General features: G+C 61.3%; 56 protein-coding genes (1 of these 56 cut by a window edge). 37 read left to right on the plus strand and 19 right to left on the minus strand.

Going from position 1 to position 56548, the window contains the following annotated elements:
• Positions 1-46: 46 nt before the first annotated feature.
• The 15 genes from E4680_RS01545 to rph form a co-directional block, all read right to left on the minus strand.
• Positions 47-1186, minus strand: a complete 1140-nt coding sequence (locus E4680_RS01545; protein WP_135280628.1) for a hypothetical protein — start codon at positions 1184-1186, stop codon at positions 47-49.
• A gap of 65 nt (positions 1187-1251) precedes the next feature.
• On the minus strand, positions 1252-1980 hold the full coding sequence (locus E4680_RS01550; RefSeq protein WP_135280629.1) for a C39 family peptidase: 729 nt from the start codon (positions 1978-1980) through the stop codon (positions 1252-1254).
• A 137-nt stretch (positions 1981-2117) separates the two neighbouring features.
• Positions 2118-3137 (minus strand): class 1 fructose-bisphosphatase, encoded by a 1020-nt coding sequence (locus E4680_RS01555; RefSeq protein WP_135280827.1) that lies wholly within the window; start codon positions 3135-3137, stop codon positions 2118-2120.
• 90 nt (positions 3138-3227) lie between these two features.
• Positions 3228-4586 carry a magnesium transporter gene (gene mgtE, locus E4680_RS01560; RefSeq protein ID WP_135280630.1) on the minus strand — a complete coding sequence of 453 codons (1359 nt, stop codon included), beginning with the start codon at positions 4584-4586 and terminating at the stop codon, positions 3228-3230.
• Between the two features lie 123 nt (positions 4587-4709).
• Positions 4710-5564: an RNase adapter RapZ gene (rapZ, locus tag E4680_RS01565; protein ID WP_135280631.1), complete on the minus strand. Its 855-nt coding sequence runs from the start codon at positions 5562-5564 to the stop codon at positions 4710-4712.
• Between the two features lie 84 nt (positions 5565-5648).
• Positions 5649-5975 carry a ribosome hibernation-promoting factor, HPF/YfiA family gene (hpf, locus tag E4680_RS01570; protein WP_135280632.1) on the minus strand — a complete coding sequence of 109 codons (327 nt, stop codon included), beginning with the start codon at positions 5973-5975 and terminating at the stop codon, positions 5649-5651.
• Between the two features lie 27 nt (positions 5976-6002).
• Positions 6003-7454, minus strand: a complete 1452-nt coding sequence (locus tag E4680_RS01575; RefSeq protein WP_135280633.1) for an RNA polymerase factor sigma-54 — start codon at positions 7452-7454, stop codon at positions 6003-6005.
• 74 nt (positions 7455-7528) lie between these two features.
• Positions 7529-8257: an LPS export ABC transporter ATP-binding protein gene (gene lptB, locus E4680_RS01580; protein ID WP_135280634.1), complete on the minus strand. Its 729-nt coding sequence runs from the start codon at positions 8255-8257 to the stop codon at positions 7529-7531.
• Entirely contained in the window at positions 8254-8775 is a 522-nt protein-coding gene (gene lptA, locus E4680_RS01585) for a lipopolysaccharide transport periplasmic protein LptA (protein ID WP_135280635.1), read from the minus strand. Before lptA ends, lptB begins: the two co-directional genes overlap by 4 nt.
• Positions 8765-9331, minus strand: coding sequence for an LPS export ABC transporter periplasmic protein LptC (lptC, locus tag E4680_RS01590; RefSeq protein WP_167792325.1), 567 nt, complete (start codon positions 9329-9331; stop codon positions 8765-8767). Before lptC ends, lptA begins: the two co-directional genes overlap by 11 nt.
• Positions 9328-9858, minus strand: coding sequence for a 3-deoxy-manno-octulosonate-8-phosphatase KdsC (gene kdsC / locus E4680_RS01595; RefSeq protein ID WP_135280637.1), 531 nt, complete (start codon positions 9856-9858; stop codon positions 9328-9330). The genes lptC and kdsC overlap by 4 nt, the downstream gene beginning before the upstream one ends.
• Positions 9855-10826: a KpsF/GutQ family sugar-phosphate isomerase gene (locus E4680_RS01600; protein WP_135280828.1), complete on the minus strand. Its 972-nt coding sequence runs from the start codon at positions 10824-10826 to the stop codon at positions 9855-9857. Before E4680_RS01600 ends, kdsC begins: the two co-directional genes overlap by 4 nt.
• Positions 10827-11187: 361 nt before the next feature.
• Positions 11188-12387, minus strand: coding sequence for a radical SAM family heme chaperone HemW (hemW, locus tag E4680_RS01605; protein ID WP_135280638.1), 1200 nt, complete (start codon positions 12385-12387; stop codon positions 11188-11190).
• Positions 12380-12982 carry an RdgB/HAM1 family non-canonical purine NTP pyrophosphatase gene (gene rdgB, locus E4680_RS01610; protein WP_135280639.1) on the minus strand — a complete coding sequence of 201 codons (603 nt, stop codon included), beginning with the start codon at positions 12980-12982 and terminating at the stop codon, positions 12380-12382. The genes hemW and rdgB overlap by 8 nt, the downstream gene beginning before the upstream one ends.
• Entirely contained in the window at positions 12979-13701 is a 723-nt protein-coding gene (gene rph, locus E4680_RS01615; protein ID WP_135280640.1) for a ribonuclease PH, read from the minus strand. The genes rdgB and rph overlap by 4 nt, the downstream gene beginning before the upstream one ends.
• A 118-nt stretch (positions 13702-13819) precedes the next feature.
• Between rph and E4680_RS01620 the strand changes: the two genes are divergently transcribed.
• The 8 genes from E4680_RS01620 to ubiA all read left to right on the plus strand — a co-directional run bounded on the left by E4680_RS01620 (position 13820) and on the right by ubiA (position 21957).
• On the plus strand, positions 13820-14680 hold the full coding sequence (locus tag E4680_RS01620) for a YicC/YloC family endoribonuclease (protein WP_135280641.1): 861 nt from the start codon (positions 13820-13822) through the stop codon (positions 14678-14680).
• Between the two features lie 4 nt (positions 14681-14684).
• A complete protein-coding gene (gene gmk / locus E4680_RS01625; protein WP_135280642.1) occupies positions 14685-15299 on the plus strand; it encodes a guanylate kinase in 615 nt (204 codons plus the stop codon).
• 124 nt (positions 15300-15423) lie between these two features.
• Positions 15424-15735 (plus strand): DNA-directed RNA polymerase subunit omega, encoded by a 312-nt coding sequence (gene rpoZ / locus E4680_RS01630; protein ID WP_135280643.1) that lies wholly within the window; start codon positions 15424-15426, stop codon positions 15733-15735.
• A 26-nt stretch (positions 15736-15761) separates the two neighbouring features.
• The gene (locus tag E4680_RS01635) at positions 15762-17948 is read left to right on the plus strand and encodes a RelA/SpoT family protein (RefSeq protein ID WP_135280644.1); all 2187 of its coding nucleotides are present in this window, start codon (positions 15762-15764) and stop codon (positions 17946-17948) included.
• A 48-nt stretch (positions 17949-17996) separates the two neighbouring features.
• On the plus strand, positions 17997-18374 hold the full coding sequence (locus E4680_RS01640; protein ID WP_135280645.1) for a RidA family protein: 378 nt from the start codon (positions 17997-17999) through the stop codon (positions 18372-18374).
• Positions 18362-20437, plus strand: a complete 2076-nt coding sequence (gene recG, locus E4680_RS01645) for an ATP-dependent DNA helicase RecG (protein ID WP_135280646.1) — start codon at positions 18362-18364, stop codon at positions 20435-20437. The genes E4680_RS01640 and recG overlap by 13 nt, the downstream gene beginning before the upstream one ends.
• Entirely contained in the window at positions 20424-21014 is a 591-nt protein-coding gene (locus E4680_RS01650) for a chorismate--pyruvate lyase family protein (RefSeq protein ID WP_135280647.1), read from the plus strand. The genes recG and E4680_RS01650 overlap by 14 nt, the downstream gene beginning before the upstream one ends.
• Positions 21015-21120: 106 nt before the next feature.
• Positions 21121-21957, plus strand: a complete 837-nt coding sequence (ubiA, locus tag E4680_RS01655) for a 4-hydroxybenzoate octaprenyltransferase (protein WP_240696089.1) — start codon at positions 21121-21123, stop codon at positions 21955-21957.
• Here the strand turns inward: ubiA and E4680_RS01660 are convergent.
• Positions 21933-22664: a ComF family protein gene (locus tag E4680_RS01660; RefSeq protein ID WP_135280649.1), complete on the minus strand. Its 732-nt coding sequence runs from the start codon at positions 22662-22664 to the stop codon at positions 21933-21935. The genes ubiA and E4680_RS01660 overlap by 25 nt on opposite strands.
• Before the next feature lie 80 nt (positions 22665-22744).
• Between E4680_RS01660 and bioB the strand changes: the two genes are divergently transcribed.
• The 9 genes from bioB (at position 22745) to E4680_RS01705 (ending at position 31332) form a co-directional block, all read left to right on the plus strand.
• Complete coding sequence (bioB, locus tag E4680_RS01665) at positions 22745-23740, plus strand: biotin synthase BioB (RefSeq protein ID WP_135280650.1); 996 nt, start codon at positions 22745-22747, stop codon at positions 23738-23740.
• A 17-nt stretch (positions 23741-23757) separates the two neighbouring features.
• On the plus strand, positions 23758-24912 hold the full coding sequence (gene bioF / locus E4680_RS01670; RefSeq protein WP_135280829.1) for an 8-amino-7-oxononanoate synthase: 1155 nt from the start codon (positions 23758-23760) through the stop codon (positions 24910-24912).
• 19 nt (positions 24913-24931) lie between these two features.
• Positions 24932-25849: a methyltransferase domain-containing protein gene (locus E4680_RS01675; RefSeq protein ID WP_135280651.1), complete on the plus strand. Its 918-nt coding sequence runs from the start codon at positions 24932-24934 to the stop codon at positions 25847-25849.
• Positions 25849-26529, plus strand: coding sequence for a dethiobiotin synthase (gene bioD, locus E4680_RS01680; RefSeq protein WP_240696075.1), 681 nt, complete (start codon positions 25849-25851; stop codon positions 26527-26529). The genes E4680_RS01675 and bioD overlap by 1 nt, the downstream gene beginning before the upstream one ends.
• A 142-nt stretch (positions 26530-26671) precedes the next feature.
• Positions 26672-27145 carry a DUF2244 domain-containing protein gene (locus E4680_RS01685; RefSeq protein ID WP_135280652.1) on the plus strand — a complete coding sequence of 158 codons (474 nt, stop codon included), beginning with the start codon at positions 26672-26674 and terminating at the stop codon, positions 27143-27145.
• 44 nt (positions 27146-27189) lie between these two features.
• On the plus strand, positions 27190-28050 hold the full coding sequence (coxB, locus tag E4680_RS01690) for a cytochrome c oxidase subunit II (protein ID WP_240696076.1): 861 nt from the start codon (positions 27190-27192) through the stop codon (positions 28048-28050).
• 22 nt (positions 28051-28072) lie between these two features.
• Positions 28073-29653 carry a cytochrome c oxidase subunit I gene (gene ctaD, locus E4680_RS01695; protein ID WP_135280653.1) on the plus strand — a complete coding sequence of 527 codons (1581 nt, stop codon included), beginning with the start codon at positions 28073-28075 and terminating at the stop codon, positions 29651-29653.
• Between the two features lie 148 nt (positions 29654-29801).
• On the plus strand, positions 29802-30377 hold the full coding sequence (locus E4680_RS01700) for a cytochrome c oxidase assembly protein (protein WP_135280654.1): 576 nt from the start codon (positions 29802-29804) through the stop codon (positions 30375-30377).
• Between the two features lie 79 nt (positions 30378-30456).
• Entirely contained in the window at positions 30457-31332 is an 876-nt protein-coding gene (locus E4680_RS01705) for a cytochrome c oxidase subunit 3 (RefSeq protein ID WP_135280832.1), read from the plus strand.
• A 52-nt stretch (positions 31333-31384) separates the two neighbouring features.
• On the opposite strand, the gene E4680_RS01710 is transcribed toward E4680_RS01705, so the two are convergent.
• Entirely contained in the window at positions 31385-31600 is a 216-nt protein-coding gene (locus tag E4680_RS01710) for a twin transmembrane helix small protein (RefSeq protein ID WP_135280655.1), read from the minus strand.
• Between the two features lie 179 nt (positions 31601-31779).
• Between E4680_RS01710 and E4680_RS01715 the strand changes: the two genes are divergently transcribed.
• The 4 genes from E4680_RS01715 to cyoE are packed head-to-tail and all read left to right on the plus strand — an operon-like array spanning position 31780 to position 35044.
• Entirely contained in the window at positions 31780-32484 is a 705-nt protein-coding gene (locus E4680_RS01715) for an SURF1 family protein (RefSeq protein ID WP_240696090.1), read from the plus strand.
• Between the two features lie 16 nt (positions 32485-32500).
• On the plus strand, positions 32501-33127 hold the full coding sequence (locus tag E4680_RS01720; protein ID WP_135280657.1) for an SCO family protein: 627 nt from the start codon (positions 32501-32503) through the stop codon (positions 33125-33127).
• A 5-nt stretch (positions 33128-33132) separates the two neighbouring features.
• The gene (locus tag E4680_RS01725) at positions 33133-34155 is read left to right on the plus strand and encodes a COX15/CtaA family protein (protein ID WP_135280658.1); all 1023 of its coding nucleotides are present in this window, start codon (positions 33133-33135) and stop codon (positions 34153-34155) included.
• The gene (gene cyoE, locus E4680_RS01730) at positions 34151-35044 is read left to right on the plus strand and encodes a heme o synthase (protein WP_205688720.1); all 894 of its coding nucleotides are present in this window, start codon (positions 34151-34153) and stop codon (positions 35042-35044) included. Before E4680_RS01725 ends, cyoE begins: the two co-directional genes overlap by 5 nt.
• A gap of 20 nt (positions 35045-35064) precedes the next feature.
• On the opposite strand, the gene rpoH is transcribed toward cyoE, so the two are convergent.
• Complete coding sequence (rpoH, locus tag E4680_RS01735) at positions 35065-35943, minus strand: RNA polymerase sigma factor RpoH (RefSeq protein WP_205688705.1); 879 nt, start codon at positions 35941-35943, stop codon at positions 35065-35067.
• 269 nt (positions 35944-36212) lie between these two features.
• On the opposite strand from rpoH, the gene E4680_RS01740 reads away from it, so the two are divergent.
• The 3 genes from E4680_RS01740 (at position 36213) to E4680_RS01750 (ending at position 38803) form a co-directional block, all read left to right on the plus strand.
• A complete protein-coding gene (locus tag E4680_RS01740; protein ID WP_167792327.1) occupies positions 36213-37445 on the plus strand; it encodes a fatty acid desaturase in 1233 nt (410 codons plus the stop codon).
• A gap of 402 nt (positions 37446-37847) precedes the next feature.
• Positions 37848-38318, plus strand: a complete 471-nt coding sequence (locus tag E4680_RS01745) for a L,D-transpeptidase family protein (protein WP_240696077.1) — start codon at positions 37848-37850, stop codon at positions 38316-38318.
• Between the two features lie 197 nt (positions 38319-38515).
• Positions 38516-38803 (plus strand): Lpp/OprI family alanine-zipper lipoprotein, encoded by a 288-nt coding sequence (locus E4680_RS01750; protein ID WP_135280661.1) that lies wholly within the window; start codon positions 38516-38518, stop codon positions 38801-38803.
• Between the two features lie 150 nt (positions 38804-38953).
• On the opposite strand, the gene E4680_RS01755 is transcribed toward E4680_RS01750, so the two are convergent.
• Positions 38954-39997, minus strand: coding sequence for a L,D-transpeptidase family protein (locus tag E4680_RS01755; RefSeq protein ID WP_205688706.1), 1044 nt, complete (start codon positions 39995-39997; stop codon positions 38954-38956).
• Between the two features lie 398 nt (positions 39998-40395).
• Between E4680_RS01755 and leuS the strand changes: the two genes are divergently transcribed.
• From leuS to E4680_RS01820, 13 genes are all read left to right on the plus strand, one after another.
• The gene (leuS, locus tag E4680_RS01760; RefSeq protein WP_135280662.1) at positions 40396-43008 is read left to right on the plus strand and encodes a leucine--tRNA ligase; all 2613 of its coding nucleotides are present in this window, start codon (positions 40396-40398) and stop codon (positions 43006-43008) included.
• Positions 42995-43543 (plus strand): LPS-assembly lipoprotein LptE, encoded by a 549-nt coding sequence (locus tag E4680_RS01765; RefSeq protein ID WP_135280663.1) that lies wholly within the window; start codon positions 42995-42997, stop codon positions 43541-43543. Before leuS ends, E4680_RS01765 begins: the two co-directional genes overlap by 14 nt.
• A complete protein-coding gene (gene holA, locus E4680_RS01770) occupies positions 43540-44553 on the plus strand; it encodes a DNA polymerase III subunit delta (RefSeq protein ID WP_135280664.1) in 1014 nt (337 codons plus the stop codon). The genes E4680_RS01765 and holA overlap by 4 nt, the downstream gene beginning before the upstream one ends.
• Positions 44554-44555: 2 nt before the next feature.
• Positions 44556-45833 (plus strand): glutamate-5-semialdehyde dehydrogenase, encoded by a 1278-nt coding sequence (locus E4680_RS01775; protein WP_135280665.1) that lies wholly within the window; start codon positions 44556-44558, stop codon positions 45831-45833.
• Positions 45834-45839: 6 nt separating this feature from the next.
• A complete protein-coding gene (gene nadD / locus E4680_RS01780; protein WP_240696078.1) occupies positions 45840-46478 on the plus strand; it encodes a nicotinate-nucleotide adenylyltransferase in 639 nt (212 codons plus the stop codon).
• Positions 46471-46818: a ribosome silencing factor gene (gene rsfS / locus E4680_RS01785; RefSeq protein WP_135280666.1), complete on the plus strand. Its 348-nt coding sequence runs from the start codon at positions 46471-46473 to the stop codon at positions 46816-46818. The genes nadD and rsfS overlap by 8 nt, the downstream gene beginning before the upstream one ends.
• Before the next feature lie 9 nt (positions 46819-46827).
• Entirely contained in the window at positions 46828-47298 is a 471-nt protein-coding gene (rlmH, locus tag E4680_RS01790; RefSeq protein ID WP_135280667.1) for a 23S rRNA (pseudouridine(1915)-N(3))-methyltransferase RlmH, read from the plus strand.
• Positions 47299-47315: 17 nt separating this feature from the next.
• Positions 47316-47969: a Maf family protein gene (locus E4680_RS01795; RefSeq protein WP_320410111.1), complete on the plus strand. Its 654-nt coding sequence runs from the start codon at positions 47316-47318 to the stop codon at positions 47967-47969.
• Between the two features lie 2 nt (positions 47970-47971).
• Complete coding sequence (rng, locus tag E4680_RS01800) at positions 47972-49474, plus strand: ribonuclease G (RefSeq protein ID WP_135280668.1); 1503 nt, start codon at positions 47972-47974, stop codon at positions 49472-49474.
• Positions 49475-49498: 24 nt separating this feature from the next.
• The gene (locus E4680_RS01805) at positions 49499-53404 is read left to right on the plus strand and encodes a YhdP family protein (RefSeq protein ID WP_135280669.1); all 3906 of its coding nucleotides are present in this window, start codon (positions 49499-49501) and stop codon (positions 53402-53404) included.
• Positions 53405-53474: 70 nt separating this feature from the next.
• Positions 53475-54299: a carbon-nitrogen hydrolase family protein gene (locus E4680_RS01810; protein WP_135280670.1), complete on the plus strand. Its 825-nt coding sequence runs from the start codon at positions 53475-53477 to the stop codon at positions 54297-54299.
• Positions 54300-54304: 5 nt separating this feature from the next.
• Positions 54305-55768 carry a metalloprotease TldD gene (gene tldD / locus E4680_RS01815; RefSeq protein ID WP_135280838.1) on the plus strand — a complete coding sequence of 488 codons (1464 nt, stop codon included), beginning with the start codon at positions 54305-54307 and terminating at the stop codon, positions 55766-55768.
• A gap of 42 nt (positions 55769-55810) precedes the next feature.
• Positions 55811-56548 carry the 5' portion of an alpha/beta fold hydrolase gene (locus E4680_RS01820; RefSeq protein ID WP_135280671.1) on the plus strand. Its footprint extends 258 nt past the window's final position, so the window shows 738 of its 996 coding nt (coding positions 1-738); its start codon is at positions 55811-55813; its stop codon lies off the right edge, out of view.

The following is a 56548-nucleotide window of genomic DNA, read 5'->3' on the forward strand; positions in this document are numbered from 1 at the left end:
GCCCGCCGATCGGCGGGCTTCCGGTTGAGGCGATCAGGGCGGCGGTTCAGATCAATTGAGACAGCTTTTCCACCGTGAAGGGCAGGCTGACGCCTAGGAAGACGTCGGGGGAGGCTTCGGTATTGCCAAAACCGACCGAGACGTTCAGGACGCGATCCGGACTCAGGCGGAACCCAGTCGTGAGGTTGAACACACCGATAGTCTGATCAAGGCTGGAAGCCGAGAGCCCGTTGGCGAACTTCAGGTCGGTTTCCTGCGCATAGCCCAACTGATACTGGAACGTCATCGAGACATCATAGGAAAGCGCGAACGCGACGCCGAGCCCCAATTGGGCCTGCAGCCCCGGATCGACTTCGGTGAGGATCAATGGTTGACCGTCAAGCGTTTGACGAACCTGGTCCAATCCATCTTCCTTGAAGCCCTGAATGAGGCTGAAAGAGCCAAATGCGACTACAGGGTCGATGACCTTGGAGACATTCACCCCGAGACTGGCAGAGTAGTAGCCGTCGCCGGTAGCCAGTTCTTCACCAAGTTCAGTTTCGAAAGGACTCGAGCCGGTTGGTGCAGTCACTTCGCCCAGCAGGGTCCAGCGGGCTTGGCCAGGAAGTGCTGCAAATGGCTGCCAGCGCAGACGCATCGAGACATCACCGATGTCGAATTCGGTTACGTCATCGACGTTGTCATATTTGCCGACCACCGGCAATGCGAAACCCAGGCTCAGGTTGTCGAGCACGCCGTAATCGACGCTCAGGCGGGGCGTGATGGTGTGCTGAGCATCCTGAACGACGTCGATCGGCCGGAAATCGACCACTTGAAAAGTGGGCTGCTGATTGCGGCCATTGCGCGTCTGCTCGATGATCAGGGCATCCTGAGAGCGGGCATCGCCGAAATACGTGTAATCGATGTTCAGGAAGATGTCCCACCAGCCCTGCTTCACCAGTGAGTAATCCTGCTGGGTCTTATTCAGGATCTGCTCGAGATTCTCTTCCTTGCTGGGATCGGACTCTTTCTGCCGCAGTACTTCGCGGGCACGTTCCTGCTCTTCAGGCGAGGCTTCCCCGGCCGCCTGTGCCCACAGGACTGAAGGAGCGGCCGCAGCCAACAGGCCGAGAAGCGTCATCGAAGCCAGCAAAGTGCGCTGTTTGGGTCGGTTGCTGAGACGGGAGAAGGCCGGTGATGTGATCATTGATGTCTTCCGTAGAGTGCTTGAATTTGGGAGGGGCCGAGAGATCTCACAGGCAAGGACTGCGCTCAGCGTATGCCGACAGACCGGAAATTGGTGGCTTGCAATGCAGACCAGAAACCGGGAATTTCGAGCAGAGCCGTGCGTCGGATGCGATCTTCACCGATGAAGCTGAGATCGTTGTCCGACAGCGCGAAGCCGAAATTCTTTTCTTCCCCGATCTTGGGATAGACAATGAAGATGACCTTCGGCTCCCAGAATTTCTGGAACTGCGAGGTGGTCATGGTGAAGTTGCCCAGCGCCGGATCCGCGATCAGGACATGACCTGCATGAATCGACTTGAGAACCACGAAATGATCGAATCCGGCGTACTTGATGGGCACGATGCCGGGATGTTTGAGTGTCTCAAGGTCCGAAAACTCGGCCTTGAACCCGGCGCTGCGATAGCCGATCTGCGCCGCATAGCGCTTCATATCCAGAAGCGAAAATCCGCGCCGTTCGATGATTTTTTGGGTTTCACCGAAGCGCAGCATGCCGTTCATGGCATCCGTTTCAGTAACTTGCAGGCCGATGTATTCCTGCAAGATCGTCGTCAGCGACGCCGAACCACAACTGAAGTCGTATTGTTGGCGCACCACACCCTGATCCTTGAGCGCGCTCCAGGACGTGACGCCGATATGCTCACGCGACGGACCGTTCGGTCCCAGGATCGGCACGTCGATCCGATCGGATGCGACAGCGTGAAAGGGCAGGGATAGAAAACCGAGGAGTGCTATGCCGGACAAGCGCGAAGGCATAAGGGTTCCTTGCGTGGCAAATGGATGCAGGCCTCGGCAGCGCCCGTATGCGAAGCGGGCTTGCTGACTCTAATCCTGCGAAGCGATGCCATTCTAGGTGAGCTTTTCACCAGACTCAAGCGAGCCAGGCGGGGGAATCATTCCGGATGTATCGGGTGATCACGGTAGTAGTTTTCGATCAGCCTCACTTCCTCGCTGGCCCCCAGAATTACGGGGATGCGTTGATGAAGCGTCTTGGGGAGCAAATCCAGGATGGCCTGGCGGCCCGTACTGGCCACCCCGCCGGCCTGCTCCGCCAGCAGCGCCATTGGATTGGCCTCATAAAGCTGACGCAATTTGCCAGGCTTGGTGGGATCGCGGAGGTCGCGCGGGTACAGGAATATCCCGCCACGACTCAACACGCGATGGCAATCGGCGACCATGGCGCCCATCCAGCGCATGTTGAAGTTCTTGCCGCGGGGTCCGGTGGTTCCAGCATGGCATTCTTCAATGTAGCGTTGAATGGGAGGCTCCCAGAATCGCCAGTTTGAGGTATTGATGGCGTATTCGTGACCTTCGGTATCGATATGCAAGCTGTCCTGAACAAGGATGAACTCGCCAACGGCCCGATCCAGGGTGAAGCTGACGACCCCACGTCCCAGCGTCAGCACCAAAATGGTGGCCTGACCATAGAGGGCGTATCCGGCACAGCATTGATTGCGCCCTGGTTGGAGGAAGTCGCTTTCGCGAGGCTCGGTGACGCCACGCGGGCAGGGCAGAACAGAAAAAATGGTGCCGATCGACAGGTTGATGTCGATATTGGTGGAGCCATCGAGCGGATCGAAAACCAGCAGGTAGTCGCCACGCCGCTCGCCGATCGGAAGCAGATAGATGGAGTCCATTTCCTCGGAGGCCATTGCCGCAACGCGCCCCGACGTTTCATGACAGCGCAGGATGATGTCATTGGCTTCGACGTCCAGTTTTTTCTGGACTTCGCCTTGAATGTTGATGGCATCGGTGTTGCCAAGTACCCCGCCGAGCGCACCTAGGCTGACATGATGAGCAATCTGCTTGATTGCTCGTGCCATGTCGTCGATCACCCCGGCCAGATCGGCGCTCAGGTCGTGGAGACGTTGTTCCTGTTGCAGAAACGCAGATAGGGTGATGCCGTGACGCATGCGTGTGTCATCCCGAATGCTGTACTGAATGTTGAAGGTGGCGGATTCTAACAAGGAACCCCTCGGTGCACACCTGATGAAAGTCCGTCTTTATCGGAGCAGCAAACTGCCCAATCCAAGAAACGCAAAAAAACCGGCAACATCGGTCACGGTCGTGAGCACCACATGGCCAGCCAGCGCAGGGTCGATCGAAAGGCGCCGCATCATCAGTGGCACGCCGATCCCGCTGGCGGCTGCAAGCAAGAGGTTGACCACCATTGCAAGCCCCATCACCAGAGCGAGATCGCTGCGACCAAACCAGACAAAGGCGAGCAAGGCAGTGACAAGCGCCCATGCCAAGCCATTGAGCAGGCCGAGTATTATTTCCTTGTTGATAAAGCGCTGCGCATTGCTGGCGGTGAGCCGCCCCTGAGCGAGCCCGCGGATGATAAGCGTCTGAGTCTGACTGCCCGCAATGCCGCCCATGCTGGCGACAATCGGCATCAGTACGGCAAGCGCGACGACCTGCTGTAGCGTGGCTTCGAACAAACCCACGACCGCTGAAGCAATGAATGCGGTGACCAGGTTGATCCCCAGCCAGAGGGTCCTGCGTCGAAAGCTCTGCAGGGCCGGCGCGAACATGTCTTCCTCTTCGTTGAGGCCGACTTGACTCATCATCGAATGTTCGCTTTCGTCTCGGATCACATCGACGACATCGTCAATGGTGATGCGTCCGATCACTAGACCGTCCACACTGACGACTGGCGCGGACAACAGGTCCCGATCGGCGAATCGTTGAGCGACCTTGCGGGCCGGCAGATCCACTGGAATCGGTTCGACTTCCGTATCCATGACCTCGGCCACGGTTTTGTCTGGATCGCTGATCAACAGGGTCTGCAGCGGCAGCGTGCCGACGTAGTGGCCGTAGCGGTCGACGATGACCAGCTGCTCGGTCTGGTCTGGGAGTTCCGCCTTGAGGCGAAGATAGCGAATGACCACATCAAGCGTCACGTTCGGTCTGACGGTCGTGACCTCGGGGTTCATCAATCCCCCGGCGCTTTCCGCCGGATAGGACAGAACCGTTTCCAGGCGCCAACGTTCCTGTTGGTCCATTGCCTGCAAGAGCTGGCGGGTGACTGCACGCGGCAGATCATCGATCAGATCGGCGAGATCATCGAGGTCCAGATGTTCGGTGGCTGCGACCAGCTCGGCCGGATCCATGTGACGGATCAGTGCATTACGGACATCGTCATTGACGTGCAAGAGAACTTCGCCGTTTTCTTCGGCGGGGACCAGGGTCCAGATGAATTCGCGTTCGGGAGATGGCGTGGATTCCAGCAACGCGGCGATTTCTGCCGGGTGCAGCGTTTGCAGCAAACGTTGCGCATGCTGATAGGCGCCGCGGTTCAGCGCCTCTCGAAGTGCGGCGGCTTGGTCGGGTTTTTTGTCGGGACGATCAGTGTCGGACATCGCCCGGCTCCAATTGGCCACGGCCTGACCCGGCCGTCCAGATGGTAATAGTCAATATCCGGCATTTTAAGGGAAACGGACAGATTCAGTCCAGCGAATGAAAACGTATGGGCACGTATATTGCTATCGGAGACCGGTGTGCCGTACCAAAACTTTGGGGTAACTGGCGCTGAAATGGCGCTTCAGGCGCTCGGCCATATATACCGAGCGATGCTGGCCTCCGGTGCAGCCGATGGCCACGGTCAAGTAACTGCGGTTTTCGGTTTCGAAACGCGGCAGCCAATGTTCCAGATAGGACCGGATATCGTCGAAAAGAGCCTGAGTCAGCGGCTCCGCTTCGAGATAGGTCGCCACCTCGGTATCCAGACCAGTCAACGGACGCAGACCCGGTTGCCAGTGAGGATTAGGCAGACAGCGGATATCGAATACGAAATCCGCATCGGACGGAACCCCCTGTTTGTAGGCGAACGACTGGATCATGAGTGAAAAGAAGCCATCCCGACCGTGCACGCGTTGACGGATGCTGTCGCGCAACTGGTGCATCGTGGTCAGGCTGGTATCCAGCACCAGATCGGCTTGCTCGGCGATTGGGCTGAGCAGCTTGCGCTCCGCTTCGATGGCCTCGACCAGCGCCCGTTGCGTGCTGCTCAACGGGTGACGCCGCCGGGTTTCGCTGTAACGTTTGAGCAGCGTATCCGGTTCGGCTTGAAGGAATATGGTCTCGACATCCACACCCCGCCGACGTAACCGAGCCAGGCATTCGCCGAAGCTGTCCAGTTCCGGCGCACGAGAACGCGCATCGATGCCGACCGCGACGCCCTGGGAGGAGAAATCCCCATGCCGGGAGAAATCCTCAACGAGTGCCTCGAGCAAGGACAGCGGCAGATTGTCCACGCAGTAAAGACCAAGATCTTCCAGCATGTGCAAGGCCACGCTCTTTCCTGCGCCAGACAAACCACTCAGGATCAAAAGCTTCATCAGAGGGGTTACCTTGCGAAGTGGCGATCTCGGGAAGGAAGCGGTCAAGCCTGGCAGCATGCAGGCTTGACCGGGCTAGGCGCTCTATTGGTTATGAATCTCGGATTTTCGGGCTTCCCGGGGATGGTGATCGTTATTCTTGTCCTTGTAACGCAGCGCCTGGCGGTCGAGTTTGTCGGCCAAGGCGTCAATCGCCGCATACATGTCTTCGCTGGTGGCATCGGCGAATAGCGTGCTGCCGTTCACCGGGATCTTGGCTTCGGCATGATGGCGTTCCTTTTCGACCCGCAACACCATATGAGCGTCCAGCGGTTGATCGAGGTGCCGCTGGATGCGTTCGAGCTTCTCGGCGGCGTATTGACGGATGGCGGTCGTGATTTCGATATTCTGGCCGGTAACATCAATTTTCATCTGGCATCCCCTTGGTAATCAGCCCCTTCAAACCAGTCGCTTGCGTTCGTTCGAAGGTGGAATGGACATGGATTCGCGATACTTGGCAACCGTGCGTCGGGCGACATTGATTCCATTTCCCAGCAACATCTCTGTGAGTTTACTGTCGCTCAGCGGTTTGCGCGGGTTTTCTGCCGCGATGAGCTTGCGGATCATGGCCTGAATCGCAGTAGCGGAACATTCGCCACCGTCGACGGTGGTCACGTGGCTGGAAAAGAAGTACTTGAACTCGAAGATGCCGCGTGGGGTATGCATGTATTTTTGATTGGTCACGCGGGAAATGGTGCTTTCGTGCATGCCGACCGCTTCGGCGATTTCGCGCAACACCATGGGTTGCATGGCTTCTTCACCGTGATCGAAAAAGGCTTGTTGGCGTTCAACGATGCTGGAGGCCACTTTGAACAGCGTTTCGTTGCGACTCTGGAGACTCTTCAGAAACCATCGCGCCTCTTGGAGGTGCTGACGCATCGTTTCGTTGTCGCGACTGCTGTCCGCACGCTTGATGAGGGAGGCATACAGCCGATTGATGCGTAGCTTGGGGGTGGTTTCCGTATTGAGATCGACTCGCCAACCCGTACCGGAACGGCGGACAATCACATCGGGTATCACGTATCCCGCCGTTTTCTGAGAGATCTGTGCCCCTGGACGTGGGTTGAGGCGCTGGATCAATTCGATCGCCGCTCGCAATCCGTCCTCCGTCGTTTTGAGTCGGCGCTGAAGCGTGGCGAAATCTCGGTTGGCCAACAGATCCAGGTGATGTTCGACCAGCTCGCACGCAAGTGGGAGCACGTCGCTGGGCTGAATCGCCTTGAGCTGCAACAGCAGCGCTTCGCGCAGGTCACGGGCGCCGACACCCAAGGGATCGAAACCTTGAATCCGTTGCAGAACCGCAAGAATTTCAGCCGGCTCGGTGGCCAAGTCCGGACCCACCTCGCCAACCAGTGCATCGAGCGACTCGGTGAGATAGCCGTCATCGTTGATGGCGTCGATGATGGCAAGCGCTATGGCCTCATCAGTTTCGGAAAAGTGGCCCAGACGCATCTGCCAGATCAGATGATCTCGCAGCTCGCCGCCGTCCTGACTGGGTGTTTGATTGAAGTCCCAGGCTTCCCCGCTGCCGGCAACCGTGTCCTCGCCCTGCGACCATGGGTCTTCCCACGCCAGGTCTAAGTCGTCACCGCGCGCATCGGTTGGGGCTTCGGCTGACGCATCAAGGCCGGTCATCGAATCCCCTGCAGTCTCCTGGTAGTCGCTGGCTGCGTCCTCGGCCGTGTCGCTTCCCTCGGCTGACCCATTCTCGATCATCAGATTGTTATCGAGGATGGTCTGGATTTCCTGTTGCAATTCGATCGACGACAGTTGGAGCAGGCGGATTGCCTGCTGCAGTTGAGGGGTCATGGCCAGACGCTGGCCCATTTTGAGGTGCAGTGTCTGTTTCATAGGAACGACGAATGGTTGGCAGCGATCATTGTTCGGATTCTACTCCCTCGAAGGGGCTGTGGGGCGCAAGGCTGTCAAAGTTGGAATGCTTGGCCCAGGTAGACTTCCCTTACGGTCTTATCGGCCAGGATCTGATCAGGCTCACCTTGGGCAATGATGGAGCCTTCGCTCAGGATATAGGCGCGCTCGCAAATATGAAGTGTTTCGCGGACATTGTGATCGGTGATGAGGACCCCGATCTCGCGATCGCGCAGGTGGGTCACGATCCGCTGAATGTCCACGACAGAAATGGGGTCGACGCCCGCAAAAGGCTCATCGAGCAGGATGAAGCTGGGTTCGGCGGCCAGGGCGCGGGCGATCTCCAGTCGTCGCCTTTCGCCACCCGAGAGGCTCATGCCCTGGGAGTCACGCAGATGCGCAATGTGAAACTCCTCCAGCAGGGACTGGCAGCGTCGCTTGCGATCCGTCGCCGATAGCGTGGGCCGGAGTTCAAGAATCGCCAGAATGTTCTCTGCCACCGTCAACCGGCGGAAGACCGAGGCTTCCTGGGGCAGATAACCGATTCCACGGCGCGCGCGCAAATGGATCGGAAGATCGGAGATTTCCTCGCCACTCAGCATGATACGCCCGCGATCCGGTCGGACCAGGCCCGCCATCATGTAGAACATGGTCGTTTTCCCGGCCCCATTGGGGCCCAGCAGGCCAACCACTTCACCTGCCTGGACACGGAGCGAGACCTCATTGACCACCGAGCGGTTGCGGTAGCGCTTGGTGAGGGTGTCCGCTTCCAGCACGCAGCTCATGGCGTTGCATCATCCTGGCTGGTGCGCGGCTGGATCGTGATGCGAACGCGATCGGTGCCGCCGGCTTCGCCCGTGGCGAGGATGCGCTGGTTGACGCGGTCGTAGATCAATCGCTCGCCCGAGACTTCATCCCGATTTTGGCGGATCCACGCCGATCCGTTGAGTTCCAGTTGGCCGGATTCGGCGTCGTAGCGCATGCGCTCCGCCCTGGCATCGATCGCGGGCGTCTTGGCTTCGGCGGGCTGACTGAAGCGCGCAGGTGTTCCAGCGACGTCCACCCGGCGCGGCACGCCGTCCGGGTCGTGCAGTACGGTGACACGCTCGCCGGTGAACACCGTCGTGCCCTGCGTGATACGCACATTGCCGGTGTAGGTACTTTGGAGCTGGTTTTGATCGAGTTCGGCGCGATCCGCCTCGATGAGAATGGGCGCCGCGGCGGGCGCAGCGTTCGCCAGGGTTGCATTCCACAGCAGCACGGCAGCAAACAGCGGACGAACCCGATTGGCATCAAGGAACATAACGCGCTCTCACCTGGCCGGTCAGAATGATGTGGCCCGCAGCCAGATCCGCATCGAACGCTTCGGCTTCAAGCCGGTTTTTGCCTTGGGTTACGGTAACCGTTGTATGAGATGCCAGCCGCTGGCGGGCACCGATATACTCCAGCTCGCCGGTCTCCAGATGCCAGGGGGATCTGCCGGCTTGATTCTGGATTTCCACCTTCACCGGTGCGCCAAGCCGCATCGGCTGTGTTCGATCGTCGGGAATGAATCCATCGGGGGCCTGTAATCGATTCGGCGTTGCGTGCTCGGTCGGCTGCAGGGCCGTAACGTCGATGACTTCCGTACCCGCCAAGGCCGGCCTGTGCCGTGCGATCCGCGTAATCAGACGAAGGCTCAAACGACCGGTCTCATCCAGCTGGTCGATCCGAGAATTGTGGAGTTCGTAATCCGCTGTCGGCGTTTGTGAAGCCATGTCATCTTGCCGGGGGTTGTCGAGCGAATTGAGGGCCAGGAAGGCGGCCAGCGCACCGGCCGGGAAAAGAAGTCCCCACGGGCGGCTGATCAGGCGTTTCACGAGATTGGTTTCCATTCATCCGGCAGTGCCGACTGCGCCGTCAGGATCAGATCACAAACCTCGCGTGCGCTGCCCTGACCGCCGGGCGCCGCGGTAATCCAATGCGCGGCCCGGCGCACCGCAGGGTGGGCGTCGGCAACCGTGCAGGCCAGGCCGGCAACAGACATGGGCGGCAGATCGATGACATCATCGCCGACATAGGCACAGGCTTGCGGTGCGAGCGAGAGCTTCTTTAGCAAGTCGCGCAGTATCGGCAGTTTGTCATCATTGCCCTGGTACACATGGGTGACGCCCAAGGCGTCCATGCGGCGGGCCACCACGGGCGATTGACGCCCCGAGATGACGGCGACTTCGATGCCGTGGCGGCGCAACAGTTTGATCCCGAGCCCGTCCCGCGCGTGAAATACCTTCATTTCCGGGCCTTCCGGAGCGAAATACAGACGCCCGTCCGTCAGGACACCGTCGACGTCGAACACGGCCAGGCGGATGCCGCGTGCCCGCTCGATCACCTCCGCGCTGACCGTCATACTACACCTGCCCGCAGCAGGTCATGCATGTGCAGAGCGCCGATGACCCGATCGGCTTCGTCCACGACGACAAGCGCCATGATCTTGCGGTCTTCCATCAGATTCAGCGCATCGACCGCCAGCGCTTCCGGCCGGAGTGTGGTGCCATGCGGCGTCATGACTGCCTGAATGGGGGTATGGCGCAGGTCCGTAGCGCCAGCCAGTGCGCGCCGCAGGTCGCCATCCGTGAAAACGCCCTGCAGACGCATCTGCGCATCGACGACTGTCGTCATGCCCAGTCCTTGCCGGGTCATTTCGAGCAAGGCATCTGCCAATGACGTGCCGACCTGAACCTGAGGCACGCGTGGCGGCCGGTGCATGAGGTCGTCGACGTGTAGCAGCAGGCGTTTCCCGAGCGCCCCCCCTGGATGAGAACGTGCGAAGTCCGTTTCAGTGAAGCCTCTGGACTCGAGAAGGGAAATGGCCAGGGCATCGCCCATGGCGAGTGTCGCCGTGGTGCTGGCAGTCGGGGCCAGTCCGAGCGGGCAGGCTTCCTGGTCGACGGCGACATCCAGACAGACCGTGGCTGCCTGCGCCAACGTGGATCGGGGCTGTCCCGTCATGCAGATCAGGGGGATGCCCTGGCGCTTGAGCAGGGGAGTGATGGCCAGCAGCTCTTGGGTTTCCCCGGAATTGGACAAGACGATCACGGTATCCGCACGCGTGATCATCCCCAGGTCGCCGTGGCTGGCTTCGGCCGGGTGGAGAAAGAACGCGGGGGTTCCGGTGCTGGCCAGGGTGGCGGCGATCTTGCGCCCGACATGGCCGGATTTTCCCATGCCCATGACTACCACTCGCCCTTGGCAGTCGAGCAGGAGTTGGCAGGCACGCACGAACTCATCGCCGATCCGGTCGATCAGCGCTGAAACGGCTTGGGCCTCGATGCGCAGAACCGCTTTGGCCATGGGGAGAATGGCGTCGGGACGCATGCGGATGGTCTTGGAATCCTGAGCAGACAGAGTGGGTAAGTCGCAAAGGATAGCCCACAAGGTCGATATCGGGATAGTCGGCGATGGTTTCAGCATGAAATCGGGTTTTCCACATGGCCTGTGGATAATCTTGTGGGCAACAGGCGGGTAAGGTGTGAAAAGCCAGATGGCACAAGGGATTCAAAAGGCTGGTCACAAAATGATCACCTTTGCTTAATCACTTGTCTTTCAATAAGTTGAGCTTATATGGTTGATTTTATTGCCGCGGCCACGCGGCGTGAAAAGTCAATCCCCGAGTTGTTTACAAGCTGTGCATAACTCTGGGAAAAACGGTTGGAATCGAGCGGATTTCCGGTGCGGGTCAAGCAGATGCTGCGATTTCGTCCGCCATGAAGGACAACAGCAATTCGTTGGTCAGCGCCAAACCGCGAACGGTCGGAATCACGCTGTCGGCTTGCTGCCGAAGCAGCCCATCGGACAGGGCTGCTGCCAAGGACTGCAGCAACAGCTCGGGACTTAGGGCGGTCCGTTGCCGATAGAGTTCCAGTCGGAATCCATCGGTCAGACGCAGGGCATTCATCAGGAATTCCAGCGGCCGGGCAATGGGCGGAACGGCTTCGTGATCGGCCAACCGGGCGGTGGTGGACGCAGTAGCGAGATAGCGCTGCGGATGGCTTTGCTTGCGAGTGCGCCAGATATGCCCGCTTGCGGTATCGGTCAACTTGCCATGGGCGCCGGCGCCGATGCCGAGGTAATCCCCAAAGGTCCAATAATTGAGATTATGTCGGCAGGCTGCGCCTGGTCGGGCGAAGGCCGATACCTCATAGCGCTTGAAGCCGGCACGACCCAGAGCGACCCGGCAGCGCCGTTCCATGCGCCAGAGCGTCTCGTCGGGTGGTAATCGGGGCGGGCGTTGCGCGAAGGGCGTATTGGGCTCGATCGTGAGTTGGTAATGGGAAATGTGATCGGGCCCCAGATCGATGGCCTGTTCCAGATCGGCAAGCGCTTCATTCAAATCCTGCCCAGGCAGGCCGTACATGAGATCGAGATTCAGGTGGTCGAAGCCGATTTCATGCGCCGCGCTGATCGCCTGGCTGGCATCATGTCCCGAATGGATGCGTCCCAGGCGTTGCAGATGAGTATCGTTGAAGCTCTGGATACCGACCGAGAGCCGGTTGACGCCGGCGGCGCGGTAGCCGTGGAAACGTTCCCGCTCAAAGGTGCCGGGATTGGCTTCCATCGTGATTTCGGTATCCGGCCTGAAGGGGAGGTGGCGGCGTAACGTCTTGAGCAGCTGGCCGATGGCTTCGGGCGAAAACAGGCTCGGCGTTCCGCCACCGATGAACACGCTGTGCACCGGTCGGGGGGTTCCCAGTAGCGCGAGATCCTGACGCAGGTCGGCCTCCAGTGCCGCGAGATACGGCGACTCGGAAATCAGCCCGGGATTACGTGCATGGGAGTTGAAATCACAATAGGGGCATTTGCGCACGCACCAGGGCAGGTGCACATAAATCCCCAGGGGCGGCGTGGTCAGCCGGTCTTGAACCGCCTGTTCAGTCATCCGCGGCCATCAGTTGGGTGCGCAGTGCCGCGAGCGCCCGGCCGCGATGGCTCAGGCGATTCTTGACAGCGGGATCGAGTTCGGCGGCGCTGCAGCCTTGTTCCGGTACCCAGAAGACGGGGTCGTAGCCGAAACCGCCGGTGCCCTGGGGTGCGGTCAGAATACGTCCTTCCCAGCGACCCTGACCGATCAGGGGTTCGGGGTCCGCTGCGTGGCGCAGGTAGACGATCACACAGTAAAAGTGCGCGCTCCGTTCCATCTCGCCCACGGGTTCGAGCGCCGCGAGCAGGTGCCGGACGTTGTCGGCGTCCTGGGCATTGGGGCCGGCGTAACGGGCTGAATGCACGCCGGGCGCGCCGCCGAGCGCATCGACCACGAGCCCTGAGTCATCGGCCAGTGCCGGCAGTCCGGTTTGCGCACTGGCCGCGCGTGCCTTGGCGAGGGCGTTTTCCATAAAGGTCATCCCTTCTTCCGGTGCCGGGATCACGCCGCGCTCGCTCTGGCGGATCACAGTCCAGTCCAGGGGCGCCAGCAGCGCTGCGAACTCGCGCTGCTTGCCCGCGTTGCCGGTCGCCAGGATCACCTCCCGGGTCACGGCGAGGACGCCAGTGTCTCGCGCTGGGCCTCGAGCAACTGCATGATTCCGCCTCGCGCCAGCTCCAGCATGGCGCTGAGTTCATCGGGACGGAAGGCATGTCCTTCCGCCGTGCCCTGCAACTCGATGTAGCCGCCGGCTTCGTTCATTACGACATTCATGTCGGTTTCGGCTTCGGCGTCCTCGGCGTAGTCGAGATCCAGCACCGGCTCGCCGCGATAGATGCCGACGGACACGGCGGCTACCTGGCCATGCAGTGGAAAGCGTGTGAGCATTCGTCGCCGCTCCAGATGGCGCATGGCATCGTGGAGGGCGACATACGCCCCGGTGATCGCGGCAGTCCGGGTGCCGCCATCGGCCTGAATGACGTCACAGTCGAGAATCACGGTGCGCTCGCCCAACGCCTCCGTGTTGACCACCGCACGCAAGGCGCGGCCGATCAGGCGCTGGATTTCCTGCGTCCGGCCGGTTTGCTTGCCGCGAGCCGCCTCGCGATCCGAACGACTGTTCGTGGCACGCGGCAGCATTCCGTACTCAGCCGTGACCCAACCGCGACCCTTGCCGCGCAGAAAGCCGGGAACCGACTCCTGCACACTGGCGGTGCAAATCACCCGCGTGTCGCCGAAGCCAACCAGGACCGAACCTTCGGCATGGCGAGTGAATTGGCGCTGCAGCAGGATGGGGCGCAATTGATCGGGAGTTCGGCCGCTCGGGCGCATTCGGGTATCCTTATCTGTTTTCATGGATCGATGACGCGCCATGCGGCGCGCCCCGGCCACACAGTATAACGCTCCCGCCGTTTCTCCCGACCGGGGCCCTGTATTGATGGAGAATCGAATGCTCGTCAGCATGACTGGTTTCGCGCGCGCCGAGCGTGCCTTGCCCGAAGGCCGGCTGATCTGGGAGCTGCGCACCGTCAACCATCGCTATCTCGAAACGACGGTGCGCCTGCCGGAGGAATGGCGGGTGCTGGACCCAACTGTGCGTGAGGCGCTGGCCGAGCGGGTTCGGCGCGGCAAGCTCGAGGCGCAGCTGCGCTTTGTGCGTGAGACCGGGGAGGGCGAGAATCTGACACTCAATGCGCCGCTGGTGGCGGCTTTGGGTCAGCTGTGCAAACAGCTCGCGAGTGATTTTCCCGCGCCAACCGCCGGCCTCGACGTGTTGCGCTGGCCCGGTGTCCTTCAGGAAACGCCACTCGATCTGGAAAGTCTGGGGCGCGAGGTGATGCGTCTGTTGGGCGAAGCCCTGGAGGCGCTGAACGAAGCCCGGCGGCGTGAAGGTGAGCGCTTGGTGACGGGCTTGCGTGAACGCGCCGAGGCCGTCGCCGAATGGGTGGCGCGGGCGCGCAGCCGTTTGCCCGAAGTGCGCGAGGCGGTTCGAAGCAAGTGGCTGGCCCGGATCGCCGAACTCGGCGTCGAGGCCGATCCGGGACGACTCGAGCAGGAACTGCTGTTTGCCGCCCAGCGCATGGACGTTGCCGAGGAGCTGGACCGGCTGGATAGCCATCTCGCGGAATGGGCAGCGACGCTGGCGCGCACCGAACCCGTTGGACGGCGGCTTGACTTCCTGCTGCAGGAATTCAACCGCGAAGCCAATACCCTGGGCTCCAAATCGCAGGACGCCGAGCTGACCCGCGCCGCGGTCGAGATCAAGGTCCTGATCGAACAGATGCGCGAGCAGATCCAGAACGTGGAGTGAGGCAATGAGCGGCGGCAACCTGTTCGTCATCGCGGCGCCTTCCGGGGCGGGCAAGACCAGTCTGGTGCAGGCCTTGATGGCCGCCGATCCGAGGCTTCGGTTTTCGGTGTCGCATACCACGCGCCGGCCCCGACCGGGCGAGGAGAACGGACGGGACTATCACTTCATTGACGAGGATGCGTTCCGACGCATGGTGAGCGAATGTGCGTTTCTGGAGCATGCTGAGGTCTTCGGGCGCTGCTACGGAACCAGTCGCGCGGCGGTGGAAGAGCGGCTGGCCGCAGGCGAGGACGTGATACTGGAAATCGACTGGCAGGGCGCGCGCCAGATCCGTGCGCTGATGCCGGCCTGTATCAGCATCTTCATCCTGCCGCCCTCGCGCGGGGAGCTTGAGCGGCGCTTGCGCGGGCGCGCCACTGATTCGCCCGATGTGATCGAACAGCGTTTGGCGCTGGCAGTGGCGGAAATGCGTCACTACGGCGAATTCGAGTATCTTGTCGTCAATGATCGGTTTGATGAGGCCCTGACCGATCTCCAGGCCATTGTGCGCGCTGCGCGCTGCCGGACCGATCGACAGGCTGACTTCCGCAGTGCTTGGCTGAACGATCTTCTGGCCTGATCTTTTTGCTTGGAATACACTGGAATCCAGCATTGTGTCGCGCTGGGGGATTGGCCGCAGTGGGGCGCTGGAAACCCGTTTTATTGACATCTGCCTGATCGGGTGGATGCGGAGGATATCGAAAATGGCACGCGTAACAGTTGAAGATTGTCTTTCCAACGTGGATAACCGCTTCCAGCTGGTGTTGGTGGCGGCCAAGCGTGCGCGTCAGCTGGTGCGAGGATCGGACCCGTATCTGTCCTGGGATAATGACAAACCCACGGTGCTGGCCTTGCGTGAAATCGCCCATGGCGACGTGACCCGGGAAATCCTGAAGGAAAAGGATATTCCCCTGATTCGGCAGTTCCCCCAGCTCGGCGCAATCGACGAACTCGAGCCCGGCGAGATGGTCATGCCGGAGGCGGCACCGGAAAGCGCCGCGCCGGAAGACCTTTAAGAGGAGCTGTCGCGAGCCTCACGACGATGTCCCTGGATGTCAGCGAGCGTCTCGATCGCGATGGATCCGTCGGACTGCAGGATATCACCGGCTTTCCCGAACTGATCCGCGAACTTCAGAGCTATCTGGACGACAGTCAGATCGCCGAGGTGACCCGCGCCTGTACGTTCAGTATGGAAGCGCATGCCGGGCAGATCCGGCTCAGCGGGGAACCCTACATCTCTCATCCAGTGGCCGTGGCGCACATTCTCGCCAAGATGCGCCTGGATCACCGCAGCATCATGGCCGCGCTGCTGCATGATGTGATCGAAGATACACCCACCGCGAAGGAGCATATCGCGCAGCTGTTCGATCCGGAGGTGGCCGAGCTGGTCGACGGCGTCAGCAAGCTGACCCAGATCCAGTTCAAGTCCAAGGCCGAGGCGCAGGCCGAAAGTTTCCTCAAGATGATGCTGGCGATGTCCCAGGACATCCGCGTCATGCTCATCAAGCTCTCGGACCGGCTGCACAACATGCGCACACTGGATGTGATGCGTCCGGACAAGCGCCGCCGCATCGCGCGCGAAACCCTGACCCTTTATGCGCCGATCGCCAATCGACTGGGAATGAATGCGCTGCGGGTGGAGCTCGAGGATCTGAGTTTCGCAGCGCTGCATCCGTTTCGCTACCGGGTTCTGGCGGAATTGGTCGAGCGCGCACGCGGCAATCGCAAACGCGTGCTCGATCAAGTCGAATCGGCACTCAGAAGTGCGTTGGGACGGGAGCATGTCACGGCTCAGGTGACCGGTCGCGACAAGCATCTCTATAGCCTTTATCTGAGGCTGCGCAATCGCGAGACCACTTTCCACGAGTTGGGCGATATCTATGCCTGCCGCATCCAGGTCGAGCGCGTGGACGACTGCTACCGTGCCCTTGGCGTGGCCCATGGCGTCTACAAGCCTGTGCCGGGTCGGTTTCGCGACTACATCGCCATTCCCAAGGCCAACGGGTATCAGTCGCTGCATACCGTGCTGTTCGGGCCGCACGGCGTGCCGATCGAGCTGCAGATCCGCACGCGGGAAATGGAGCTGCTCGCCGAGGTAGGTGTCGTTGCGCACTGGCAGTATCCCTTCACCGAGCAGACCGCGCCGGGCGGTACGCAGGACCGGGCTCGGGAGTGGATGCACAGCATCATGGAAATGCAGAAGCGGGTGGGCAGCTCCCAGGAATTTCTGGAAAGCGTCAAGGGCGACCTGTTCCCGGACGAGATCTACGTGTTCACGCCCAAAGGGCGGATCATGCGCCTGCCGGTGGGGGCAACGCCGGTCGATTTCGCCTACGCAGTACATACCGACATCGGTAATCGTTGCGCCGCGGTCAAGGTGGATCGACGCATCGTCCCGCTGAGCACCCCGTTGCGCAACGGCCAGACCGTGGAGATTCTCACCTCCGAATCGGTCCAGCCCAATCCGGCCTGGCTGAATTTCATCACCACGGCGCGGGCGCGCACCAACATCCGGCACTATCTCAAGAATCTCAAGGCCGATGAAGCAGCGGCGCTGGGGCGCCGGTTGCTGGAAAGAGCCCTTACCGCATACCAGCTGATCCTTGATCAGATCGATGACGGGGTGTGGCAGCAGGTGTTGGTGGACATGGGGATCGCCGGTCGCGATGCCTTGTTCGAGGCCATCGGGCTGGGCGAATACATGGCGCCTCTGGTGGCGCGGCGACTGGCGCAGTTCACTGGACTTGGTACTGATGTCGAGCGATTGGCCTCTACCGAGCAGCGCGACGCGTTGGCGATCAAGGGAACCGAAGGGCTTGTGGTGACCTTCGGTCGCTGCTGCCACCCCATTCCGGGCGATCGCATTCTGGGCTTTCTCAGCAGCGGACGGGGCATCGTGATTCATACCCAGGTCTGCCGCAATCTCAACGAATACCGCAAGCATCCCGACAAGTGGATCGACGTTCAGTGGGCCGACCATCCGGACCGTGAATTTCCGGTGGAGATCCGCATGGAGGCGACCAATCAGCGTGGCGTCTTGGCGCAGATCACGGCGGAAATGGCGCGACTCGATGCCAACATCGAGCATGTAACGGTCGATGAAAAGTATGGTCATACCTCGTCGCTGGTTTTTACGATTACCGTTCGCGACCGGCTTCACCTGGCCCGCATTCTGCGGCATTTGCATGCCATGACCTGTGTAATTCGGGTCGGCCGAAGCAAGTCTTGAGGTGCGCTGTGCAGTTCACTCATGCAGGGATTCACATCGGGAGTTTCCATGAGCCGTGATGCTGTGATGACGGACGAAGCCCCGGCCGCCATTGGACCTTACAGCCAAGCCATTCGCGCAGGCACCCTGCTGTTTGTTTCGGGCCAGATTCCACTCGATCCGGCTGGCGAGCTGATCCCTGGACCGATTGCGGATCAGGCGCGCCAAGCGCTGGATAACCTCGCGGCCGTGGTGCGCGCCGGCGGTAGCGATTTGGGGCGCGTGATCAAGCTGACGGTATATCTCACGGATCTTTCCGGTTTCGCCGCCGTCAACGCGGTGATGAGCGAATACTTCCAACCGCCTTATCCGGCGCGTGCCGTGGTCGGGGTCGCCGCGCTTCCGCGTGGAGCCATGATCGAAATCGACGCGGTGTGCCAGATCTAGTTCAAAAGGGCAAGCGAGCCAGCTCGCCGGCGCGTCGGACGGACGGAGCGGCACTGGCTCAGCTGGCTGCACGTCTCGGATTGTCTCGGATCGAGGAACTCCTGTTCCATTTGCCGCTGCGCTACGAGGATCACACGCGGCTCACTCCGTTGGATGCCCTGAGTCCAGCCGATGCCGTGCTGGTGCAGGGGCGGATCCTGCAGCTCAAAGCCGCGGCCGGTCGCCGGTCTGGCCTCTGGCTGCGCCTCGGTGATGGGCGTGGGACGGTCGATGTCCGGTTTTTCCATGTGCACCAGGCTCAGCGCAAGACATGGCAGGTCGGCGTGTGGCTGCGGTGCTACGGCCCGGTTCGTGCTGGGGCTTTCGGCTACGAAATGGCCCATCCCCGCGGTCGTCTGGTGCAGCCGGAACAACCATTGCCCACGCGAGCCCTGGCTGTATACCCCACGGTTGCGGGCGTGTCTCAGGATCGACTGCGTCGCGCTGTGGCGGATTTGCTCACGCGGCTGCCGGCGCTGGGGATCAGCGAGACGCTGTCGACGGCCCGGCTGCGCGAGCTCGGGCTGATGGCGCTGGATGAGGCATTGGAGTCGATTCATCGGCCGCTGCCCGAGTTGATGCATAGGGTGCTGACCCCGCAGCATCCCGCGCGCCGTCGTCTGGCATGGGAAGAGCTGCTGGCCGATCAATTGGTCTTGCGTCGTCGCCGCCAGCGTGCGCGATCACAGCATTCGCCATCGCTTTGCGATCCAGATGGATTCTGCGGCCGAGTGGAGGCTGGGCTTGGGTTCGTGCTGACACCTGCGCAGCGGCGGGTGGTGGCTGAGGTGCGGGCCGACCTGGCGCGATCGACCCCCATGCTGCGGATGGTTCAGGGGGACGTGGGTTCGGGAAAAACCGCCGTTGCGGCGTTGGCTGCCGCCGTCGTGTTGGGGTCGGGTTGGCAGGCGGCACTGATGGCGCCGACTGAGTTGCTGGCCGAGCAGCATCTGAAGAACTTCAGGCGCTGGTTCGCGCCGCTCGGGATTCAGCCGTTGGCGCTGCTCGGCCGCAGTGGTGCGCCTGCGCGCCGGGAGGCGGCCGCACGGATTCAGACCGGCGAGCCGGCGCTGGTCATCGGAACCCACGCCTTGTTCCAGGATTGGCTGCAATTTTCACGATTGGGGTTGGTGATGGTGGATGAGCAGCATCGATTCGGCGTACAGCAACGGCTTGCCTTGCAAGAGAAGGGATCGGATGGTGTGCCGCATCAACTCGTCTTAACGGCAACGCCGATTCCGCGCACGCTGGCCATGGGGTTGTTTGCCGATCTGGACGTGTCGGTCATCGACGGATTGCCGCCGGGCCGGGCCGGGATACGGACGGTCGTGCTGCCGGCTCGCCGTCGCGGGGAGGTCGCTGATCGGGTCCAGGTCGCATGCCGCGAGGGCGCTCAGGTGTATTGGGTCTGCCCGTTGATCGAGGAAAGTGAACGGGCACAGGGCGAGGCGGCGCAGGTATTGTTCGAGCGCCTGGTGCAGGCGTTCCCCGATCTTCGCCTGGGTTTGCTGCACGGTCGGCTGGCAAGTAGCGAACGTGATGCCGTTATGGGTGCCTTTGTGCGGGGCGAACTGGATGTCCTCGTGGCGACGACGGTGATCGAGGTCGGTGTCGATGTGCCGCGGGCAACGGTCATGGTGGTTGAGAACGCCGAACGCTTCGGACTGGCCCAGCTGCACCAGCTGCGGGGGCGTGTCGGACGCGGTGCGTCACCGGGCAACTGCGTGCTGCTCTACGAAACGCCATTGTCGAGGACGGCGCGGGCACGGCTCGAGACGCTGCGCGAGGTGCACGATGGTTTCGAGATCGCACGCCGCGATCTGGCGCTGCGGGGTCCCGGGGAATGGCTGGGCACCCGGCAGACCGGTGAACGGCGCTGGCGGGTTGCCGATCCGGTGTCCGATGCGGATCTCATGGCGCCTGCCCAGGTCGAGGCAGATCGCTTGCTGGACGAAGCTCCGGCATTGGCTGCTCGATTGATCGATCGTTGGCAGAATCAGGCGGAACGGTATGCAGGAGCCTGAGGAAAAAAAAGGACTTCCGCGCGGCGGAATCGGCGACGTTCTCTGGCGCCCGGTGAGCGCTGCACGGTTCAGGCTGCCGCGCCCATGGCATCCTGTCCTGCTTCATCCCGGTTCGTTGACAGCGCGCCTGCGCGCGCGTTGCGGTGCCGCTTTCTCGGTGCGTGTGCTGGCGGAAAGCCCTGGTCGACTCGGTGCGACGGAAGCAGTGCAGCTCCAGCTGCCGGCCGGCGCACTGGTGTGCTGGCGGGAGGTGTATCTATGCTGTCATGGACAGCCGGTTGTTTACGCTTGCAGTCTGTTGCCGCGCGCCGCGCTTCGGGGTGAATGGCGTGACTTGGTGAGGTTGGGCAGTCGGCCGCTGGGGGAGATGCTGTTTTCCCATTCGCGCGTGCGTCGGGGGTCCATGGACATCGGTCAGATTCGACCTGGTTCGCCGCGTCATCGCGCGTTGAGCCGGGGGCTGGCGGTCCCGCCCGGACCGGTGTGGGGACGGCGCTCGACCTTCATGCTGCCCACTGCGCCGGTTGTGGTGAGCGAATTCTTTTTACCTGTGGCTTTGGATATGTTGCATGCGTAAAGCCAATTCTTCTTCCCGCCCCGATTCATTTGCGGAACGGTTCGCCCACTGCTGGGTGGTTTATGCGCCTAGCGTGAGGGCACGTCTCTGGCAGTATGCGTTGTTGATGCGCTGGGATCGGCCGATCGGCGCGCTGCTCCTGCTATGGCCCATGCTGTGGGCCTTGTGGCTGGCCGGTAACGGTCGCCCGGATTGGGGTGTAGTCGCCGTGTTCGTTTCCGGGGTCTGGGTCATGCGCTCGGCGGGCTGCGTGATCAATGACTACCTCGACCGCAACGTCGATCCCTTCGTGGAGCGAACGCGTGATCGGCCGCTGGCGGCGGGGCGGGTCTATCCTGAGGAAGCGCTGGCCCTGTTCGGGTTTCTGATGCTGATCGCGCTGGGACTGGCGCTGCTGTGCAACCGCATGACGCTGCTGCTGGCGTTCGGCGGGGCGTTTCTCGCGGCCACCTATCCGCTCATGAAGCGCTATACCTATCTGCCGCAGGTCTATCTGGGGATGGCCTTCGGTTGGGCGGTTCCCATGGCGTGGGCGGGTCAGACCGCGCAGTTTCCGCCGCCGCTCGCTTGGCTCGTTTTCCTCGTCGCAGTGCTCTGGGCCGTGATTTACGATACGCAGTACGCGATGGTGGATCGGGATGACGATCTCAAGATCGGCGTCAAATCGACCGCGATCCTGTTCGGTGAGCTGGACGTTGCGATTCTTGCGGTCCTGCAAGGATTGATGCTGCTGGCACTGCTTCTCGTCGGCCGTCAGGCGGGCTTGGCGTGGCCTTACTGGTTGTCGCTGCTGGGGGTCGCGGGCTTGTTCGTCCGACAAGGTTACCTCGTGCGCAGGCGTGACCGGGCCGGGTGTTTTGCCGCATTCCGCAATAACAACTGGGTCGGCGGTGTGGTGTTCCTGGGCATCCTCGGCGCCTATTTGGCCGGACCGGCCGGGTGATCAGGCGCGCTCCGCGCCACCGTCCACACCTCGATCCGCGTCACATCCGCTGCGCGTAGGGCGGTGCTCAAGGCGGCGACGGTACTTCCGGTGGTCAATACATCATCGAGAATGGCGACGTGGGCAGGCGGCTTCCCGCGCACTGCGAAAGCATCCCGGAGATTGCGCCGTCGCGCAGCTGCGCTGAGTCCGATCTGCGGTTGCGTTGGCTGAATGCGCTCGACCCAGCTGTCGCCAAGGGTGATTCCAAGACGATGGCTTAACCGCAGCGCCAGCTCGCGAGACTGATTGAATCCCCGCTCTTTCAGGCGCGCGCGATGCAAGGGGACCGGAATCAGCGTTTCGGGCCAGGGAGTGTGCCGCGCGGCGGTCAGCGCCTGCGTGAGAAGATCACCCAACAGGCGCCCACGCGATAGCCGCCCGTGAAACTTCAGTTCCTGGATGAGCCGGTCGATCGGCGGTGCGTAGTGCAGGGCGCTGAACGCGCCATCCCAGACGGGCGGTCGGTTCAGGCAGGCGCCGCAGCGCCAAGCGCCCGCGCCTTCCGGCAACGGCGCGGCGCAACCGGGGCACGCGGATCGGCTCCACGGTAAATCGGCATGGCAGGCGGCGCACAGGTCCAGCCCCGGCAACCCCGCTTGGCCGCATAGTGTGCAGCACCAAGGCAAGAGCAGCGACTCTCCGGGAAAGTCGCCGCGGTCAACCATCGGGTCGGCTTTGGGTTGACAGCGCCGCCGTGCGAATTATGATTCCCGCGATCATTGCCTGACGCCAAGGAATGCCGTCCATGACCACCGTATCCTCCGTGCTTGAACAACCCATTCGCTCTGACTGGTCATCCGAGGAAGTCCGCACGCTTTTCGACTGGCCGTTTCCCGATCTGATCTTCGCCGCCCAAAGCCTGCATCGTCGGCACTTCGATCCGGCCGCCGTCCAGATCAGCACCCTGCTCAGCATCAAGACTGGCGGCTGCCCGGAGGATTGCGCCTATTGCCCGCAGAGCGTGCATTTCGATACCGGAGTGGAGCGGCAGAAGTTGATGGACCTTGAGACCGTGCTGGCGGCTGCGCGCCGCGCGCGCGAGTCCGGAGCCACACGCTTCTGCATGGGGGCGGCTTGGCGCACTCCGCGTGCACGCGATCTGGAGCGGGTCGGAGAGATGGTGCGCGGTGTGCGCGAGCTAGGTCTGGAAACCTGCGTGACGCTGGGGATGCTCGAAGCCCAGCAGGCGGACTATCTGGCCGAGTGCGGGCTCGATTATTACAACCATAATCTGGATACCTCGCCCGAGTATTACCGCGAGATCATTTCGACCCGGACCTATCAGGACCGGTTGGACACCTTGGCGCATGTGCGTGAGGCCGGGATCAAAGTGTGCTGTGGCGGCATCGTCGGTATGGGCGAGGGTTCGGCCGACCGGGCCGAGCTGTTGCGCGCGCTGGCTAATCTTTCTCCGCATCCCGAGAGTGTGCCCATCAACCAGTTGGTGCGTGTCGAGGGGACGCCGCTGGATGCAGCCGAGGCGGTCGATCCGCTTGATTTCGTGCGCGTCATCGCGGTTGCAAGAATCCTCATGCCGCGTTCGCATGTGCGCCTGTCTGCAGGCCGTACGGCGATGAGTTCCGAGATGCAGGCACTGTGTTTCCTGGCTGGCGCCAATTCCATCTTCTATGGCGAGCGTCTGCTCACCACGCCGAATCCCGAAGGGGATTCGGACCTGGCACTCCTCGGGCGGCTGGGGATGCGGCCCGAGGGCGACGCTGCCGAGGCCGCATCGCGGTGAGCGCCCCGTTGCCTTTCATGCAACGCTGGGAGCAGGCGCTGGCCGAGCGCCATGCCCGGGGCCTCTATCGCCAGCCGCGTGCGCTCGAGCAGCGTCAAGGGGTGAATGCGCGTCTTGAAGGGCGCGACTGCCTGGTGTTCTGCAGTAACGACTATCTGGGGCTGGCCGACCATCCCGAGGTGGCGGCAGCCCTGGCGCGGGCGGCAACGACGCAGGGCACGGGCAGCGGAGCAGCGCATCTGATCAGCGGCCACCATCCAGAGCACGATGCGTTGGAGCGGGAGCTGGCCGAGGCCGTAGGGCGGCCGCGAGCGCTGCTGTTCTCCACCGGCTACATGGCCAATATGGGCGTTATCAATGCCCTTACCGAGCCGGGCGATGTCATCTTTGAGGACGCCCTGAACCATGCCTCCCTGCTGGACGGCGGTTGGCTGTCGCGGGGGCGGATGCAGCGCTACGCCCACGGCGATGTCGCCGCGCTTGATGCGGCAATGGCCGAGGCGTCGGGACCCGCGCTCATCGTGACCGACGCGGTCTTCAGCATGGACGGCGATCTCGCCCCCCTGGCGGCGTTGTCTGAGCTGTCCGCGCGTCGCCAAGCGCTGTTGGTTGTGGATGATGCGCATGGTTTCGGTGTGTTGGGCGACGGGGCGGGTACGGTCGCGCATTTCGGCCTGTCGGCCGCCGAGGTGCCGGTCTATATCGGTACGCTCGGCAAGGCACTCGGTACCTTCGGAGCCTTCGTCGCCGGCAGCGAAACGCTGATCGACTACCTGGTGCAGCGCGCGCGGACGTATATTTATACGACTGCGCCGCCGCCGGCCTTGGCTGCAGCGACGCGGTCGGCGTTGGCCGTGGCGCGGCGCGAAACCTGGCGGCGCGCTCATCTCGCTGAACTGGTGGCGCGTTTTCGCACCGGCGCGGAACGGCTGGGATTGCCGCTCATGGCCTCTGCGACGCCGATCCAGCCGCTGCTGGTCGGCGATGCAGCGCGCGCCATGACACTGGGGGCGCGCCTTCTGGAGGCCGGTTATTGGGTGACGCCCATCCGGCCGCCAACGGTTCCGGCAGGGACGGCGCGCCTGCGTATCACGCTCTGTGCAACGCACACCCCCGCGCAGGTCGATGGTCTGCTCGAGGCGCTGAGCCGCTGTTGGGACGAGGGTGAATGACGACCAACGAGATTGCCGTATGACCGACCGTCCGGTGGACTGGACGCTGGCGCCGCATCGACTGGATGATCGCGCAGTGCGACACCGCTACGCGCGTGCGGGGAAAGGATTGGCACACAGCGTCCTGCTGACCGAAGCGCGCAGTCGCCTGCTGGAGCGGCTTGATTACATGCGGCTGGCGCCGCGCTGGGTGGTTGATCTGGGCAGTGCCTCGGGCGCCGGTGCCCGTGCCCTGGCGCGGCGCTATCCCCATGCACGCGTCGTCGCCGTAGATGTCAGTCGGTCGCGCCTGGCGCAGGTTGCGCCGATGCGCCGCATGCGGCTTCCATTCTGGAAAAGGCCGCCGCATGGCGTTCAGGCCGATGTGCCCAGCATGCCGCTGACCAGTGACAGCGTCGATCTGGTGTTCTCCAATCTGATGCTCTGCGCACTCACCGACCCGGAACCCGTGTTTGCCGAAGTGGCGCGTATTCTGCGACCCGGGGGTCTGTTCCTGTTCACGACCCTGGGGCCGGATACCTTCCAGGAATTTCGCCGTGCGTGGGCTGCAGTGGATGACGAGCCGCATGTCCATCCATTCCTGGACATGCACGACGTCGGCGATGCGCTGGTCCGGGCACGGCTGGCCGATCCGGTGATGGACGTGGAACGGCTGACCTTCACCTATCCCGACTTTCCAGCCTTGTTCGGTGATCTGCGCCAGGCCGGATGGGGGAACTCGCTCATTGCGCGGCACCGGGGACTGACCGGAAGGCGGCGTTTCGAATCCATGCAACGGCACTATCTCGCACAATGCCCGAATGAATCGCTGGAACTCAGCATGGAACTGGTCTACGGGCATGCCTGGGCGCCGGATCGGTCCGCTTCGACACCCCGGGACCACGAGGTGTCGGTGCCGCTGTCGAGCCTGCGTCGCAACCCCAGGACACGGATCTGATGATGACAAACGGCTGGTTCGTTACGGGAACGGATACGGAGATCGGCAAGACGCATGTCTCGAGCGGTCTGTTGCGCCTGTTCGCGTCGCAAGGCCTGAAGGTGGCCGGGTTCAAGCCGGTGGCAACGGGCTGCGCCCTTACGCCTTGCGGACTGCGCAACGATGATGCGCTGGCCCTAATGCGGGCCAGCACGGTCGATGTGCCCTATGATCTCGTCAATCCCTGCGCGTTCGTGCCACCCATCGCACCGCACCTGGCTGCCGAGGCGGCGGGGGTCGAAATCTGTCCTGATCGGATCTTGGGCGCATTCAGCACGTTGGCCGATCGAGCCGATCTGGTGGTGGCCGAAGGCGCCGGCGGATGGCGGGTGCCACTCGGTGACGATTGGGAAATGGCGGATCTTGCCAGGCGGCTCGGTATGCCCGTGATCCTGGTGGTTGGCATGCGGTTGGGCTGTCTGAACCATGCGCTGCTATCTGCACAGGCTATCGGTGGCCAGCTGTGTGGCTGGGTTGCCAATCACCTCGAGCGCGATATGGCGGCTGGAGCGGGCAATCTGGCCACACTGCAGGCGCGCATGCCGGTGCCGTGTCTGGGTGTCATTCCATACGACGGACCTGCCGAGGCCCACCTGAATCCGGTGCTGCTCCAGTCCACGCTGGGCGGACGCAGTGGGTAAGGTTGCGCGATAGACAAGCCAAACGGCTTGCGGGTGTGATCTTGATCAAGTACGATCTCCCGGCTTTTTAGCCCTTCTCTGTGCCACCGGATGATGCGGCCAGCAGGGCGTATGCTGACCGTTTCGACGACGGGAGGTGCCGATGGACTCCCCCAGTGCGCCTTTGGCGGAACAGCCATTTTGCTGTGTCATCGCTCCGGATGGCTCCCTGACGCCCAGAACTGCTTGGGTATTTGGCTTGCTCGCTTGTGCCCCGTTGGTGATCGGGGCCGTATGGGCTGGGATGATGGGGCTTTGGCCTATTCTTCCCTTTGCCGGGCTTGAAAGTCTTGCGGTCATTCTGACTCTGCGGCATTGTCTGCGCCGTAATGCGTACCGGCAGGTGGTGCGGATCGAGTCGGGACGCATCCGGGTTGAATCCGGCCGTCGAGGCCCAGAGCAGGTTGCCGTTTTCGAACAAGTATGGGCACGCATTCGTCTGGACGCCGCAGCAGAGCCTTCCCGGCTGTGGTTGGTCAGCCGGGGTGAACGGCTCGAACTGGGCCGTGGCCTGAGTGAATTCGAACGGCGGCGGTTGGCGAAACGATTGAAAGAAGTGGTGAGGCCGGGATTGTGATGGCAACGAATCCCGTAAACCAAGGCTTGAGGAGTGCGAGTGGCATGATAGGTGAGCGGATGCGCAGCAAAGCGATGTCGGTGGTTCTGGCGGCCACGACGACTTTAGTGGGAATCGGGAGTGCGCATGCCGAAATGCGATACAACATGCCCGAAGGTGTCACCGAGATCAGCCGCGGCGTGCATGATCTGCATATGGCGATGTTCTGGATCTGTGTGGCGATCGGTGCACTGGTCTTCTCCGCAATGCTCTATTCGATCATTCGGCACCGCAAATCCTCTGGCGCCGAGCCTGCCCACTTTCATGAAAACACCGCGATCGAATTGATCTGGACGATCATCCCGTTTGCCATTCTGGTCGTGATGACGATTCCGGCCGCTGGCATGTTGATCAAGATGGACGACACCAGCTCGCCTGACATGACCATCAAGATTACCGGGTATCAGTGGAAGTGGCACTACGACTACCTCGATGAGAACGTGTCGTTCTATAGCGCGCTGGCTCAGGATAGCAATGCGGCCCGCCAGCTGGGTGCACAGATCGATCTGGAGTCGGTCGATCATTACCTGCTTAACGTGGATCATCCGGTCGTCGTCCCGATTGGCCAAAAGATTCGCTTCCTGATCACCTCAAACGATGTCATTCATGCGTGGTGGGTTCCCGAACTGGCCGTGAAGAAAGATGCTGTTCCCGGCTTCATCAACGAATTCTGGACGCAAATCGATGTGCCCGGTGTGTACCGTGGACAGTGCGCCGAACTATGCGGGCGCGATCATGGCTTCATGCCCGTTGTCGTCGAGGCGAAGACGCCTGAAGACTATGCGGCTTGGCTCGAGGCGCAGCGCGCCGAGAATCCGCAGCAGACCGCGATGAATGCCGAATCAACCATCGTCGCTGCCCGATGAACGGATTGGTGGGAGAAAAGAGATGACTGACCATGCTGTTGTGCACGATGACCATGACCACGGCCCCGATCCGCGATTTTTCCGGCGCTGGCTGACAACGACCAATCACAAGGACCTGGGGGCGCTCTACCTCTGGATATCACTGCTCATGTTCCTGGTCGGCGGCGTTATGGCGCTGGTGATTCGTGCCGAACTGTTTCAGCCAGGCATGCAGCTGGTGCGTCCCGAGTTCTTCAATCAGATGACCACCATGCATGCCTTGGTGATGATCTTCGGTGGCGTGATGCCGGCGTTCGTTGGGCTTTCGAATTGGCTGCTGCCCGTCATGATCGGTGCGCCGGATATGGCGCTGCCGCGTATCAACAATTGGGGATTCTGGATTCTCCCATTCGCCTTCACCCTCTTGATCGCCACGCTGTTCATGCCCGGTGGCGCGCCCGCGGGTGGATGGACCATGTATCCGCCGCTGGTGTTGCAGACCGGTCCGGCTTTCCCTTTCCTGATATTCGCGGTCCACTTGCTCGGGATTTCCTCGATCATGGGCGCGATTAACGTGATTGCGACCATCCTGAATCTGCGCGCGCCGGGCATGACCCTGATGAAAATGCCGCTGTTCGCTTGGTCGTGGCTGATCACCGCCTTCCTGATCATCGCTGTGATGCCCGTGTTGGCCGGTGCGGTGACCATGCTATTAACCGATCGGTATTTCGGGACCAGCTTCTTCAACGCGGCTGGCGGTGGTGACCCCGTCCTGTTCCAGCACGTGTTCTGGTTCTTCGGTCATCCGGAAGTGTATATCTTGATCCTTCCGGCGTTCGGTGTGGTTTCCCACATCATCCCGACCTTTTCGCGCAAGCCCCTGTTCGGTCACGCGTCTATGGTCTATGCCATGGCCGCCATTGCGTTTTTGTCGTTCATCGTCTGGGCGCATCATATGTTCACGGTCGGTCTGCCGTTGGCGGGCATGCTGTTTTTCATGTTCGCAACGATGGTGATCGCTGTTCCCACCGGCGTGAAGGTGTTCAACTGGACTGCCACCATGTGGCGCGGTTCGTTGACGTTTGAAACGCCCATGCTGTTTGCCCTTGGGTTCGTCTTCATGTTCACGATCGGCGGGTTCTCCGGGCTGATGCTCGCGATGGCACCGGTCGACTTTCAGTATCACGATACCTATTTCGTCGTCGCGCATTTCCACTATGTTCTGGTGCCAGGCGCCGTCTACTCGATCATGGCCGCCGTGTATTTCTGGCTCCCCAAGTGGACGGGGCACATGTATGACGAACGTCTGGGGAAACTTCATTTCTGGTTGTCCACGATTGGCGTGAACCTGACCTTCTTCCCCATGCATTTCTCGGGACTGGCGGGCATGCCCCGTCGAATTCCGGACTATGCGCTGCAGTTCACGACCTTCAACCAGATCTCGACCGTCGGGGCGTTCCTGTTCGGTTTCTCACAGCTGTTGTTCGTGTACATTGTCATCAAATGTGTCCGCGGCGGCGAAAAGGCAACCGATCAGGTCTGGGAAGGTGCCGAGGGGCTCGAATGGACGCTCTCGTCGCCGCCGCCGTATCACAGCTTCACGGTTCCCCCCGTGATTCGTTGATGGCGGGGGATTAGGCAGTTGTCTTCGGCATCGCGAGACACACAGCGGGCAGCCATTCGCCGTACGGTACGGTGGCTGCTTTTGCTCGCAGGCATCGTGTATGTGGCATTTTTCATTGCCATGAGTCTGCGTTAAAGCGGAGGATGCCATGGACGAAAACCAGCATCTCAGGAGCCGCGCCTCGCATCGATCGGTGCTGACGCAGGCCGCTTTGGTGTGCGTTGTGATGTTCGGGTTTGGCTTTGCAATCGTTCCGCTGTATCGCGTGTTCTGCGATCTGACCGGGATCAACGGACGCATGGCGGTCGTTGCCAGTGAAGAGGTTGAGGCGCCTGATCTGTCGCGCACCGTGACGATCCAGTTCGTTGCGAACCGAAATCAAGACCTTCCCTGGGCATTCAAACCGGATACGGACAGTCTGAAGGTTCATCCTGGCGCGATCGAGACCGTCACTTACTACGCACAGAATCTGCGTGAGAGCCCCATGATCGGCAGGGCGGTTCCCAGTGTCGCGCCGGGGGAAGCAGCCAAGTACCTGCGCAAGATCGAGTGCTTCTGTTTTACGGAGCAAAAGTTCGAGGGTGGGGAGACACGGCACATGCCTGTTCGCTTTTATGTCGATCCCAAGCTGCCCGCGGATATTGATACGTTGACGCTTTCCTATACATTTTTTGACGCAGCTCCCCAGGCAGATCTCGTTGCCGGGAGGCCGGCAGGATCATGATTTCATGACTGCACCTCCTGTCAGGGAGGTGGCGTCGAAGTGTGAAAAACCATTCAGGCATTACCAGAGGATTCCTTTAATGGCGCACGCAAGCCACGACAAAGAAGTCTACTTCGTTCCCGAACCGAGCTACTGGCCCATTGTGGGTTCCATCGGCTTGTTCTTGCTCGTGGGCGGGGTTTCGGTCGGCCTGAACAATATTTCCTGGGGATATTACGCATCCCTGTTGGGGCTGGCGATATTTGTCGTCATGTTGTTTGGGTGGTTCGGCGCGGTGATTCGCGAAAGTCTCGCGGATATGTACAACGCACAGGTGGACCGCACATTCCGCTGGGCGATGGCTTGGTTCATTTTTTCGGAAGTGATGTTTTTCGCAGCGTTCTTTGGCGCACTTTTCTACGCACGCATGCTGGCTATTCAGTGGCTGTCGGGGGCGGGCGCAGAATCGATGACACATTTGCTGCTCTGGCCGAATTTCGAAGCGACATGGCCGACCAATGGCCCGGATGCGCTTGGGGGGCAATTCTCGACGGTCGGAGCATGGGGATTACCAGCGATCAACACGGCTATCCTCCTGACGAGCAGCTGGACCGTTACGCTGGCCCATCACGCCGTGCGTGCAGGGCACCAGGCGCGTACGAGTTTGTGGCTGGCCATTACCGTCGCCCTGGGCATCGGATTCTTGGTGCTTCAGGCCGAAGAATATGTCCATGCCTATGAGCATCTGAATCTCACGCTGGAATCCGGCATTTACGGATCGACGTTCTACATGCTGACGGGCTTCCATGGCGCTCATGTGACCTTGGGCACGATCATGCTGACGGTGATGTTATTTCGATCACTAAAGGGACATTTCCGTCCCGAGCGTCATTTTGCCTTCGAGGCAACAGCGTGGTATTGGCACTTCGTTGATGTGGTGTGGCTGGGCCTGTTCATCTTTGTTTATATTCTCTGATGCCCGGTCATGAGCCGGAATGCGGTGGATGCGCATTCCGGCTTTTCTTCGGTCAACGTGTTGGATAAAGGCCATGAGGTTGGATGACTCCGGTGGCAATTCCGATCAGGATAAGAACGAACAGTGCGATTGACAGCCCAATCCGCCACGTCAGTGCCTGAACCGTGCGTCCTTCCCCTTTTTCGTCTTTGAGCAGGAAATAGAGACCGGAGCCGAGACTGTAGAGAATGCCGAGAAAGATGACGACGATAATTGTTTTGACAAGCATGGTTTAGCACGACCTGAATGGTATGGCAGGGGTATGAGAAGGTGGCCGGTTTTGACAAGCGGCGAAAGCAGGGCAAGGGGGCTTTCGGCTCGATATAAAGACGCATTTTATGGCGGCAGCTGCGGATTGTCGCCAGGGTCTATTGCCATGGATGTCCCGAACCGGGAGTTTTCTTGAGCGTGCTCAGGCGGCTGGTGATTGTCATTGGCTGGCTCGCGGTGTTCAGTCTCTTGGTCGGTCTTGCGTTCTGGCAGTTTCAGCGTGGCCAGGAAAAGAGCCGGCTTTTGGAAGCGTATGGCGCGGCTCAGGCTCATTCCGGGGCGCTTGAGGTCAACGCCGATGCGGCCCGTTCGGTTTCGGCTTCAGGTGTTGCGTTCATCAAGGCGTGTTTCACCGGCCGGTATGAACAGGATCGGCAATTCCTTCTGGATGGCCAGATCCATGATGGGATAGCGGGCTTTGATGTATGGACGCCGCTGAAGCCGGCGGACGGGGATCCTGTTATCGTGAATCGCGGTTGGGTGGCTCAGGATGCCAATCGGGCACCGGCGGGCTCCTTGCGTGTTCCCGAGAATGACCGTGAAGTGTGCGGCATGCTGGTGAGATTCCCCCGCTCCGGTTGGTCTTTTCGAGCGTCGGTCGAGCCTCATGGGTGGCCGAAAGTTGTGGTATACCCGGACCCGGCCGAACTTGAACAAGCGCTGGGTTCGCGCGTCTATCCTTTGTTACTTCAGCTGGATTCCCATGAGCCTGACGGTTTCGAGCGCAACTGGCGGCCGGTGGTGATGCCTCCTGAACGGCATTATGGGTACGCCTTTCAGTGGGCTTCTTTGGCGCTGACCTGGGTGGTTATCAGCGTGGTGTTCTGGCGCCGACATAGATGAGCGTAATGACATTGATATGATGAACGAGACTGTGGGTACACGCGGTCAATGGCGTGGGCGTTTGCTTCTGCTGCTGTTGGCCTCGCTGTTTTTCGGCCCATTGTTGTTGGCGTCGGTCTGGTATGCCAACGCCGATCGTTGGCCGTTGCCGGATCAGCACGCGAATCACGGCGAACTGATCCGCCCGGTTCAGACACTTTCGGATATTTCGCTAAAGGATCTGGATGGAGTATCGTTGCCGACCGACATCCTGCGCGGCCGTTGGTCCTTGATCTATCCGGGATTGGCGACATGCGACGCGGGTTGCCAGGAGTTCCTTTATCAGATTCGGCAGGTGCGAACAGCGCTGGGGAAGCACACGGATCGAGTTCAGCGAATTTATCTGCTGCCGTCGGCCCCGACGGATCCGAGCGACGTGCAGGCGCTCCATGAGTTGCACCCGGATCTCATCGTAGCCGTACTGGCCTCGCCTGATGCGGCGCGCCGGTTTTCTTCGTCTGCTCCGGGAGCGCCGTGGCCCGGTACACAACTGTACGTGGTCGATCCCTTGGGTAACCTGATGATGCGCTATGGCATCGATGCGGATCCCAAGGGGATCTTGGCGGATTTGGAGCGACTGTTGCGCCTTTCCCAAATCGGATGAATGAGATGCGTTATTCCTGGTTTTTTCGTCTGGCGGCGCTGGCGACCGCATTGACCTTGATATTGGTGGTCCTGGGGAGTTACGTGCGTTTGTCCGAGGCCGGCCTGGGCTGTCCGGACTGGCCGGGGTGTTATGGGCACTGGAAGGTGCCGGCGGAAGCACAGGCAGATGCTGCGAATGCGGCCTATCCGCATCGTCAGCTCGAGACCGCCAAGGCTTGGAAGGAGATGGCGCATCGTTACGTGGCCGGGGCCTTGGGCCTGCTGGTGCTGGCATTGGCGCTGCTTGCCTGGCGGCGACGCCGTGAGCCCGGGCAGCTGGTGATGTTGCCCATCCTTCTGCTGGGGTTGATTATCTTTCAGTCCTTGTTGGGCATGTGGACGGTCACCTTGCTGCTCAAACCCCTCATCGTCATGGGGCATCTGCTCGGGGGGATGTCGACATTGGCGTTGTTGGCATGGATCACCTTGAGGACTGGGGCATTGGGCGTCCAGGGCGCGAAGCCTGTCCGCGGCCTGTGGCGCTGGGCGGCTATCGGCGCGCTGGCGGTGCTCACGACCCAGATTGCATTGGGGGGTTGGACCAGCAGCAATTATGCGGCATTGGCCTGTCCCGATTTTCCGACCTGCCACGGCCAATGGTGGCCGGCTGCTGACTTCAATGAGGGATTCATTCTCTGGCGGGGCATCGGGATCGACTATGAAGGCGGTGTGCTCGACAACTATGGTCGGGTGGCGATTCATCTCGCGCATCGAGTTGGTGCAGTGACGACGTTTGTTGTGTTGGGCAGTTTCGCGCTCCTGCTGATTCTAGGGCCCCCACGGCCGATCTTGCGCCCGGCAGGCATGGCACTGTTAGCCGCATTACTGCTGCAGGTCGGTTTGGGAATTGCCACGGTGGTCGGTCACCTGCCGTTGCCGGTAGCAGCCGCCCATAACGGCGGGGCAGCGGTGCTGTTGCTCACCTTGGTCACGGTGATCCATCTGTTGATGGGCGACCGTGAGGTGAGCACGCGTCATGCGTATTGATTCATCATCGGTGGCTCAGGTGTCGCAATCGTCCTATCGGGCCTATCTTGATTTGACCAAGCCGCGAGTGGTCGCCCTGCTCGTATTCACTGCTGTGGTCGGGATGTTCCTGGCCACGCCGGTGGGTATTCCCTGGCATGCATTGTTTTTTGGCTCTCTGGGCATTTGGCTGGCAGCCTCCTGTGCCGCAGTGATCAATCATGTGCTGGATCGCCAGGCCGATGCCCGCATGGCCCGCACGCACCGCCGCCCTCTGCCGACCGGATCGGTTGGTGTCCGTCAGAGCTTGATCTTCGCGGCGATCCTCGGGGCGTTGTCGATGGTGATCCTGTTGGTCTGGGTGAACGTCTTGACGGCGATTCTGACCTTGGCGTCATTGGTCGGCTATGCGGTCGTTTATACAGCCTATCTGAAGCGAGCGACGCCGCAAAACATCGTGATTGGTGGCGCTGCGGGCGCGGCGCCCCCCGTCCTGGGTTGGGTGGCCGTTACGGGAACCCTCGATCCGCATGCCCTGTTGCTGTTCCTGATCGTTTTTGTCTGGACGCCGCCACATTTTTGGGCTCTGGCCATTCACCGGGTCGAGGAGTATGCCCGCGTCGACATTCCGATGCTGCCTGTGACCCATGGCGTCGCGTTTACGCGGGTACAGATTCTGCTTTATACCGTGCTGTTGGTCGTCGTCAGCTTGCTTCCCTACATTACCCGCATGAGCGGTCCCGTTTATCTGGTCGGGGCCGGAATCCTCGGCGCGGGATTCATCGCCTATGCTGTGGCGCTCCTGATTTCCCCGCGTTCGGATCTGCCGATGCGGACATTCGGCTACTCGATCACCTATCTCATGGCGCTGTTCGCGTTGCTACTCGTGGATCACTACTTGCCCCATTAATGGGGACACAGGGCTGCTTGTCAGTAGGGGTCATGGTCCAGCGTAGCGCGAAGTCGGCGTAGAGCGGTCATCTCGATTTGGCGGATGCGTTCAGCCGAGACGCCGTGGAGATCTGCCAGTTCGTGAAGTGTGGCCTTGGGCTCTCGAACCCAGCGTCGATACAGGATGTCGCGGCTTCGTGTGTCGAGCTTTTCCAGTGCTGTATGCAGCTGCGCGTGAGTGGCGCGTGTCCAATCCTCGCGCTCGACGATGTCCGCCGGATCGACCTCTTGGGGTGCCGAGAGGAAATGAATCGGGGCGGCACCGGCATGGCGATCATCGGCATCCCCAATCGGATCGAGACCGACGTCCTGCCCACTGAGACGGGCTTCCATTTCCAGCACGGTTTCCGTGGGAACACCGAGTTCCTGGGCGACCGCCTCTGCCTCCTCATGGTTGAACCAGCCCAGTCGCTGCTTTGCACTGCGCAGATGGAAGAACAGTTTCCGCTGCGCTTTGGTGGTGGCGACTTTGACGATGCGCCAGTTGCGCAGGATGTATTCGTGAATCTCCGCCTTGATCCAGTGGACCGCGAAGGATACCAGGCGTACGCCAATGTCGGGATCGAAGCGTTTGACGGCCTTCATCAGGCCGATATTTCCTTCCTGAATCAGATCCGGCATCGGCAGCCCATAGCCGCGATAGCCACGGGCGATATGGGCCACGAAACGCAGATTTCCGAGCACCAGCTGGCGAGCCGCTTCGAGATCCTGATCCCGGTGCCAGCGCAGGGCCAGATCCCGCTCAGCTTCGGCGCTAAGAAGCGGGACACGACTAATGCGGGCGAGATAGGCGTCCAGGCTGTCGGACACGGCCGGGAGCTCGCGAGTCAATGGCATCAGAGCAGTCTGTGCAGTCATGGATATCCCTCTTTCCGCAGGCAACGTCACTGCTATTTTGGCACTCGATGACTAAGAGTGCCAAACTGCGGACGAAGTTCCGGGTTCAATAGCCTCTCTTTTCAAGCTATATTTGGAGGCTGCGATCACGCACCATTCATCGGAATTGCCTTGAACGATCGAGGACGATTGACTAGCATTGCCAAGTCAATAATAGATTAATTTTGTATTGATATTTTTGGGTATGGCATTGGCGGATGCTATTCTCTTATGGATTGGAGGGTAATGCCATGGGACTGACGGCGCGTTTGACAAGTTCATTTCACTATCTGAAGTTTTTCTTCCCCTTGTTTCTGGTCTCCCTGTCTCTGTACTCCCTTGTTCACGGGCTCACGCCAGGCTGGCATTTGCTTTGGGTCATTGGCGGTCTGGTTCTCCTCGAATTCGCGTTGGGCGAAACTGAATACAACCACGACTATCAGCGACCCGCGGTTTTCGTGGCCATGATGTATGCGTATATCCTGCTGACTCTGATGTTGTATCTCGTATTCCTGTGGGTCCTGGCGTTCCATTTCCGCGGCACTGACCTCCTCGGTCTGGCGGATGCCGTCTATGCCCTGACGCATACGGACATGACCGAAGCACATCAAGGCAACAGCGTCGCCAGCCTGTTGTTCTACACCCTCATGGTGGGAACCGTTGGCGGTGCCGGAGCGATTGGTCTTGGTCACGAGCTCAGTCACCGGACTCGGGAGCCCTTGGCGACATTCATCGCTCGAGTAGCCGGCATTCCCGCCGCATTCACCTATTACGCGATCGAGCACGGACCGGGTCACCACATCACGGTGGCCACTGATGATGATTCCAGTACCGCGCTGCGTGGGGAATCGCTGTACCGGTATTTCCTACGCACCATGCCCCGTGACTATCGCATGGCGTGGGATATCGAAACGGATCGCATGCGGCGGCTTGGGCTGAGTAAGTTTTCATGGAAAAACCGACTATTGCACGGCTGGGCTGCAGAAGCCGCGTTGTTCCTGGCTGTGACGTGGGTATCCGGCTTCATGGGCCTGCTGTTCTTCTCGCTGGCTGCTTTGTGGACGCACTTTGCCTACAAGCTCGCCACTTATGGACAGCACTACGGCATTACGCGCGTTCCGGGTTCGGAAGTTAAGCCGCATCACGCATGGGACTGCGCCAACCGGTTTGATTTCTGGCTATTGGCCGGAGGATCCCGTCATACCCATCACCATCTGGATGGTTCGGTGGAATTCTGGAATCTCGAAAATATTCCCAATGCCCCCAGGCTGCGATTCGGCTATTTAGTGACGATTCTTGCAGGCACCATTCCCCCCCTGTGGTACAAGCTTTCGACGCCCCAGCTCATCGAATGGGATGAGAAGTGGGCCACGCCAGAGGAGCGGGAATTGGCTGATCGAGCGAATGCGAAAAGCGGCATTCCGGCCTTGGAGGCCAGATCGCGTCAGGACGATGCTGCGATCCTTTATCCGGAATCGGCTTGAGTCTTCATCCATACCGGTGTATTCCCCTTCACCGCAGTGCTTTGCGGTGAGGGGGCTCGCGGTGTCCGTGATCTCTCCCCTGATTCTGGAATTGTGCAGTCGCAGTCCGCGCGTTTTGCGCTACCCACGTTGATCGCCCTGCCTTCGCTCGCTGTGCGCAGTCAAAACGGAGCGCAGGGGATCGGTCATCTCGGCTGCTGCTCGCCGTACCCAATCGATTATGGAGCGCCCATCGTGGCGGGCTCCATGGTCTGGCTGCGCCGCATCACTTAGAATCGATGCCAGAAATCTCACGGGTGATGGGTGATGCGGGTCAAATTCTGGGTGTTGGTCTGTCTGGTGTCTCTGGTGTCCATGACATGGACTGGATCGGTATGCGCTGATCAACCGCGAGCACGGTGGGTGTTGATCGATACACAGACGCATGCGCTGTCGGTCATGCACGATCAGGAGCCTGTCTGGACATTCAATGCGATCGCTCTAGGCCGGGGCGGGGTGACGCCATCCAAGGTCACCCGGGATCACAAAACACCGCTTGGCGAATTCCGCATCACCGAGGTCCGCAAAAGCGATCGCTTTCACATCTTCATCGGGCTGAGTTACCCGAACCCCGTCCATGCCAAAGCCGCGCACGAGGCTGGGCAGATCAGTGACGACGAGTTTTGGGCGGTGCAGTACGCAACATTCCAAGGAATCCTGCCGCCTCAGAACACGCGTTTGGGTGGGCATATCGGCATCCATGGCGTCGGGCGTGGTGATCTGCGCATTCATCAACAATTCGATTGGACCCAAGGCTGTATCGCTCTGACCAATGAGCAAATTGAGCAACTTCAAAATCTGGTCCGGGTGGGCGATCGTGTCGTGATCCAGTAAGCCCGTGGCTTGTCTGAACTCGATCAAGAAACACACGTTGAACGCTTGAAAAACCGTGGTGAAAGCCCGACACTGTGCACGCGCTGGGCGACGGATTGACGGTCGCCGTCGGCGACGGACTTGGGGGTTTCCCAAATGTTCGATGCGCGTAATCCTGTTTTCATGAACCCGTTTGGATTTATTCAGGAGAATTTTTTATGCTGGCGAAGAAAGTTGCAGCTCCCTTGATCGTGGCCGTGGCGCTGGGTGGTGGTCTGGTTGGCTGCTCGAGCACTAAAGAAAAAGAAGCGATGAATGCCAAGTTGGACAGCATCGCTGCAGATGCGCAGGCTGCCGCTGCCGCTGCTGAATCCGCCAAGCGCGACGCTGCTGCTGCGGCCCGTTCTGCTGCGGAAGCCAAGGCCATGGCTGCTGATGCCAAGAGCACGGCTGAAGCCACCGATGAGAAGCTGAACCGGATGTTCAAGAAGTCCATGTATAAGTAAGTGCTGCGCATCTTCCCGATACGGAAGATCTGAAGCCTTCAAGAACCGCCGGCAAGCCCGGCGGTTTTTTTATGGATTTTTCCGGCACCGCGTCCAGATGAGAAGTCGGACGCGGGTTTCAATGATGGGGTGTGGGTTCGTCAGTCGAGTTCAGTCTTGATGTGCAAGCGTTGTATCTCCGCGGGCTTGCGGAGCTGGTGTCACTTGCTGCGCCGGGCCCGATGTGTTTTCGATGGAGATGACCCTCGGCACGCCGTCTGGAAAGCCGGCCATGTCCCGAACCAAGGCCCAACTGATGCGAACCGGCTGGTTACCGACTGTCGACAGAATGGCTTGCATCGCCATTTCATAGAGGCGGTCTGCATTGGCGTTGGTTTCTTCCAGGGGCTCATGAACTTCCAAGTAAAGGGCACCGTCCAGCCATCCCACCTTCACCGGGTCATTGAGAATCTCGACCGAGGTTCCGACATCGACCCACTTGAACAGCTGCGCGACATCCTCGGGGTACATGCGGACACAACCATGTGTTACCCGCATTCCAATGCCCCAGGGATTGTTCGTGCCATGGATCAGATAGCCGCTGAAGCCCAGGCGCATGGCATGCTGACCTAAAGGATTGTCGGGTCCAGGCGGGACGATATCGGGCAGGATGTCGCCCCGCTCGGCATGTTCCTTCTTGATCGAAGCAGGTGGGTACCAAGCCGGATCTTTGTCCTTGCGCACCACGCGGGTCATGCCGAGAGGGGTATTCCAATCCATTCGACCGATGCTGACCGGGTAGGTGATGACCTGGCGCCCCAAGGCTTTCGAAGCGGGCGGGAAATAATAGAGTCGCATCTCCGGAACATTGAGGATGATGCCTTCGCGCGGTCCGCGTGGCAGGATGAACTGCGTCGGCAGCAGGACGGGGGTACCGGCCCCGGGCAGCCATTTGTCGACCTGTGGATTGGCTTGGATGATTTCGTCATGGCCGAGACTGAAGCGTCGGGCAATGTCCAGTAGTGTGTCTTCATGCTGGGCGGGATACTGAAGCAGTTGCCCGACGACCGCGTTCTGTGGGGCCGGGAGCGGATAGCTGCGATATTCCGCCATGGCAAACCCGTTCAGCATCAAGCCGATCACGCCCAGAAGCCTGACCGACCAGCGTAGCTTCCCGGATCGGGTGGCATGCCCGTGGAAACGTAAATGATTCATGCGCGCACCCGAGAGATGGAAGAGCGATGAGGGGCGGCAGAAGACGGAAAACAGGTTTTCAATGTTGGCTCCAATGGAATACGGGTCGGATGAGTCCATGAAAACGCGTCGCGCCCGGCTGCTCCGGTCGCCGGTTGAGCTGATGGGGGCACGGCTTGCGCGCTCGCTCAAGGAATCCCAAGCCTCGAAAATACGGTCTCTTTTGGCGTTCTCCGGCTGCTTGCCCCACTTTGCATCCATGGTCTTGCATCGGCCGCAGGGCGAGCGTGGCCGCGCTGGTATGCGCATCGGTTCAAACGCTTCATTGTATCCCAGGATGAATCTGCTTTGGTTGAGGGGGTTCCAGTCCTTGGGCTATTCTCCAATGTTGATCTGAATATCCACGAGTCGGAGCACTAATGGCGGATTATCAGCCGCAAGAATTGGAAGCGCGCGTCCAGGACGTCTGGGCGGCCGGCGGGGCATTTCGGGTTCGTGAAGAGCCTGGCAGAGCGGCATTCTATTGCCTCGCGATGTTTCCCTATCCTTCCGGACGGCTGCACATGGGGCATGTGCGCAACTACACCATCGGGGATGTCATTGCCCGATTCCAACGCATGCGCGGCAGGAACGTGCTGCAACCGATGGGATGGGATGCGTTTGGCCTGCCGGCGGAAAACGCCGCAATCAAGAACGGCTTGCCGCCCGCGCGGTGGACGCGCGAGAACATCACGCAGATGCGGCATCAACTGGCGCGGCTGGGCTTTGCCTATGACTGGGAACGCGAGATTGCGACCTGCGATCCGGCGTATTACCGCTGGGAACAGTGGCTGTTCATCAAGCTCTTCAAAAAGGGTGTGATCTATAAGAAATCGGGCGTGGTGAACTGGGATCCGGTGGATCAGACCGTACTGGCCAACGAACAGGTGATCGATGGGCGCGGCTGGCGTTCGGGCGCGCTCGTCGAAAAGCGCGAAATTCCCATGTACTACTTCGCGATCACGAAGTATGCCGAGGAACTTCTCAGCGATCTCGATCAACTTGAAGCCTGGCCTGAGCAGGTGCGCACCATGCAGCGCAACTGGATCGGCAAGAGTTTCGGCGCGGATATCGTGTTCGACTACGACGAAGCCAGCATCGGCGAGAGCGGTCAGCTTTGCGTCTATTCCACCCGTCCCGATACCTTGATGGGCGCGGCCTATGTCGCGGTGGCTGCCGAACACCCGTTGGCGACCCGCGCCGCTCAGCAGAACCCCGAGCTCGCGGCCTTCATCGCCGAATGCAAAGCCGGTTCGGTGGCCGAGGCCGACATGGCCACGGCAGAAAAGAGAGGCATGCCGACCGGCCAGTTCGTCGTCCATCCGCTCACCGGGAACCGCCTGCCCGTGTTCGTCGCCAACTATGTATTGTGGGGCTACGGCGAAGGCGCCGTGATGGCCGTGCCAGCGCACGACGAACGAGATTTCGAGTTCGCCCGAACTTACGCGTTGCCGATTATCCAGGTCTACCAGCCGGCCGACACAGACAACGATTTCAGTTCGAGCGTGTGGAAGGAATGGTATGCAGCGAAGGAAGGCTTGGTGACGTGTAACTCAGGTCCTTATGATGGCAAGACCTTTCAGCAAGCCTTTGATGCCATCGTTGCCGACCTGGAGCGCACACAGCACGGCGCTCGCAAGACCCAATTCCGCCTGCGTGACTGGGGGATCTCGCGCCAGCGTTACTGGGGTTGTCCAATCCCCATCATCCACTGCGCGAACTGTGGTGACGTGCCGGTGCCGGAAGCGGATCTCCCCGTGGTGCTGCCGGAGAATGTGGTGCCGGACGGTGCAGGAAACCCGCTCGCAAGAATGCCTGCGTTCCACGCGTGCACGTGCCCGCAATGCGGTGCCGACGCGCGGCGTGAAACGGATACCATGGACACCTTCGTGGAATCGTCTTGGTACTACGCCCGTTACGCCTCGCCACAGTCGGCCAGCGCCATGGTCGAGCCCGATGCGGCACGCTACTGGCTGCCGGTGGATCAGTATGTGGGTGGCATCGAGCACGCCATCCTGCACCTGCTCTATGCGCGCTTTTTCCACAAGCTGATGCGCGACGAGGGCTTGGTCTCGGGCGACGAGCCGTTCACCCGCCTGCTCACGCAGGGCATGGTCGTGGCCGACACTTTCTACCGTCAGCAGCCCGACGGAAAGAAGGACTGGATCAATCCGGCCGATGTTGATGTCCAGCGCGACGATAAGGGCCGCATGGTTGCCGCGACGCTCAAGGCCGATGGCCAGCTGGTCGAGATCGGCGGCATGGAGAAGATGTCCAAGTCCAAGAACAACGGCGTCGATCCGCAGGGGCTGATCGATCGGTATGGTGCCGATACCATTCGTCTCTTTATCCTCTTCGCCGCGCCGCCCGATCAGAGCTTGGAGTGGTCGGATGCCGGCGTGGAAGGCGCGTCGCGTTTTCTCAAGCGCTTGTGGCGTCTGGTAATGGCCGAGGCCGAACTGCCCGCCCCAGGCGCAGTCGAACCTGCGGCGCTGAATGAAGCCCAGCGCGACCTGCGCCGCCAGGCGCACCAGATGATTGCGAAAGTGGGCGACGACATCGGCCGGCGGCAGACCTTCAATACGGCCATCGCCGCGGTCATGGAGCTGAGTAATGCCTTGGGTCGCTGGACCGACGACAGCCCGGCGGGGCGTGCCGTTGCGCGGGAGGCCATGCTGCTGTCGGTGTGTGCGCTCGCACCGATGGTGCCCCATATCGCGCAGGGTCTGTGGGAAGCGCTGGGTCAGCCCGGTCTGGTAATGGACGCGGTCTGGCCCGAAGCCGATCCAGCAGCACTGGAGCGCGACGAGTTGGAGATCGTGGTGCAGGTCAATGGCAAACGTCGTGGTCAGATCCGGGTGCCGGTGGATGCCGATCGTGAAACGGTCGGGCAAGTCGCCTTGGCCGAACCGAATGTGCAGCGTTTTCTGGAAGGTGCTGAGGTGCGCAAGTTGATCGTAGTGCCCGGGAAGTTGGTCAATGTGGTCGTCTGACCCGGTGCGGGGGCGTTTGCGCAGGGTCGTGCGGTGGAGCGAGTTGATCCTGATGGGCGCTGCTGCGCTGCTGGCGTTGACGGCTTGCGGCTGGCAGCTGCAAGGGACGTTCCGCGTGCCGGCTGGATTCAGTCCGGTCTATGTTCAGGACAGTGGCAGCGGTTCCCGATTGGGTTACGAACTGCGCGACCAGTTGCGATTCGCCGGCGTGGTTCAGGCTGATACCGCCCGTCAGGCGAAGACGGTGATCGTGGTCCGGCGGGACCGCATCGAGCGACAGCTTCTGGCGGTCGACCGCACCGGGAAGGGGCGCGATTATGCGGTCATCATGCGAGCGGAATACGATGTATTGCACGACGGAAAACCTCTTCAGCCGACGCGGACGGTGCAGCGCCGCCGCGACTATCTGACGAGCGAAGCCGAAGGCGACCCCTTGACTGACGAGCAACGCGCGCTTGAGATCACCGATGCGCTACGCCGCGAGGTGGCTCGCGAGATCCTGCGTCAGCTGTCGATCCAGGCGGAAAACGCTTGAAACTGTCTCCGGAAAAACTCTCAGCCGCTCTGGAGCAGGCTATGGCGCCGATTTATCTGGTGGGCGGCGATGAGCCCTTGCTGGTGGAAGAAGCGGCCGATACGGTTCGTGCCGCTGCGCGCCAAGCCGGATTCAATGAGCGTCGAGTGATGTTCGCCGAGCCCGGATTCGACTGGTCGGCCTTGGCGAGTGAATTGGCTTCGGGTTCCCTGTTTGGGGATCGTCGCTTGGTCGAACTGCGTGTTCCCGGCGGTAAGCCCGGTGAGATCGGGGCCCGATACCTGCAGACCTATGCCACCGACCCCGCACCCGATGTCGTACTCTTGGTGCTGTGCGGCATGCTGGATGCCTCGGCCCGAGGCAGCAAGTGGTATCAGGCGCTGGAACGGGCCGGAGTCGCGGTTCAGGTCTGGCCGGTGAGTGCCACCGAATTGCCGACCTGGATTCGGAGCCGCCTGGGCCGGCTTCGGCTGCGCATCGAACCCGAGGCCTTGGATCTGTTGGTCGACCGAACCGAGGGTAACCTGCTCGCAACGCATCAGGCATTGGCCCAGGTGGCCCTTCTGGCGGGGGGCGATCAGGTCGACGAGGCAACGGTGCTGGCGACCGTGGGACATCAGGCGCGATTTGACGTGCAGACATTGGCCGAGGCGGCGGTGGCCGGGAATGCACTGCGTGCCCGTCGTATCCTGTTCGGCTTGCGCGAGGAAGGGCTGGAAGCGCCCTTGTTGCTGTGGGCACTGATGCGCGAGTTGCGGTTGCTCGCTGGCTTGAGTAAGGATGGCGCATTGCCGGGCGGCTTGCCGCCGCAGCGTCGCCGTGCCCTGGAACAGGCGCGGCGACGGGCGCCACGCGATCACTGGCGGCAGCTGCTGGTCGGCGGCGTGCGCCTCGATCTGCTCGCAAAGGGACTGATTCCCGGCGCATTGTGGACAGAATTGGTAGACTGGACGCATAGCATCGCCCGGCCTTACCGCCCCGAGAGGCTGGAAGCCGCAGCAGGACAGTGATCATGAGTGCCTATCCGAAAGAACCTGATCTCAGCGCTTACATGCAAACCGTGGGTCGCAACGCACGGCGAGCCAGTCGTGAGTTGGCCCGAGCCAGCACCGCGGTGAAGAACGCAGTGCTTCAGGCGCTGGCCGATGCAATGGCGCGCGACCGGGTTCGGCTGCTGGATGCCAATCGGGAGGATCTTGAGCATGCCCGGGCCGCGGGACTGGACTCGGCCTTGCTGGATCGGTTGACGCTGACCGATGCAGGGATCGATGCCATGGCCGATGGGGTCCGACAGATCGCGGCGTTGCCCGATCCTGTGGGCGAAATTACCGACCTCAAGATGCAACCGTCGGGAATTCAGGTGGGCCGGATGCGCGTCCCCTTGGGCGTTGTCGGGATCATCTATGAGTCCCGGCCCAATGTAACCGCCGATGCCGCTGCCTTGTGCCTGAAATCGGGCAATGCCGTCATCCTGCGCGGCGGGTCCGAGGCATGGCGTTCCAACCAGGCTATTGCCGGTTGCCTGCGCGCGGCTCTGGTTCAGTCCGGCTTGCCCGAGACGGCGGCACAGGTGATCGAGACTACCGATCGCACGGCGGTGGGCCATCTCATCACCATGCCCGAGTGGGTGGACGTGATCGTACCGCGCGGCGGTCGCGGCCTCATCGAGCGGATCGCCGGCGAGGCGCGGGTGCCCGTGATCAAGCACCTGGACGGGGTCTGTCATGTCTATCTCGATGGGGCGGCCGATCCCGATAAGGCGATGCGCATCGCCATCAACGCCAAGACGCAGCGCTATGGGACCTGCAACACCATGGAAACGCTGCTGGTGGATGCCGCCGTCGCTGATCGGCTGTTGCCCGAACTGGGCCGCCGCTTCGAGCAGGCCGGTGTGGTCTTGCGGGGATGTTCGCGGGCCTGTGCGCTGGTGCCCGGCATGGAGGCCGCGACCGAGATGGATTGGACTGCCGAGTATCTGGCACCCATTTTGGCGGTGCGCGTCGTCGACGGACTTGATGCGGCCATCGACCACATCAACAGCTACGGATCGGGTCACACCGACGCCATCGTCACACAGGACTACAGCCGCGCCCAGCGCTTTGTGCGCGAGGTGGATGCCAGTTCGGTTATGGTCAATGCCTCGACCCGATTCGCCGACGGCTATGAATACGGTCTCGGCGCGGAGATCGGCATCAGTACCGACAAGTTCCATGCGCGTGGTCCGGTGGGTCTCGAGGGGCTGACCTCGCTCAAATGGGTGGTGTTGGGCGATGGTCACATCCGGACCTGAATCCGCATGATGGCACCGATCGGTCTTCTGGGTGGAACATTCGATCCGGTTCACTTGGGGCATATGCGCATTGCGCTGGAGGTCATGGAGGCACTGGCTTTCCAGGAGGTGCGTTTCATTCCAGCGGCGAGCCCGCCGCATCGCTCCGATCCGGCACTCGACGCGCATGCGCGCGTACGCTTGCTGCGAGCAGCGATCGCCGATCAGCCAGGATTCACGCTCGACCTCCGGGAGCTGGAGCGGCCCGGGCCTTCCTATATGGTGGATACGTTGATCGACCTGCGCGGGGAGGTGGGCACCGAACAGCCTTTGTGTCTCATTCTGGGAATGGATGCGTTTTCGCTCTTGCCTTCATGGCACCGTTGGGAAGCGTTGGCCGAGCTGACCCACGTGGTGGTCGCGAGTCGCCCGGGTGGTGCCCAGCGGCCGGAAGGCGCCTGGTGGCGCGGCAGCGTCTTCATGAATCCGGAACAACTGCAAGCCACGCCGGCCGGGGGCGTTTATTTTCATCGCGTGACGGCCTTGGAGATTTCCGCTACCCGGTTGCGGCAACTCATCAACCAGGGACAGAGTCCGCGCTACCTCGTCCCCGACGCAGTATGGCGCATGATCGACGAGGAACATTGGTATCAATTTCATGGATAGTGAGCAACTTCAAACCCTGACGATCGATGCGCTGGACGAAATCAAAGCCGTCGATGTGGTGGCGCTGGATGTGCGCCGATTGACCAGCATTGCCGACAGCATCGTCATTGCCAGCGGCACGTCCCAGCGGCATGTCCAATCGCTGGCCGACAATGTATTGCAGCGGGCCCGTGAGGCGGGAATCCGCCCGCTGGGTGTGGAGGGCGAGCAGACCGGGGACTGGGTGCTGGTCGACCTCGGCGATGTCATCGTGCATGTCATGCGGCCGGAAGTGCGGGATTTTTACAATCTCGAAAAGCTCTGGGATGTCGCGCCTCGTTCCGCGTCGGTCGAGGGTTGAGCGGTTCCGGTGCAGTTGCGTCTGATCGCCGTGGGCCCGCGTCAGCCCGAGTGGGTCAACACGGCCTTTTGCGAATATAGTCGGCGCTTCCCTGGGGAGTGCCGGCTCGAACTCACCGAACTGGCGTTGGGGCCACGGGGCAAGGGGCGCGATCCTCAGCACGCCTTGGCCGTCGAATCGGAACGGATGATCAAGGCCATTCCGTCGCACGCCTGGGTCGTCGCGCTCGATGAACGGGGCACGGCGTGGACCAGTCGCGAATTGGCGAGACGCCTCGAGGGCTGGATGAATTCCGGCCAGGACGTCGCGCTGTTGATGGGTGGCCCGGACGGCCTTTCAGCGGCTTGCAAAGCGCACGCGCGCGAACAATGGTCGCTCTCGGCACTCACTTTGCCACATGGCTTGGCCCGGGTCGTCGTCGCTGAGGCGCTTTATCGGGCGCACAGCCTATTGAAGGGTCATCCCTACCACCGCGACTGATCATTAGGATATTCCCCGTGTCAACGGATGACCCGGCCAGCATGAACCAGCCTCATCTCTACCTCGCGTCGACATCACCGCGGCGACGGGACCTTTTGGCCTTATTGCGAGTCTCCTACCAATGCGTCCGTATTTCAGTCGATGAAACGGCCAAGGCCGGGGAAATGCCCTTGGCCTATGTTCGGCGGTTGGCGCTGGCCAAGGCACACGCCGGTTGTCGCCAGCCCGGTGTAGGGACGTTGCCGGTTCTGGGCGCGGATACCGCAGTTGTGCTGGGTCGGCGGATCTTCGGGAAACCTGCCGATCGCGAAGACGGACTCGCCATGTTGGCAGCCTTATCGGGTCGCGAACACCGGGTTCTGACAGCCGTGGCCGTGGTGCGTCAAGATCAGGCCCGGGTAGTGGTGAGCGAGAGCCGCGTCACCATGGCCGAGATGAGCCCGGCCGAACGCGCGGCTTACTGGGACACCGGAGAGCCAGCTGACAAGGCAGGTGGTTACGCCGTTCAGGGGTTGGGCGCGGTATTCATCAGCCGGATTCGGGGCAGTCACTCCGGCATCATGGGATTGCCCTTGCGGGAAACAGCCCTCTTGCTGCAGTCCTTCTCTGTACCGGTTTTTCCTTGGGTCCATCCGCTTGAGGTTGGCGCCAAAACGGCAACAAGTCGATGATCATGAACGAAGAGATTCTCATCAATGTCACGCCGGAGGAAACCCGCGTCGCCCTGCTGGAGAACGGTGTACTGCAGGAAATCCTGATCGAACGGGCCACACATCTGGGTATCGTGGGGAGCCTTTACAAGGGCCGGGTGCTGCGGGTGTTGCCAGGCATGCAGGCGGCTTTCGTCGATATCGGACTGGAGCGCAGCGCGTTTTTGCACGTGGCCGACATGCGTGAGGCGCGACTGGGTGGTTCTGAATCGGCGGATCTCGAAACCGACGGTGAAGGCCCGCAGGTTACCGGGAAACTGGAAAAAATCGAGTCTTTGTTGCAAGAAGGCAGCGAGATTTTGGTGCAGGTGATCAAGGATGCGCTGGGTAGCAAGGGCGCGCGCTTGTCGACGCAGATTAGCATTCCGTCACGTTTTCTGGTGTTTCTGCCGGGACTGGACCACATCGGCGTATCGGCGCGGATTGAGGATGAGGCGGAACGTCGGCGTTTGCGCGCCTTGGTCACCCAACTGCGAGACCAGGGACTGCCCGGGGGCTACATCGTGCGCACGGCAGGTGAAGGGACGAGCAACGAAGCCATTGCACGCGACATGGCGATGCTTCACCGCATCTGGCGGGCCATTGGGCAGCGCATGACGGATACCCCCGCGGGTCAGCGTATCCATGACGACCTGCCGTTGGCGTTGCGGACCTTGCGCGACCTGGGCGGTACGCAGGTGGAGCGGGTGCGAATCGATTCGCCTGAAATGTACGAACAGGCCCTGCGTTTCGCCGAAACGTTCTTTCCCGACCACAACGTCGAAATCAACCTTTACGCCAGTGAACGCCCCATCTTCGATCTCTATGCCGTAGAGGATGAAATTCAACGTGCGCTGGAACGCAAGGTGCCTCTGAAATCCGGGGGTTACTTGGTGATCGACCAGACCGAGTCGATGACGACGATCGATGTGAACACCGGCGGGTATGTGGGCTATCGCAATCTCGAGGAAACGATTTTCCGTACCAACCTGGATGCGACTCAGGCGATCGCCCGGCAGCTCCGGCTCCGCAATCTGGGCGGAATCATCATCATCGATTTCATCGATATGGAGGATCCCGAGCATCGGATCCAGGTGGTGCGGGCGCTGGAAAAGTGTCTGGAGCGCGATCCGGCACGCACCAAGATCTCAGCGGTCTCGCCGCTTGGTCTGGTTGAAATGACGCGCAAGCGGATTCGGGAGAGCCTCGGCCACATTCTGTGCGACCCTTGTCCCATGTGCAATGGACGAGGCTACGTCAAGTCGATCGAAACCGTCTGTTTCGAGATCCTGCGGGAGGTGCAGCGCGCTGCGCGGCAATGCGATACGCGCGATTTGCTGGTGCTCGCTTCCGATGCTGTGATCGACCGCCTGCTTGAAGACAAGACTGTCCATCTGGCCGAACTCGAGCAGCACGTGGGGCGGCCCATTCGCTTGCAGCGGCAGAGTGTGTACCACAACGAACAGTTCGATGTGGTGATGCTCTAGCCGCAACCGTTTGCGAGGCGCGTGATGAGATTGGCAGGACGCGGATTATGGCGAGGAGGCATGGCCCTGTGCGGCGTACTGCTTCTCGCCGTGCTTGCATTGGCTGCCGGGGCTCTGTGGCTGCAGCGTGAGGTTCCAAACCATCGTCCGGAGGTGGTTGAGTGGTTGGAACGGAGTCTTGGGGTAGTGGTCGCCCTCGACACGATGACCCTCCATTGGACTTGGCATGGCCCGGAGGTGGCTTTGTCCGGTGTCTCCGTGCGGGCGATCGATCAGCAAGCGCCCATTGCGCTTGAGGAAGTACGGGTCGGATTTTCCTTTCTGGATCTCGTGAGTGGGCGTATCCAGCTGCCGAATCGGTTGGAGATCCGCCAAGCAGATGTGCGGATTGAGCGGCGCGAGAATGGTCAATGGCTGATTCAAGGCATTGTGCTGGATCGCGAGGCGGGGGAGGCCGGACCAGCATGGAGGGCCGCGATCCCCGTTCTTGAACGGCTCGGTGAGATCACTCTTCGGGACTCGACCATCGTTTTCGTGATGGCAGGACGCGAGGAACCCATCCAGCGCTTCAGCGGCGTCGATCTTCGCTTGAGCAGTCACGAGCAAGTGCATCGCGTGTCCGTCTCCAGCCATTCCGCAGCCATGTTGGGACGTGATTTTTCGCTGGTTCTCGATGCTCGGGGGCCACTGGCGGAGCCGCAGAAGTGGGTCATCGGGATCGAAGCGGGGCTTACGGAAGCTTTGCCCAAGGACTATCTCGATCCCTGGTTGGGGCGCTGGTTGGATCTGCACCGCTCGCGCCTGAGTCTGGACTTTACGGGGCATTGGGACCCCGCAGGGGAAAGCCGGTTCGAGCTGCTCGCCGATGTGCGGGATTTGATTCTCCCAGAGACCGATCACCATGACCGCAGCCATCTGGATCGGCTGGCTGGCCGCTTCACCTGGCGCGGCACCGTGCAGGATTGGGCGCTCAATCTCGTCGATGTGCAAGTGGCATTGGACGGGCGACCTTGGCCAGCCGTACAAGGGACGCTGGTGGTGCAGCGCCCGGAGGCTGCCGGGCAGATGGCCGTGTCCGGCAGTCTGTCGACTTTGCGCCTGCAGGACGCGCAGCGACTCTGGATGGCGCTTCCTCTGATCTGGCGTCAGGAGCTGAGTGGTGAGCAGCTGACGGCGTGGAGCCAGAATCCGGTCACGGGAGATCTCCGTGATCTGGCATTCGCTGTCCAGCGTGAGGCGGATGGAACGTGGAACGAAACCCACCTGGCAGGGCGCTTCGAGAATCTGGGGTGGTCTGCGCTGGGGGTGATTCCGGGCATGTCCGGCTTGACCGGCTCGCTACGGGCGGATCAGGACGGTGGGTGGCTGCGTGTTGCTGGCGACGCAGTCGGTTTCCAGTATCCCGATCTGTTCACCAAAACCTGGCCGAAGGGAAAACTCGAGTCGGAACTGCGATGGGAGCGCGATGGCCGGCTCTGGAAGCTCTGGTCACCTGAAATGCGGCTCGAGCATCCGGACTTGGCAGCCCAGGGGACGCTGGCGCTCGCCTGGCGGAACGGACAGCGGCCCGCGATTGATTTGCAGGTGGATTTCCAGAAAGGCAACGCCGCCGCGCTGGATCGCTATCTGCCGCGCCGTTTCCTGCCGCCGGCTACCGCGCGCTGGCTGCGAAGCGCCATTCTCGACGGCCACATCCGGGATGGCCGATTGCGACTCCGGGGCGATCTGGAGCGTTTTCCGTTCCGTGATGGGGGTGGGATCTTCGAGGTCAAAGCACACGTTGAGGAGGGCGTGGTGCGGTTCAATCCCGACTGGCCGGCCTTTGAAGCGGTTTCGGCTGACCTTGGTTTTACCGGTTCGGGTTTCGAGGTCACGGTGCAATCAGCGCGCAGTCACGGCCTGACGCTGACTCGAAGCCGATTGGAAATGGCGGATTACCGGGAGCCACTTTTGATCGCGAATGGGGAAGGCGTGGGTGATCACCAGGCCGCGTTGGATTATCTTTCCCATGCCCCTCCAGGCCGGTCCGTCAAGGTGTTGCTGGAAGGGGCACGGGGACAGGGACCTGTCCATCTGGCGCTATCCCTGCGTCTGCCGCTGCGAAACATCCGTGAGACCCAGGTATCCGGGTTGGTTCGTTGGGACGGCGCCCGGCTTGAGAAACCCGAGTGGCGTGTCGGCCTGAGCAATATCCGGGGCAGCCTGCGCTTTCGCGAGGATCGGTTGGAGGCAACCAACATCCAGGCGCTATTGGATGGCGAGCCGGTGAATCTGCGGGTCAGTGCCTTGGATGAACGCCTGAGCAGCAGCGGCTTTCACGCCACGCGGATCCAGCTCGGGGGGAGGCTGCCGGCGTCGGTGTTGAGGCGCCAGTTGACAGTGGTGGATCCCCGAACCATCCAGGGCGTTACCACATTCGATGCGCGTCTCGACGTGCGTCCCGGCGGGCGGTTGCAGTGGTCGGGGCGTAGTTCGCTGGACGGAATGACGCTCGATTGGCCGCCACCGTTGGCCAAGGGCTCCGCGATGGAACGGGCCTTGGTGGTCGAGGGGAGTGGGGATGGTGCACAGCATCTGATCCAGTTTGATCAGGCTGGCGGACTGTTGCAGGGTACGCTCCGTCTGGTAAAGCGGGATCGTGGATGGGAGTTCGATCGGGGGTTGATCGGCCTGAACCAGCCTGTGCGCCGCTTGCCCGACCGATCGGGACTGTGGATCCGGGGGAAGCTCGATCGTGTGTCATTTCAGGATCTTGCAGCATGGCAATCCGTATGGGCACCTCGAAAGGTCACCGTGAAGCAGTCCTGGGCTTTGCCCGCATGGCTTGGTGGGTTGGATGTGGCGTTCGGCGTGGCCCAATGGGGGGCACTGCAGCAGTCTGATGTCCGCGTCGCATTGAATCGGGGGGACGGACAGACGCCCAGCTTGCACGTGCAGTCTCCGGCGCTCGATGGCGTTTTTCGCCCCGCCCTCGGTGACAATGCCGTGCGGGTGGATTTGAAGTGGTTCGATCTCGATGCATTCGGTGGGGCGGGTGCGGCGTCGCCACAGGCCCGCGCCGTGCCCACGCGGTCGACCGTGGATCCACGGAAACTGCCGGCAATGGAGATCCGGATCGCGCGGCTGCGCTACCACGGTAGTGACCTGGGTCGTGCCGATATGCAACTGCAGCCGGGGCCAGATGGTCTCACGGTTCCGCGATGGGGCCTCGACGGCAGCGCGGTCCGGATCAGTGGCTCGGGAGCCTGGAGTCAACGGGCATCGGGTGTCCAGTCCAGCCTCCGTTTCCGGGTGGAGAGCGCTGATCTGCCGACCTTGGCCCGGCGGTTTGGATATCCGGATGCCATGGAAGCCCAGAGTGCTCGGCTCGATGCCAATCTGACCTGGATGGGAGCCCCGTGGGAGATGAGCCCGACACAAGCTCTCGGGGACTTTCAGTTCGAAGCCAAGGAAGGCGCCATCTATTTCCGTGAGACCCGTCCAACCACCGGGATTCTGATGAGTCTGACGGGTCTGTACGATCTCCCCCGACGGCTCACTCGGGACTTTTCCGGTGTGTTTCGACCCAGCTTGCCGTTTGACGAAATACGCGGTGATCTTCATCTGGAAAAAGGGGTGGTGGAAACGCGCCGCTTGGAACTCAAAGGGTCGGCGGCGGATGTTCGGATGAGTGGAACCAGCGATCTAATCCGGCGGCGTTTTGACCAGGAGGTCGTGGTGGTTCCGAGTCTCTCGGCCGGTCTGGCATTGGCTGCCACCGTTGCGGGCGGTCCGGTTGCCGGGGCAGTGGTTTTCATGGGGCGGGAATTGTGGCGCCGGCCCGTGAGCCGGCTCGTGCAGATCCGATATCGATTTGAGGGCGACTTTGATTCTGCGACGTTGGAACGGGAGCAAGGTCCTTTCAACTTGCCCGAAACCGGCCAGCCTTGAGCCAAGCTCCCCTTGGCTGGACAGGGTGGCAGATGCGCTTTATCGTCCGCTCTGTTAGGAGGATACGCGTATGGTGAAGGTGGCGGCCATCCAGATGGCTTCCGGACCGCAGGTTGCTGCAAATCTGATTGAAGCGGAACGGTGGTTGGTGCAGGCGGCCCAGGCCGGTGCCCGCATTGCGGTTTTGCCTGAGCATTTCGCCTGCATGGGGCTGACCGAGCACGATAAGCTCGAGATCGCTGAGGTCCCTGGGGCCGGCATGATCCAGGATCAGCTCGCGCGTATTGCACAGCGCGAGCGGCTGTGGATCGTTGCCGGCACCATCCCGCTGCGTCTTGAAGGGCAGGCGAAAGTCTCCCCGGCCTGCCTTGTTTTCGATGATCGGGGTCAGCAGGCTGCCCGCTTCGACAAGATCCACCTGTTCGATGTCCGGCTGCCGGTTGGCGGCGAAGCCTATTGTGAATCGTCTACCCAGGTGCCTGGTGATCGGATCGTCGTGGTGGATACCCCAGCGGGCCGGATGGGCTTGGCCGTGTGCTATGACCTGCGGTTTCCCGAACTGTTCAGGGGAATGGTCGACGCGGGCGCGCAATGGTTTGCCTTGCCGGCAGCATTTACCGCCCGCACCGGTCAGGCCCACTGGGACCTCCTGTTGCGGACCCGGGCCGTGGAAAATCTCATGTACGGTGTGGCGGCAGCTCAGGGCGGGTACCATGCGAACGGTCGCGAAACCTTTGGTCATAGCCTGCTGGTCGATCCTTGGGGCGCGGTCATCAACGTCTTGCCACGAGGATCGGGGATCGTCCTAGGCGATATCGATACGCGACGTGTTCACGATTTGCGGACGGCGTTCCCCGCCTTGTCTCACCGGCGCTTCGGAGTTGTGCTGTCATGAGGGAAATGACTGATCCAGTCCCCGTTCTGGACCGGGTGCGTGAGCGACTGCTGACGCCCGGGGGGCTCAATGACGGCATCCTGCTCGGGGCGTTGCACGAATTGAGCGGATCGGGCGCCGATGGCGGGGATCTGTACTTCCAGCAGGTGCGTTCGGAGTCGTTCAGCCTGGAGGACGGGCGCATCAAGGAGGGCGATTTTTCCCTCGAGCAGGGTGTGGGCGTGCGCGTTCTGTCCGGCGAAAAGACGGGATTCGCCTACTCGGACGAACTCAATCCCCAGGCGCTGCGCGAAGCGGCACAAGCGGCTCGGGCCATTCTTCGACAAGGCCAGAATCGCACCGCGAAGGTGAGCGGTGTGTCGTTTCGGGAACCGTCTGTGATGCGGCGTTACGATGATCGGGACCCATTGGGTGGTGTGGCCGTGGCGGATAAGCTCGCGCTCTTGCAGGCGGCGGAGGCCGAGGCGCGGCGTGAGCAGCGGGTTCGTCAGGTGATGGTCAGCCTGGCTGCAGTGGAGGAGCTCATGCTGGTGGCAGCCACCGATGGGACGCTGGCTGCCGATGTCCGGCCGCTGGTACGGATCAATGTGTCAGTGATCGTGGAAAAGGACGGCCGCCGCGAGCGGGGCAGCTCGGGCGGCGGGGGGCGGTTCGGATACGAGATCCTGAAGGGCCGCGACGCCGCCCGTCATCATGCGCGCGAGGCGGTACGTCAGGCGCTCGTTGCCCTGGAGGCTGAACCAGCACCAGCCGGGGTCATGACCGTTGTGTTGGGGCCGGGCTGGCCTGGCATCCTGCTACACGAAGCGATCGGCCATGGCCTGGAGGGTGACTTCAACCGCAAGGGAACCTCCGCCTTCAGTGGTCGCCTCGGCGAAACGGTGGCGAGCGCCCTGTGCACCGTGGTCGATGATGGCACGCTCGTGGATCGGCGTGGCTCGCTCACCGTCGATGACGAAGGCACACCCAGTCAGCAGACCGTGCTGATCGAAAATGGCCGTCTGCAAGGCTATCTTCAAGACAAGCAAAATGCCCGGTTGATGGGAATGGCCCCCACCGGAAACGGTCGAAGGGAGTCGTATAGCCATTTGCCGATGCCCCGCATGACGAATACCTATTTGCTCCCCGGTCCGCACGACCCCGAAGAGATCATCCGATCGGTGTCCAGCGGCGTGTATGCCGTCAATTTCGGGGGAGGCCAGGTTGACATCACCTCCGGAAAATTCGTTTTCTCAGCCAGTGAAGCCTATCGGATCGAAAACGGCCGACTCGGTCGGCCTGTCAAAGGCGCGACATTGATCGGTAATGGTCCGGAAGTGCTGAGGCGAGTCAGCATGCTGGGTCACGATCTGCAACTCGACGAGGGAGTCGGCACCTGCGGCAAGGATGGGCAAAGTGTGCCCGTCGGTGTAGGGCAGCCGACACTGCGTATCGATGGGCTGACCGTCGGTGGGACCCAGACCAATTGACGTTTCGGGAAGCGGTTTGGAACGTGATAACGGGAAAACCATATGAACGGATGGCTTCTGGTTGTCGGTCTGGTTGCGCTGACGCTGGTGTTGCGTCGCCGCTATCTGGACCGGCCGACGCAACCGATTTATGCCAAGGATTTTGACGGTGAGATCTACCGTATCGGCGCCTGTCACGCGCTCGTCCGGCGGGCGAGCGGCGAACCTCGGGGAACGGTGATTTGCGTGCCGGGCTTCCTCGAGGAGGTCTGGTATTTCGATGGCCTCTATGACGATTCTCAAATCGACTGCATCTACCTTAACAATGCCGATTACCATGACCTAACGGTAGCTGCCGCTGCGCGCGCCGTGCAGGCCAGCTGGGATCAGCCCTTGCCGTATGCGGTCGGCACGATCGAGCATGACGCGGCCGTTGTGAACCTCATTCTCGAAAATCTGCTCCGTTCGCCTCAGGTTCGTTTACATGGACACTCGCGCGGCGCAGCCGTGGTTCTCGAGGCCGCTTTGCAAGCCCCCCATCTGCATCGCCGCTTCGGATCCGATATCGAATATGTTCTGGAAACACCGGTATTGCCCCAAGGACGTATCCACCCGAGTCTCGCGCTCGCGGCGACGCCGATCGGTCTGTGGCTTCTCCCGGCACTGATGCCATTGCTCAGGCGCTTGCCGATGCGGCTGCTGGGCCGGCTGGTTTTCGGCCCACCGAGTGGCCAGAAGCTCGAACTGGCTTCGCGGTTATGGTTCAACGCCAAGCGGGCCAGAACAATTGTGACGAATGTG

Source organism: Candidatus Macondimonas diazotrophica, assembly GCF_004684205.1.
Classification (GTDB): Bacteria; Pseudomonadota; Gammaproteobacteria; order UBA5335; family UBA5335; genus Macondimonas; species Macondimonas diazotrophica.

What these genes read in the sequence shown, in the direction of transcription:
- E4680_RS01660 (WP_135280649.1), bottom strand. Translation starts at nt 22,664, where the DNA reads ATGGTTGACCGCGGCGACTTTCCCGGAGAGTCGCTGCTCTTGCCTTGG.
- E4680_RS01740 (WP_167792327.1), top strand. Translation starts at nt 36,213, where the DNA reads ATGGGACTGACGGCGCGTTTGACAAGTTCATTTCACTATCTGAAGTTT.
- E4680_RS01545 (WP_135280628.1), bottom strand. Translation starts at nt 1,186, where the DNA reads ATGATCACATCACCGGCCTTCTCCCGTCTCAGCAACCGACCCAAACAG.
- rpoZ (WP_135280643.1), top strand. Translation starts at nt 15,424, where the DNA reads ATGGCACGCGTAACAGTTGAAGATTGTCTTTCCAACGTGGATAACCGC.
- E4680_RS01675 (WP_135280651.1), top strand. Translation starts at nt 24,932, where the DNA reads ATGACCGACCGTCCGGTGGACTGGACGCTGGCGCCGCATCGACTGGAT.
- E4680_RS01650 (WP_135280647.1), top strand. Translation starts at nt 20,424, where the DNA reads ATGCAGGAGCCTGAGGAAAAAAAAGGACTTCCGCGCGGCGGAATCGGC.
- E4680_RS01710 (WP_135280655.1), bottom strand. Translation starts at nt 31,600, where the DNA reads ATGCTTGTCAAAACAATTATCGTCGTCATCTTTCTCGGCATTCTCTAC.
- E4680_RS01575 (WP_135280633.1), bottom strand. Translation starts at nt 7,454, where the DNA reads ATGAAACAGACACTGCACCTCAAAATGGGCCAGCGTCTGGCCATGACC.
- E4680_RS01700 (WP_135280654.1), top strand. Translation starts at nt 29,802, where the DNA reads ATGGACGAAAACCAGCATCTCAGGAGCCGCGCCTCGCATCGATCGGTG.
- hpf (WP_135280632.1), bottom strand. Translation starts at nt 5,975, where the DNA reads ATGAAAATTGATGTTACCGGCCAGAATATCGAAATCACGACCGCCATC.
- bioB (WP_135280650.1), top strand. Translation starts at nt 22,745, where the DNA reads ATGACCACCGTATCCTCCGTGCTTGAACAACCCATTCGCTCTGACTGG.
- bioF (WP_135280829.1), top strand. Translation starts at nt 23,758, where the DNA reads ATGCAACGCTGGGAGCAGGCGCTGGCCGAGCGCCATGCCCGGGGCCTC.
- ubiA (WP_240696089.1), top strand. Translation starts at nt 21,121, where the DNA reads ATGCGCTGGGATCGGCCGATCGGCGCGCTGCTCCTGCTATGGCCCATG.
- E4680_RS01555 (WP_135280827.1), bottom strand. Translation starts at nt 3,137, where the DNA reads ATGCGTCACGGCATCACCCTATCTGCGTTTCTGCAACAGGAACAACGT.
- coxB (WP_240696076.1), top strand. Translation starts at nt 27,190, where the DNA reads ATGATAGGTGAGCGGATGCGCAGCAAAGCGATGTCGGTGGTTCTGGCG.
- E4680_RS01805 (WP_135280669.1), top strand. Translation starts at nt 49,499, where the DNA reads ATGAGATTGGCAGGACGCGGATTATGGCGAGGAGGCATGGCCCTGTGC.
- E4680_RS01720 (WP_135280657.1), top strand. Translation starts at nt 32,501, where the DNA reads ATGATGAACGAGACTGTGGGTACACGCGGTCAATGGCGTGGGCGTTTG.
- E4680_RS01620 (WP_135280641.1), top strand. Translation starts at nt 13,820, where the DNA reads ATGCTCGTCAGCATGACTGGTTTCGCGCGCGCCGAGCGTGCCTTGCCC.
- E4680_RS01755 (WP_205688706.1), bottom strand. Translation starts at nt 39,997, where the DNA reads ATGAATCATTTACGTTTCCACGGGCATGCCACCCGATCCGGGAAGCTA.
- E4680_RS01685 (WP_135280652.1), top strand. Translation starts at nt 26,672, where the DNA reads ATGGACTCCCCCAGTGCGCCTTTGGCGGAACAGCCATTTTGCTGTGTC.
- bioD (WP_240696075.1), top strand. Translation starts at nt 25,849, where the DNA reads ATGATGACAAACGGCTGGTTCGTTACGGGAACGGATACGGAGATCGGC.
- rsfS (WP_135280666.1), top strand. Translation starts at nt 46,471, where the DNA reads ATGGATAGTGAGCAACTTCAAACCCTGACGATCGATGCGCTGGACGAA.
- mgtE (WP_135280630.1), bottom strand. Translation starts at nt 4,586, where the DNA reads ATGTCCGACACTGATCGTCCCGACAAAAAACCCGACCAAGCCGCCGCA.
- E4680_RS01810 (WP_135280670.1), top strand. Translation starts at nt 53,475, where the DNA reads ATGGTGAAGGTGGCGGCCATCCAGATGGCTTCCGGACCGCAGGTTGCT.
- lptB (WP_135280634.1), bottom strand. Translation starts at nt 8,257, where the DNA reads ATGAGCTGCGTGCTGGAAGCGGACACCCTCACCAAGCGCTACCGCAAC.
- ctaD (WP_135280653.1), top strand. Translation starts at nt 28,073, where the DNA reads ATGACTGACCATGCTGTTGTGCACGATGACCATGACCACGGCCCCGAT.
- tldD (WP_135280838.1), top strand. Translation starts at nt 54,305, where the DNA reads ATGACTGATCCAGTCCCCGTTCTGGACCGGGTGCGTGAGCGACTGCTG.
- rapZ (WP_135280631.1), bottom strand. Translation starts at nt 5,564, where the DNA reads ATGAAGCTTTTGATCCTGAGTGGTTTGTCTGGCGCAGGAAAGAGCGTG.
- leuS (WP_135280662.1), top strand. Translation starts at nt 40,396, where the DNA reads ATGGCGGATTATCAGCCGCAAGAATTGGAAGCGCGCGTCCAGGACGTC.
- rph (WP_135280640.1), bottom strand. Translation starts at nt 13,701, where the DNA reads ATGCGCCCGAGCGGCCGAACTCCCGATCAATTGCGCCCCATCCTGCTG.
- nadD (WP_240696078.1), top strand. Translation starts at nt 45,840, where the DNA reads ATGATGGCACCGATCGGTCTTCTGGGTGGAACATTCGATCCGGTTCAC.
- E4680_RS01600 (WP_135280828.1), bottom strand. Translation starts at nt 10,826, where the DNA reads ATGCGTCCCGACGCCATTCTCCCCATGGCCAAAGCGGTTCTGCGCATC.
- E4680_RS01750 (WP_135280661.1), top strand. Translation starts at nt 38,516, where the DNA reads ATGCTGGCGAAGAAAGTTGCAGCTCCCTTGATCGTGGCCGTGGCGCTG.
- E4680_RS01765 (WP_135280663.1), top strand. Translation starts at nt 42,995, where the DNA reads ATGTGGTCGTCTGACCCGGTGCGGGGGCGTTTGCGCAGGGTCGTGCGG.
- lptA (WP_135280635.1), bottom strand. Translation starts at nt 8,775, where the DNA reads ATGTTCCTTGATGCCAATCGGGTTCGTCCGCTGTTTGCTGCCGTGCTG.
- rng (WP_135280668.1), top strand. Translation starts at nt 47,972, where the DNA reads ATGAACGAAGAGATTCTCATCAATGTCACGCCGGAGGAAACCCGCGTC.
- E4680_RS01550 (WP_135280629.1), bottom strand. Translation starts at nt 1,980, where the DNA reads ATGCCTTCGCGCTTGTCCGGCATAGCACTCCTCGGTTTTCTATCCCTG.
- gmk (WP_135280642.1), top strand. Translation starts at nt 14,685, where the DNA reads ATGAGCGGCGGCAACCTGTTCGTCATCGCGGCGCCTTCCGGGGCGGGC.
- hemW (WP_135280638.1), bottom strand. Translation starts at nt 12,387, where the DNA reads ATGACTGAACAGGCGGTTCAAGACCGGCTGACCACGCCGCCCCTGGGG.
- E4680_RS01775 (WP_135280665.1), top strand. Translation starts at nt 44,556, where the DNA reads ATGAGTGCCTATCCGAAAGAACCTGATCTCAGCGCTTACATGCAAACC.
- E4680_RS01725 (WP_135280658.1), top strand. Translation starts at nt 33,133, where the DNA reads ATGCGTTATTCCTGGTTTTTTCGTCTGGCGGCGCTGGCGACCGCATTG.
- rpoH (WP_205688705.1), bottom strand. Translation starts at nt 35,943, where the DNA reads ATGACTGCACAGACTGCTCTGATGCCATTGACTCGCGAGCTCCCGGCC.
- E4680_RS01635 (WP_135280644.1), top strand. Translation starts at nt 15,762, where the DNA reads ATGTCCCTGGATGTCAGCGAGCGTCTCGATCGCGATGGATCCGTCGGA.
- kdsC (WP_135280637.1), bottom strand. Translation starts at nt 9,858, where the DNA reads ATGACGGTCAGCGCGGAGGTGATCGAGCGGGCACGCGGCATCCGCCTG.
- E4680_RS01705 (WP_135280832.1), top strand. Translation starts at nt 30,457, where the DNA reads ATGGCGCACGCAAGCCACGACAAAGAAGTCTACTTCGTTCCCGAACCG.
- E4680_RS01640 (WP_135280645.1), top strand. Translation starts at nt 17,997, where the DNA reads ATGAGCCGTGATGCTGTGATGACGGACGAAGCCCCGGCCGCCATTGGA.